The 53905-nt window shown below is 61.4% G+C and carries 67 protein-coding genes and 1 tRNA gene (2 of these 68 cut by a window edge); 27 read left to right on the top strand and 41 right to left on the bottom strand.

Going from position 1 to position 53905, the window contains the following annotated elements; all coding sequences use genetic code 11:
- The 6 genes in view from ACTORR_RS24195 to ACTORR_RS24170 are tightly spaced (at most 60 nt apart) and all read right to left on the bottom strand, a layout consistent with a single transcriptional unit that may run on beyond the window.
- On the bottom strand, positions 1–25 hold the beginning of the coding sequence (locus ACTORR_RS24195) for a GPW/gp25 family protein (RefSeq protein WP_135001209.1). It extends 353 nt beyond the left edge of the window; the window shows 25 of its 378 coding nt (coding positions 1–25); the start codon lies at positions 23–25; the stop codon falls past the left edge of the window.
- 60 nt (positions 26–85) lie between these two features.
- Positions 86–619, bottom strand: coding sequence for a phage baseplate assembly protein V (locus ACTORR_RS24190; RefSeq protein WP_135001210.1), 534 nt, complete (start codon positions 617–619; stop codon positions 86–88).
- The gene (locus tag ACTORR_RS24185; RefSeq protein ID WP_135001211.1) at positions 619–1731 is read right to left on the bottom strand and encodes a phage late control D family protein; all 1113 of its coding nucleotides are present in this window, start codon (positions 1729–1731) and stop codon (positions 619–621) included. Before ACTORR_RS24185 ends, ACTORR_RS24190 begins: the two co-directional genes overlap by 1 nt.
- Complete coding sequence (locus ACTORR_RS24180; RefSeq protein WP_096010167.1) at positions 1719–1925, bottom strand: tail protein X; 207 nt, start codon at positions 1923–1925, stop codon at positions 1719–1721. Before ACTORR_RS24180 ends, ACTORR_RS24185 begins: the two co-directional genes overlap by 13 nt.
- Positions 1925–2809, bottom strand: a complete 885-nt coding sequence (locus tag ACTORR_RS24175; protein WP_135001212.1) for a phage tail protein — start codon at positions 2807–2809, stop codon at positions 1925–1927. Before ACTORR_RS24175 ends, ACTORR_RS24180 begins: the two co-directional genes overlap by 1 nt.
- Positions 2809–5613: a phage tail tape measure protein gene (locus ACTORR_RS24170; RefSeq protein WP_313364233.1), complete on the bottom strand. Its 2805-nt coding sequence runs from the start codon at positions 5611–5613 to the stop codon at positions 2809–2811. Before ACTORR_RS24170 ends, ACTORR_RS24175 begins: the two co-directional genes overlap by 1 nt.
- A gap of 19 nt (positions 5614–5632) precedes the next feature.
- Here ACTORR_RS24170 and ACTORR_RS24165 point away from each other — a divergent pair, with 19 nt between their 5' ends.
- Positions 5633–5893, top strand: a complete 261-nt coding sequence (locus ACTORR_RS24165) for a hypothetical protein (RefSeq protein WP_096010164.1) — start codon at positions 5633–5635, stop codon at positions 5891–5893.
- Positions 5894–5928: 35 nt separating this feature from the next.
- Here the strand turns inward: ACTORR_RS24165 and ACTORR_RS24160 are convergent, their stop codons facing one another.
- The 25 genes from ACTORR_RS24160 to ACTORR_RS24040 form a co-directional block, all read right to left on the bottom strand.
- Positions 5929–6270: a phage tail assembly protein gene (locus ACTORR_RS24160; RefSeq protein WP_135001213.1), complete on the bottom strand. Its 342-nt coding sequence runs from the start codon at positions 6268–6270 to the stop codon at positions 5929–5931.
- 264 nt (positions 6271–6534) lie between these two features.
- On the bottom strand, positions 6535–7056 hold the full coding sequence (locus ACTORR_RS24155; RefSeq protein ID WP_058165640.1) for a phage major tail tube protein: 522 nt from the start codon (positions 7054–7056) through the stop codon (positions 6535–6537).
- On the bottom strand, positions 7057–8478 hold the full coding sequence (locus tag ACTORR_RS24150; RefSeq protein WP_135001214.1) for a phage tail sheath subtilisin-like domain-containing protein: 1422 nt from the start codon (positions 8476–8478) through the stop codon (positions 7057–7059). It abuts the gene before it with no gap.
- The gene (locus ACTORR_RS24145; protein ID WP_135001215.1) at positions 8468–8719 is read right to left on the bottom strand and encodes a hypothetical protein; all 252 of its coding nucleotides are present in this window, start codon (positions 8717–8719) and stop codon (positions 8468–8470) included. Before ACTORR_RS24145 ends, ACTORR_RS24150 begins: the two co-directional genes overlap by 11 nt.
- Entirely contained in the window at positions 8716–9192 is a 477-nt protein-coding gene (locus ACTORR_RS24140) for a Gp37 family protein (protein ID WP_135001216.1), read from the bottom strand. The genes ACTORR_RS24145 and ACTORR_RS24140 overlap by 4 nt, the downstream gene beginning before the upstream one ends.
- The gene (locus ACTORR_RS24135; RefSeq protein WP_135001217.1) at positions 9189–9623 is read right to left on the bottom strand and encodes a gp436 family protein; all 435 of its coding nucleotides are present in this window, start codon (positions 9621–9623) and stop codon (positions 9189–9191) included. Before ACTORR_RS24135 ends, ACTORR_RS24140 begins: the two co-directional genes overlap by 4 nt.
- A gap of 2 nt (positions 9624–9625) precedes the next feature.
- Entirely contained in the window at positions 9626–9958 is a 333-nt protein-coding gene (locus ACTORR_RS24130; protein ID WP_058165649.1) for a DUF2190 family protein, read from the bottom strand.
- Positions 9955–10482 carry a hypothetical protein gene (locus ACTORR_RS24125; protein WP_135001218.1) on the bottom strand — a complete coding sequence of 176 codons (528 nt, stop codon included), beginning with the start codon at positions 10480–10482 and terminating at the stop codon, positions 9955–9957. The genes ACTORR_RS24130 and ACTORR_RS24125 overlap by 4 nt, the downstream gene beginning before the upstream one ends.
- 8 nt (positions 10483–10490) lie before the next feature.
- Positions 10491–11414, bottom strand: coding sequence for a major capsid protein (locus tag ACTORR_RS24120; RefSeq protein WP_135001219.1), 924 nt, complete (start codon positions 11412–11414; stop codon positions 10491–10493).
- A gap of 15 nt (positions 11415–11429) precedes the next feature.
- Complete coding sequence (locus ACTORR_RS24115) at positions 11430–12530, bottom strand: peptidase (protein ID WP_135001220.1); 1101 nt, start codon at positions 12528–12530, stop codon at positions 11430–11432.
- A 233-nt stretch (positions 12531–12763) separates the two neighbouring features.
- Positions 12764–13246 (bottom strand): phage virion morphogenesis protein, encoded by a 483-nt coding sequence (locus tag ACTORR_RS24110; protein ID WP_135001221.1) that lies wholly within the window; start codon positions 13244–13246, stop codon positions 12764–12766.
- Positions 13243–14067: a phage head morphogenesis protein gene (locus ACTORR_RS24105; protein ID WP_135001222.1), complete on the bottom strand. Its 825-nt coding sequence runs from the start codon at positions 14065–14067 to the stop codon at positions 13243–13245. The genes ACTORR_RS24110 and ACTORR_RS24105 overlap by 4 nt, the downstream gene beginning before the upstream one ends.
- A gap of 2 nt (positions 14068–14069) precedes the next feature.
- Positions 14070–15581 (bottom strand): phage portal protein family protein, encoded by a 1512-nt coding sequence (locus tag ACTORR_RS24100; RefSeq protein ID WP_313364227.1) that lies wholly within the window; start codon positions 15579–15581, stop codon positions 14070–14072.
- Complete coding sequence (locus ACTORR_RS24095; RefSeq protein ID WP_058165660.1) at positions 15578–17197, bottom strand: hypothetical protein; 1620 nt, start codon at positions 17195–17197, stop codon at positions 15578–15580. Before ACTORR_RS24095 ends, ACTORR_RS24100 begins: the two co-directional genes overlap by 4 nt.
- Entirely contained in the window at positions 17194–17745 is a 552-nt protein-coding gene (locus ACTORR_RS24090) for a phage protein Gp27 family protein (protein WP_058165661.1), read from the bottom strand. Before ACTORR_RS24090 ends, ACTORR_RS24095 begins: the two co-directional genes overlap by 4 nt.
- Before the next feature lie 2 nt (positions 17746–17747).
- On the bottom strand, positions 17748–18041 hold the full coding sequence (locus ACTORR_RS24085) for a VpaChn25_0724 family phage protein (protein WP_135001223.1): 294 nt from the start codon (positions 18039–18041) through the stop codon (positions 17748–17750).
- Positions 18038–18331 (bottom strand): DUF2730 family protein, encoded by a 294-nt coding sequence (locus tag ACTORR_RS24080; RefSeq protein ID WP_058165665.1) that lies wholly within the window; start codon positions 18329–18331, stop codon positions 18038–18040. The genes ACTORR_RS24085 and ACTORR_RS24080 overlap by 4 nt, the downstream gene beginning before the upstream one ends.
- Entirely contained in the window at positions 18328–18546 is a 219-nt protein-coding gene (locus ACTORR_RS24075) for a TraR/DksA C4-type zinc finger protein (protein WP_096010152.1), read from the bottom strand. The genes ACTORR_RS24080 and ACTORR_RS24075 overlap by 4 nt, the downstream gene beginning before the upstream one ends.
- A 6-nt stretch (positions 18547–18552) precedes the next feature.
- Positions 18553–19161: a lysis protein gene (locus ACTORR_RS24070; RefSeq protein ID WP_313364225.1), complete on the bottom strand. Its 609-nt coding sequence runs from the start codon at positions 19159–19161 to the stop codon at positions 18553–18555.
- Entirely contained in the window at positions 19154–19342 is a 189-nt protein-coding gene (locus ACTORR_RS24065) for a hypothetical protein (RefSeq protein WP_125474406.1), read from the bottom strand. The genes ACTORR_RS24070 and ACTORR_RS24065 overlap by 8 nt, the downstream gene beginning before the upstream one ends.
- Positions 19339–19557, bottom strand: coding sequence for a DUF7940 domain-containing protein (locus ACTORR_RS24060; RefSeq protein WP_135001224.1), 219 nt, complete (start codon positions 19555–19557; stop codon positions 19339–19341). The genes ACTORR_RS24065 and ACTORR_RS24060 overlap by 4 nt, the downstream gene beginning before the upstream one ends.
- Positions 19554–20021, bottom strand: a complete 468-nt coding sequence (locus ACTORR_RS24055; RefSeq protein WP_135001225.1) for a structural protein — start codon at positions 20019–20021, stop codon at positions 19554–19556. The genes ACTORR_RS24060 and ACTORR_RS24055 overlap by 4 nt, the downstream gene beginning before the upstream one ends.
- 116 nt (positions 20022–20137) lie before the next feature.
- Positions 20138–20758, bottom strand: coding sequence for a hypothetical protein (locus ACTORR_RS24050; protein ID WP_135001226.1), 621 nt, complete (start codon positions 20756–20758; stop codon positions 20138–20140).
- A 34-nt stretch (positions 20759–20792) separates the two neighbouring features.
- A complete protein-coding gene (locus ACTORR_RS24045) occupies positions 20793–21383 on the bottom strand; it encodes a hypothetical protein (protein WP_135001227.1) in 591 nt (196 codons plus the stop codon).
- A gap of 2 nt (positions 21384–21385) precedes the next feature.
- Positions 21386–21796 (bottom strand): helix-turn-helix domain-containing protein, encoded by a 411-nt coding sequence (locus ACTORR_RS24040; RefSeq protein ID WP_135001228.1) that lies wholly within the window; start codon positions 21794–21796, stop codon positions 21386–21388.
- Between the two features lie 120 nt (positions 21797–21916).
- On the opposite strand from ACTORR_RS24040, the gene ACTORR_RS24035 reads away from it, so the two are divergent.
- The 14 genes from ACTORR_RS24035 (at position 21917) to ACTORR_RS23970 (ending at position 30561) form a co-directional block, all read left to right on the top strand.
- The gene (locus ACTORR_RS24035; RefSeq protein WP_135001229.1) at positions 21917–22141 is read left to right on the top strand and encodes a DNA-binding protein; all 225 of its coding nucleotides are present in this window, start codon (positions 21917–21919) and stop codon (positions 22139–22141) included.
- 337 nt (positions 22142–22478) lie between these two features.
- Complete coding sequence (locus ACTORR_RS24030; RefSeq protein WP_103469007.1) at positions 22479–22958, top strand: hypothetical protein; 480 nt, start codon at positions 22479–22481, stop codon at positions 22956–22958.
- Positions 22955–23272 carry a hypothetical protein gene (locus tag ACTORR_RS24025; protein WP_103469008.1) on the top strand — a complete coding sequence of 106 codons (318 nt, stop codon included), beginning with the start codon at positions 22955–22957 and terminating at the stop codon, positions 23270–23272. Before ACTORR_RS24030 ends, ACTORR_RS24025 begins: the two co-directional genes overlap by 4 nt.
- Before the next feature lie 16 nt (positions 23273–23288).
- Positions 23289–24260 carry a hypothetical protein gene (locus ACTORR_RS24020; RefSeq protein ID WP_441343924.1) on the top strand — a complete coding sequence of 324 codons (972 nt, stop codon included), beginning with the start codon at positions 23289–23291 and terminating at the stop codon, positions 24258–24260.
- 3 nt (positions 24261–24263) lie between these two features.
- Positions 24264–26021, top strand: coding sequence for a DDE-type integrase/transposase/recombinase (locus tag ACTORR_RS24015; RefSeq protein ID WP_135001230.1), 1758 nt, complete (start codon positions 24264–24266; stop codon positions 26019–26021).
- On the top strand, positions 26021–27202 hold the full coding sequence (locus ACTORR_RS24010) for an ExeA family protein (RefSeq protein WP_135001231.1): 1182 nt from the start codon (positions 26021–26023) through the stop codon (positions 27200–27202). Before ACTORR_RS24015 ends, ACTORR_RS24010 begins: the two co-directional genes overlap by 1 nt.
- Before the next feature lies 1 nt (position 27203).
- Positions 27204–27518 carry a hypothetical protein gene (locus ACTORR_RS24005; RefSeq protein ID WP_135001232.1) on the top strand — a complete coding sequence of 105 codons (315 nt, stop codon included), beginning with the start codon at positions 27204–27206 and terminating at the stop codon, positions 27516–27518.
- A complete protein-coding gene (locus ACTORR_RS24000; RefSeq protein WP_135001233.1) occupies positions 27515–27781 on the top strand; it encodes a hypothetical protein in 267 nt (88 codons plus the stop codon). The genes ACTORR_RS24005 and ACTORR_RS24000 overlap by 4 nt, the downstream gene beginning before the upstream one ends.
- On the top strand, positions 27778–28050 hold the full coding sequence (locus ACTORR_RS23995; protein ID WP_135001234.1) for a hypothetical protein: 273 nt from the start codon (positions 27778–27780) through the stop codon (positions 28048–28050). The genes ACTORR_RS24000 and ACTORR_RS23995 overlap by 4 nt, the downstream gene beginning before the upstream one ends.
- Before the next feature lie 153 nt (positions 28051–28203).
- Positions 28204–28839, top strand: coding sequence for a DUF3164 family protein (locus tag ACTORR_RS23990; protein WP_313364223.1), 636 nt, complete (start codon positions 28204–28206; stop codon positions 28837–28839).
- Between the two features lies 1 nt (position 28840).
- Positions 28841–29530 carry a DUF2786 domain-containing protein gene (locus ACTORR_RS23985; protein ID WP_058165682.1) on the top strand — a complete coding sequence of 230 codons (690 nt, stop codon included), beginning with the start codon at positions 28841–28843 and terminating at the stop codon, positions 29528–29530.
- A 1-nt stretch (position 29531) separates the two neighbouring features.
- Complete coding sequence (locus ACTORR_RS23980; protein ID WP_135001235.1) at positions 29532–29753, top strand: hypothetical protein; 222 nt, start codon at positions 29532–29534, stop codon at positions 29751–29753.
- On the top strand, positions 29750–30199 hold the full coding sequence (locus ACTORR_RS23975; RefSeq protein ID WP_313364222.1) for a gp16 family protein: 450 nt from the start codon (positions 29750–29752) through the stop codon (positions 30197–30199). Before ACTORR_RS23980 ends, ACTORR_RS23975 begins: the two co-directional genes overlap by 4 nt.
- The gene (locus ACTORR_RS23970) at positions 30196–30561 is read left to right on the top strand and encodes a Mor transcription activator family protein (RefSeq protein ID WP_058165684.1); all 366 of its coding nucleotides are present in this window, start codon (positions 30196–30198) and stop codon (positions 30559–30561) included. The genes ACTORR_RS23975 and ACTORR_RS23970 overlap by 4 nt, the downstream gene beginning before the upstream one ends.
- Positions 30562–30723: 162 nt before the next feature.
- Here the strand turns inward: ACTORR_RS23970 and ACTORR_RS23965 are convergent, their stop codons facing one another.
- From ACTORR_RS23965 to ACTORR_RS23955, 3 genes are all read right to left on the bottom strand, one after another.
- Entirely contained in the window at positions 30724–31692 is a 969-nt protein-coding gene (locus ACTORR_RS23965; protein ID WP_262109621.1) for an AraC family transcriptional regulator, read from the bottom strand.
- A 73-nt stretch (positions 31693–31765) separates the two neighbouring features.
- Positions 31766–32482, bottom strand: a complete 717-nt coding sequence (locus ACTORR_RS23960; RefSeq protein ID WP_313365714.1) for a glycosyltransferase family 25 protein — start codon at positions 32480–32482, stop codon at positions 31766–31768.
- A 24-nt stretch (positions 32483–32506) separates the two neighbouring features.
- The gene (locus ACTORR_RS23955; RefSeq protein WP_099815249.1) at positions 32507–33880 is read right to left on the bottom strand and encodes an oligosaccharide flippase family protein; all 1374 of its coding nucleotides are present in this window, start codon (positions 33878–33880) and stop codon (positions 32507–32509) included.
- A 200-nt stretch (positions 33881–34080) separates the two neighbouring features.
- Here ACTORR_RS23955 and ACTORR_RS23950 point away from each other — a divergent pair, with 200 nt between their 5' ends.
- On the top strand, positions 34081–35328 hold the full coding sequence (locus ACTORR_RS23950) for an MFS transporter (protein WP_099815236.1): 1248 nt from the start codon (positions 34081–34083) through the stop codon (positions 35326–35328).
- Positions 35329–35383: 55 nt separating this feature from the next.
- Here the strand turns inward: ACTORR_RS23950 and ACTORR_RS23945 are convergent, their stop codons facing one another.
- The 7 genes from ACTORR_RS23945 to ACTORR_RS23915 form a co-directional block, all read right to left on the bottom strand.
- Positions 35384–35770: a hypothetical protein gene (locus ACTORR_RS23945; protein ID WP_313365715.1), complete on the bottom strand. Its 387-nt coding sequence runs from the start codon at positions 35768–35770 to the stop codon at positions 35384–35386.
- The gene (locus ACTORR_RS23940; protein ID WP_099815234.1) at positions 35770–36330 is read right to left on the bottom strand and encodes a hypothetical protein; all 561 of its coding nucleotides are present in this window, start codon (positions 36328–36330) and stop codon (positions 35770–35772) included. The genes ACTORR_RS23945 and ACTORR_RS23940 overlap by 1 nt, the downstream gene beginning before the upstream one ends.
- Before the next feature lie 267 nt (positions 36331–36597).
- A tRNA-Gly gene (locus ACTORR_RS23935) sits at positions 36598–36673 on the bottom strand.
- 63 nt (positions 36674–36736) lie between these two features.
- Positions 36737–37297: a CDP-diacylglycerol--glycerol-3-phosphate 3-phosphatidyltransferase gene (gene pgsA, locus ACTORR_RS23930; RefSeq protein WP_027920568.1), complete on the bottom strand. Its 561-nt coding sequence runs from the start codon at positions 37295–37297 to the stop codon at positions 36737–36739.
- Positions 37298–37330: 33 nt separating this feature from the next.
- On the bottom strand, positions 37331–39154 hold the full coding sequence (uvrC, locus tag ACTORR_RS23925) for an excinuclease ABC subunit UvrC (RefSeq protein ID WP_186603514.1): 1824 nt from the start codon (positions 39152–39154) through the stop codon (positions 37331–37333).
- A gap of 6 nt (positions 39155–39160) precedes the next feature.
- On the bottom strand, positions 39161–39799 hold the full coding sequence (gene gacA / locus ACTORR_RS23920; protein ID WP_054884910.1) for a response regulator transcription factor GacA: 639 nt from the start codon (positions 39797–39799) through the stop codon (positions 39161–39163).
- 78 nt (positions 39800–39877) lie between these two features.
- Positions 39878–40252, bottom strand: a complete 375-nt coding sequence (locus ACTORR_RS23915) for a helix-turn-helix domain-containing protein (RefSeq protein ID WP_313364936.1) — start codon at positions 40250–40252, stop codon at positions 39878–39880.
- 525 nt (positions 40253–40777) lie between these two features.
- Between ACTORR_RS23915 and ACTORR_RS23910 the strand changes: the two genes are divergently transcribed.
- From ACTORR_RS23910 to ACTORR_RS23860, 11 genes are all read left to right on the top strand, one after another.
- On the top strand, positions 40778–42085 hold the full coding sequence (locus ACTORR_RS23910) for a nucleotide sugar dehydrogenase (RefSeq protein ID WP_176508606.1): 1308 nt from the start codon (positions 40778–40780) through the stop codon (positions 42083–42085).
- A gap of 91 nt (positions 42086–42176) precedes the next feature.
- Entirely contained in the window at positions 42177–43706 is a 1530-nt protein-coding gene (locus ACTORR_RS23905) for a glycosyltransferase (RefSeq protein ID WP_177332377.1), read from the top strand.
- 16 nt (positions 43707–43722) lie between these two features.
- Positions 43723–44886 (top strand): PilZ domain-containing protein, encoded by a 1164-nt coding sequence (locus ACTORR_RS23900; RefSeq protein WP_313364937.1) that lies wholly within the window; start codon positions 43723–43725, stop codon positions 44884–44886.
- Positions 44887–44907: 21 nt separating this feature from the next.
- A complete protein-coding gene (locus tag ACTORR_RS23895) occupies positions 44908–46359 on the top strand; it encodes a tetratricopeptide repeat protein (RefSeq protein WP_441343923.1) in 1452 nt (483 codons plus the stop codon).
- A complete protein-coding gene (locus tag ACTORR_RS23890; protein WP_313364938.1) occupies positions 46356–47810 on the top strand; it encodes an alginate export family protein in 1455 nt (484 codons plus the stop codon). The genes ACTORR_RS23895 and ACTORR_RS23890 overlap by 4 nt, the downstream gene beginning before the upstream one ends.
- 14 nt (positions 47811–47824) lie before the next feature.
- Complete coding sequence (locus tag ACTORR_RS23885) at positions 47825–49252, top strand: MBOAT family O-acyltransferase (protein WP_054884904.1); 1428 nt, start codon at positions 47825–47827, stop codon at positions 49250–49252.
- 9 nt (positions 49253–49261) lie between these two features.
- Positions 49262–50356, top strand: coding sequence for an alginate O-acetyltransferase (locus ACTORR_RS23880; protein ID WP_054884903.1), 1095 nt, complete (start codon positions 49262–49264; stop codon positions 50354–50356).
- 18 nt (positions 50357–50374) lie between these two features.
- Positions 50375–51004 carry an alginate O-acetyltransferase AlgF gene (locus ACTORR_RS23875; RefSeq protein WP_054884902.1) on the top strand — a complete coding sequence of 210 codons (630 nt, stop codon included), beginning with the start codon at positions 50375–50377 and terminating at the stop codon, positions 51002–51004.
- A gap of 27 nt (positions 51005–51031) precedes the next feature.
- Positions 51032–52426 (top strand): alginate O-acetyltransferase AlgX-related protein, encoded by a 1395-nt coding sequence (locus ACTORR_RS23870; RefSeq protein ID WP_313364939.1) that lies wholly within the window; start codon positions 51032–51034, stop codon positions 52424–52426.
- Positions 52427–52518: 92 nt separating this feature from the next.
- Complete coding sequence (locus ACTORR_RS23865) at positions 52519–53646, top strand: polysaccharide lyase (RefSeq protein WP_441343922.1); 1128 nt, start codon at positions 52519–52521, stop codon at positions 53644–53646.
- Positions 53647–53649: 3 nt separating this feature from the next.
- Positions 53650–53905: the 5' end (the start) of a right-handed parallel beta-helix repeat-containing protein gene (locus ACTORR_RS23860; RefSeq protein ID WP_313364941.1), read on the top strand. 1199 nt of this gene lie beyond the right edge of the window; the window shows 256 of its 1455 coding nt (coding positions 1–256); it begins with the start codon at positions 53650–53652; its stop codon lies off the right edge, out of view.

Here is a 53905-nt window from a genome sequence, read left to right as displayed (position 1 = left end):
CGGTGTAGGGAGTGGGCGTAGTCATGCGCCCATAATGGAAAAGCCAGGCGAGCCTGGCTTTTAATCGGGTTTAAAGAGGGTTGGGCTAATGGCTGTGGTGGTTTGAGTTGCCGCCTGCGTCCATTATTGTGCCGGTTGCACTGATGTTCCCCTCCACTTGCAGGTTGCCCTTGAGCGCAACCGTAGGAATCTCCAAACTCGCTGCAGGCGCCTTGACCACCACAGGTGCTCCCGCTTCAACCGTCACGTTCCGAGCGCACTTGACCAGCAGCGCACCTACGTTATCCACCGTCATCACTCCAGCATCACAGTCATAGGCCACAACGGTGCCATCGCGATAGCGGATGTACGCGGTGCTTTCATCGACGACTGGCGGTGGCTCGGCCGTTGAGTACACCCCGCCCAGGTACACCCCACCCACGCCGTCAGCATCGAGGAGGACAGCAACCTGTTCTCCAAGCTCGGGCATCAAGGGGCGGCTCTTCGTGCCCTGCGAGTTACGCTGCGGCACATTGAGCCAGTAGCTTTCGACGCCATCACGGTCATCCAGGCGCACCCGAATACGGCAGGTCAGGTAGTCGACGGCACTGACCTCGCCGTACTCCAACTCAATACCCATCAGGCGACTACCTCGCGCTGCGGCCCATAACTGGAGAGAGCCAGGTCAGGCTGAACGTTCTGCGTCGTCATGGAGATCGAGGATGCAGCCACACGGCAGGCCTCCTGGTCGACGGTATAGCCACCACTGCGTGTTACACGGTGGTGCGCAGCGGTGATCAGGTAGTCGCCACCCAGCTTGCCCGCCGCCACCAGGGTGACAACATTCCCGCTCACCAGCTCGGGGCGCCCCATAGCGGTCCAGCCGCCAGTGGTCCTTTCGCGGTTGGCCCTCGCCAGGTCTGCCTTGGCACGCGCCTTGGCCACCTCTGTCGAGGCCGCTCGTTTGCGCTGCTTTTGGGTGTCGGCGCTGGTTGTGGCCTTGCTGGAGCTACTGGGTACTGCCACGGCTTCACCGTTCTGGATGTCGTAGGAGATCAGCTGCTTCTTAGCAGGGTCTTTGTGCTTGACCTGAACCTTGTTTGGCACGGCTTTGATCTGATCACGCAGGTGCACGCTGGCGAGATTGCTCAAGGCCAAGCTTGCAACCGGAGCGCCTTTGGCTAAATCGCTGATGGCATGAAACACCAATCGCGCTCCCACCACCTTGAAGGCATAGTCGTACTCGCCTGCCAGGTTGCGCAGAAATGTCAGGTCCGATTCCTGCTGAGTAAGCCGATCCAGCTTGACCGGCTCAATGCGACCAACAAGCTCCAACCCCTGGCGTGCGGCTATTTGTTTGGCCACGGCATCCAGCGTCATGTTCTCGTAGGCCCGATGCTCTGTTGTACGCAGAGCGGACTGGATACCGGCACCCAAGGCACGGATGTTCACGGTCGAGGGCGGTGAATTCAGCTCGACTTCATCAATCTCGAAGTTGCCCAGGACGCGCAAGGCCTTGCCTTGCCAGCCCATGGAAAGGGTCAGCAGATCACCATGACCTGGGTACCAAGCATCGATCCATTTGCCGTCGACATCCTCCAGCTCGACATCCAAGCTGTCGGCCTGGCCGGTGAGGAAGTCAGAATAAGTCAGCGAAAGCAGGTGCTGGCTGATGTCATGCGTGATGTTGCGGTGCTGATAGCTCAGAACAAACCGCGCCTCGGGGACCTGCTCTGGAACTAGCGCATCCATGGTGGGAGATCCTCAGTCGCGGTTTCGGCATCGAGCATGGGGATGGCCAACGTCAGGCCGGCAGGCAGCGCGGCATCGAGCGGCACATGCGGATTGGCCTCGACGATGGGTTGATAGCGATGTGCATCGCCGTAATAGCGCCAGGCCAACTGGTCCCAGCGTTCTCCCTCCGTGGTGATGTGGGGAATAAACATCAGGCTCTCCTGGTCAGGACTTGGGCAGCTAGGCCGGCCAGCCGGGTTCGGGCGCCATCCATGGTCGCCAGCGCTTGATCCAGAGAGTCCCGCGATGTTGCGAAGCGCTCGACGATATTGCCGAGGTCAACCGGGTTCAGGCTGGATTGAGCACCGTTCACGCTGGCCAGTACATCGTCGCCCAGCCGGGCTAGATCTGCCCCGTCATCGAGCAGCCCAGCAACCGCAGTCAGGCTCTTCAGTGGCGCAATAGCCCGCGATGTCACACCCAGCAATTGAGGCACCTGGCCCAAGATCATCGAGGCATTTCCATTCTTGACCTGGTCATACACGTTGCGACCGGCCTGCAGAACGTTCGCGGCCGTCTTGGCATGGCCAATGATCATCTGCGTTGTGCTCGGCGACGGCAGGAATTTCGACAGTAGGCTTGGTTTGCCCGACACAGCTGCTGCTGTGCCGCTCAACGCTGGATTGAGGAGCCCAAGTGGTTGCGTAAGCTTACGCTTGAAGGCACCAGTGTATTCACGTAGCCGGAGCTGCACAGTTCCCGACGCCAACTGCCCAGTGCCAGTCATACGGCGATGCTGCAGGCTGAGATCGGCGACCACTTGCGGCCCAAAATAATCGCCGCTACCCAGCACCAGGGCGAGCGGCTCGTGCTTGGCTTTCGCCTCGCGCAGAGCCCTCCAGCGCGCATCCGGGTCGCCCAGGACAGGATGCAGCTCAATAGTTAGGTTGATCTCATCCAGGCCTTCACCAATCCACTCAAGCAGAGGCTTGCCCTGAATGCGGGCATGCTCCGCCCAATCGGCGGTACCGCGGTACTCCATACCAGTGATACCACCAGCAACAGTGAACTCAATGTCACCGAGGATCGCGAACATCAGGCGTTCCCTCCATAACTACGGCGCCGCTGATCATGCTGGAACCGCTCCATAAAGCGCTTGAACTCCTCGTAGCCGACGGCGAGCGCCGAGTCGATTTGTTGCCGGTTCGCTCCGGCCGGTACTTCTATATTCGGTGAGTAATGGACGACCATCTCACCAGAAGGCGCTGCCGGTCGTTCGCCTGCAGCACCAACTCTGCTGGCGATGGAGACTGCGTCCGGGCTCGGAGGTTGACGTTGCGGAATCGGAAGCTCGGATGCCTGCAGGGTGGTTGGCTTGGCAGGTGGCAGCAACCTTGGGGCAACCAGCTCGACCGGATCGGCGGGTGGCAATACCTTCGGCGCGACCAGTTCAACTGGCTTGGGAAGAGGCAACACCTTCGGTGCGGTCAGCTCGACTGGGCTGGCCGAAGGCATCATCTTCGGGAAAACCGGTTCAGCCGGCTTGATTGGCGCCACTACCTTTGGAGTGGCCATCTCCACGGCAGTTGCTCCGGCCATACCTAGAGCGGCATTGCGGACCAGGTCGGATTTAGCCGCAATACCGATTGCAGCACCTTCACTGATATTGGCGCCATAGCCCATGAAAACCCGACTGGGCGATTGGATACCGAGTGTCTCTGTAAACCAACTCTTGATCGATGTACCGACGCCAACGACCGATTCCTTGGCCGATGTCAGTGCATTGCTGATGCCATTCACCAGGCCACTGATGATCATGCCGCCGAAGTCGGTGAACTTCGCGGGCAGCTCAACACCGAAGTAGCTCATCACGCCGGCAAAGGCACGGTAGAACAGTCCCACTGGGCTGAAATTGAGGATCAGCCCAGTGATGCCCGACAGCCCACCATTGAAACCAGCACTGATCTCACCCCAGAGTCCACTGAAGAAGCCTTTGATTGGCTCCCAGTACCGATAGATCAGGTATGCGCTGATGGCAATGCCGGTCACCAGTAGGCCAATGGGGTTCATCAACAGAGCACGACCTAGCCATAGCACGGCCTGGCCCGCGAGTTTCAGGCCGAACAACAATGTGCTGCCCAGGACCTTGCCCAACATCAGGCCACCACGCGCCGCCATCATCAGTGGAGCACCAAACGCGGTGGCGATCCCGCGAGCAAATAGGCCCGTATATTTCCATACAGTCAGCGCGCCGCCGCCGACAGCTTTCAAGCCGGTGATGACCGGAGCGAACTTGCCCATCTGCCACATGGCGCGCAGCAGTGTCCATTTGGATGACAACGAGGTGATGGTTGTCGTCAGACCGACCAGCGGTGAGACGACCAGGTTGGCGCCGTATGCCAAACCAATGAAGGCCAGCTTGCCTGCCAAGAGGCCAGCGACCAGGCCAACGACACCTTTGATGATTGCTGGATTCTCGCTTGCCCAAGCTGAGAAGGACTGCATCACTGGAACGACTGCCTTGGTCACATCAACCAAGGCAGGGATCAATGCGCTACCAACAGATATACCGATGTCGGAGAGGTTTACCCCAAGCTGCTTCAGCTGCTCCTTGGGACTTTCCATTCGTTTCTTCCAATCAGCATCACCCACACCTTTATCGGCATCATCGATGCTGGTCTGCTGAATACTGGCTAGATCCTTGCGATTCGCCAGCGCAGGTCGAACAAACGAAAGTACCTGCATGTCAGCAAATAGGTCGCCCAACTTGTACGCTTCATTCAAGCGTTTCAGAGCGGTCTCTCGTTCGGCGTCATCCTTGATAGCCATGGCTTTCTGAAACTCGCCCGCAGCCTTAGGCCCCTTGCTTCCAACGTACTGGGTGATGATTTCAAGCATCGCCTGGACTGGCGTGAGCCCCTTGCCAACCAAGTTCTTCATCGAGCTCTGGAGGTCTATACCAGCGCCCTCAAAAGACTTGAGAGTGTCCTTGGCCGTCAGTTTCGAGAGGAAGTTCTTGAAGTTGTTAGCGGCTTCATCATTGGTACCAGCACCACGTCGAGCGATCTGCAGAGATGCGCCAATTTCGGCAACCGCGCGCTCACCGGTAATACCCAGCGCAGCAAATTGAGGAGTCAGCTGCGGCAGCCATCTAGCCATGTCCGCCAGCTCGAACTGACCTTGTTTACCTGCTGAGGCAAGCATGTTCATGGAGCGCTCAAAGCCAGCAGAACTAATACCAAGGTTGTCATTCAAGGCAATAGCTACTGAACCTAGGTCATCCATGCTGGCCCGCGTTGCTGTCGCAAACTTGGCCATCAACGGTGCATAGGCTTGAAGCTCCTTCGTTCCGGAGATGCCACCTGCAATCAGTACAGCAGTGCCCTTAGCCACCTCGGTTTGTGTCTGGTTCCACTTCAAAGCCGCGCCACGCATTACATCGCTCAGTCGCTTTTCTTCAGCCGCGTCGAATCCACCAGTAATGGCGATGTCGTTGGTCTGATCCTTGAAGTCGATGGCAGTACGCATCGACTGCACAATGGGAGCCCCTAGGGCGACGCCCGTCCCGACCGTCTCCATGGCCTGGCCACGTAGGTCGGCTCGAGCATTCTTCAGGGTTTCGCCACGGGCGATGCTGATATTGAGGCGCTCTTGTTTGAGCTTGAGCTGATCGATGGTGCGCCCGACTTGGTCGTACTGTCGGCGCATCCGCTCGATGCCGGTACCACCACGGGCCAGTGCAGCAGAAAGCTCAGTGCCGATTAGTTTTTGCTTGGCTGTCAGGCTATCCGTAGCTCGGCCGAGCTGTTGTACGGTGGATTTCGCCGACCCAAACGCGGCATGCAAGCTGCCTGAGACGGCAGCTCCGATCTTTAATCCAACCAGGACTTCATTGGCCATAGTTTGCTACGCTGCAAGAATGTTTGAAAAAGCCGCTCTACGCACAAGCAAAACCCTCTATGCACTGGCCATCGGCGTCGGTGTGATTTGGCTTGCCTGGCTGTGCTTTGCGAACTTCCCCCTGTGGGGAGCGGTGCTGGTGTTCTGCCTGGGGCTACCAGTACTGGCGCTGGCAGCCACCCCCATTGCGGCAGGTGGCGCTTTGTTGAGCGGACTGGTTGTTGGGCTGGTCGCTGTTATCGCTGGTTCATTCGCTCGGCGGCCTCGACGCGGCGGTTGATCTCCCGCTCACACACCTCGCACCAACGCCAATACTCATCCATCGACAGCTTTCGGATCTCCGACGGCTGCATTCTGAGCACCAGAAGTAGTGCTTCGTCCCAGGACTGTAGCGAGGTCTCCTCCGCCCACCATCTCGCGAAACAGCTCGCTGGCTCGCTTGGAGTCGGCAATGTCGAACTCCGCCAGATCCTCCAGGGTGATACCCAGCATTTTCGAGACCAGGTGATCTTCGATCAGAGCCTCATCACCACGAGCGTGTTGCTGAGCGTTGCCCAGGTCACGACGCTTCAGGCGCGTGATCGACATGCTGGACAGGCTCTGACCAGTAGCAGTTTTGATAGGGAACAGGAGAGTGAAACTGAGGGTAGCGGCCATCTGTAGCTCCAGGTTGACGGTCGTTTTCGGGAGACCTGAGCATCGCACCTGGTTCGGTGGCCGACTTTTAATCGGGTTTAAAGAAGAAACCCCGTACAAGGACGGGGCTTCTGGTGCAACGAGGTTAGCAAGGCCGATCCCTGGGCGACCAACCCGTTGATGCCAATGAGAGCGGTACCAAGAGTGTGCTCGGCAGCCTGACCGGCGAGGTGCTCTCGGTCGGCTCTCGCCCCGTGATAGCTCACTTCGGGCTGCCAGGCTAAATCACTGACCGATGTTCTTCCTGTACTTGGCCAACTGATCTTCCCCACCCACCTTGAAGATGTTGGCAAGGTAATCCAGCAGGACAATCTCCTGCCCGTCGAGCACCTGCCGCACGTAGGTCGCGGAGAAAGGCGACTCGAACTTGCTCGGATCGCGGGGCTTGAAGCTCCCCAGTTGGTACTCCTTAAACGTCACGGTCAGCAACGAAACCAGCGGCAGCTCATCGACCAGGCCGGTGTTGTTGAACACCTGGACGTTGGAGCGTAGCTGGAGCTGCACGGTCTTGAACGGCGTCGCCAAGCGCTTGGCGGCGTCATAGTAGAGGCTGTTCCAGACGATCTTTCCTTCGAGCTTGTCGATGCCGTCTGGCAGCTCGATCAGGCCGACCATGCCCAAGCCCTGAAAGTCGCTGGTTACAGTCTTCACCGAACCCAGGTCAACTTCCTCGCAGCGCCCGAAAAAGCTGTTGCCATCCAGATAGAGCGCCGCGTTGGTAATACGATGCGCAGTGAACCCAGCCATTTATGCAGCCCCCAGGTTGACCAGGTATTCCCCGGTGATTTCGGTCTCGAAGGTGCCGCGCTCGAATGGCAGTGGCACCGTGAGTTTGTAGTTGAACAGCAGGTGCCCCAGCTCGACCTCGGTTTGAGGGTTACGCGCAGGGTCGTACCAGCATTCGGCGCCGATCAAAGCCTGATCACCGATCAACTTCCGCAGGAACTGGTTCACGCTTTCGACAATGCTGTCGATCAAGGCGTCGGTGATTGGCACATCTACGAACTGGAGCGAGCTGTAACGGATCGATTCGTCGATGACGTCTTTGGTCCGGCGCACGTTCTCGAAGTTGCGCATGTGCGTAACGGTCGGCCAAGCCGCCGTTCGGTTGCCCCACAGACGCAGGCCGGTACCAAACGAATTGAAGACGGTGGTGATGCCGTTTTCATTGAGCAGGTTGACCTCGCTACTGGCATCGTCGATGCGAGCGGTCAACGGACGCTCCAAACCAATCACGCCCAGCAGTTCCTTGTTAGAGCTGCTCCACCAGTAACCGTTGTCGTTGTCGACCTTGGCACGCAACCCTGCAGCGCGAATCGATAGCGGCTGCAAGCGCTCACCGTTGACCGGGTCGGACACCTTGACATGCGGATAGCACAAGCGCACACGGTCGCTGCTGGTGTTGAAGTTGATGGTGCCGGCTGGGCCGCGCCCCGCGATTACCTGTTGCACAGTGGTGCCGATGGGCGCGTCGATGTAGGCAACTCCCCCCACCTTTACGGCAGCGACGATCAACTCGACGCTAACCGCTTCGAGCGTGCTGAAGCCTGGTGCGATGAAGATTTTTGGGAAGAACCCGAACTGGGTGTAGCTGTCCTGGAATGCCAGCAAACCACTACGTTGGCCCGCTAGGGAAACCGCACCGATGATATCGGCCGGTGTCACCAGGCTGGGATCGGCATAGGTGTAGCCCAGCTTGACCTGGGCATTAACCGGAATACCACCTGTGATGACCCGTTGAACCCGCCCAGTGAGCATATCAACGCTGTAATCAATGCCGATGGTATAGGTTGCGCTACCGTCTTCCGACTTCACCGTCAGTTCTTGCAGCGCGCCATGCTCCACCTGCAGTACGTCATTTGCGGCGAAGAGCCCAGGCTTGTCGGCAACGACACTCCGGTGCACAGCCGGGTCAAGCACGTTATAGACAAGGACGGTTCCCACACCGAAATCATAAATGCCGTCCAGGGCCTCGGGGATGCTGAAGCCAGGCAGGTGTGTCCCGAACTGAGCGGCGTCGATGTCGCTGAGCGACAACGTCAAGCTCTTCACTGGCCCAGTGGGTGCAGTGCCAATCAAGGCAATCACGGCCGACTTGACCACGCGGATCGCACGAGGGCCGCGCTCGACTTCTGTGGTTTCGATGCCGTGCAAATAGTTAGCTGGCATTGGCTTTGGCTCCTTTCTTTTCCGCACCTGGTGCAACAGCATCAGTCTTCGCGGCACTGGTGTCGGTCGACATCGGGGTCAGGTGCCGGAGTTCCAGCAGGACCTGGGTGTACTCGTGATCTGCGGGCAGATCGACCGATTTGCCTGGCAACAACTGCACATCGAGCAGCTGGCGATCAGGCCCAACGCGCAGGGACGCTGCGCTTTGTGGGCCGTTATAGCGATAGCGAGTCAGCTTCATGGAAAGCCCTCATGTTCTAAGGTGGTTCGGGTCAGCAATGGTTCATTACCTGGAGGCACGAGCTGGATCTGGGTGGCTCGGATGCTGTAGTCCTGGGCGTACTGCCAGACGCCTTGCACCTGCCCCAGGAATTGCTCGGCGACAGGTCGGAAGGCTTTGTCGCAGTGAGGTGGGTACCAGCCCGTCAGAACCTCGCGGATGCGGTCCAGGTAGCTGATCACCCCGTCCTTGCCGTTGAGCTGACGGAACACCAGCGTCAGACGGATGATGAGTTTGCGCTCCTGGAACACGGCGTCGGTTGCTTCCGACTCGCCAAACTGGCTGCGCCCGTAGGCCACCAGAATCGAGCCACGAGGATGGTTGAGGCGGTACTGGGCCGGTGCTTCAGGGAACAGCTCAGCCATCAGCTCGCGGCCAAAATGCTCCTGCAGGCGAGCCAGCAACGCCTCCATCAGTTGAACGGTCTGGCTCATGGGTAGCCCTTCCACATGTCATCGGTGAACTGCTTGCGCCGCGACCGCACACGCATCTCGCCCGGCTCCGGGGCGGCTTGGCCAGTGGGCATGCCCAAGGTGACCACACCGTCCCGAATGCTCTCCAGCAACTTGATGGTATCTTTGCGGCTGTCCTTCACCGCGTCGGGAACGATCCCCTCGGGGCGGCGCTGGTAGAGCCAGTGCCGAGTGAGGTAGACCACTGCATCCCGCAGGACGGTCGGCACCGGGTCGAGCGGCAGGACGTAGCGGCCTCGCAGGTAACCATCCACCAGCTCTTCGGCTTGGCGGACGCCGTCCTCGATCACGCTCTCATTGGGCTGCTCAGCGGCCGGGTCATCATTGGAGAGCTGGCGTAGCGTCAGCTCAGGGATGGAGTTGCCAATGTCCAAGCGGTTGCAGTAGCGCATGGTCAGATCCCGCGCACGATGCGGATCACGTCGCCATCCGCCGTGGCCGCATCCATGGCGTAGCCGTTGCCGATACCAGCGGCCTTGGTAATGGCCTTGCCGTTGGCGTCGGATTGCACCTCGGCGCCGGCCGCGATGGGTGCACCTGCGGTGACCAGGCAGATGCCGAGCACATTGATCGGCGCGACGCTGTCAGCCTCAGTGTCGGCGGCAACAGAACCGAGGGCCTTGGCGCCGGCCGCACACAGGCCGCCAGTGAAGCTGGCGAACAGGAAGCGTGGAAGATCTACCACGGCGACCACCGAGGTGGTGAGAACGGGTTGCTGGGTTTTCACTTGGCATCATCCTTCGGCCACTTGATGCAGCCGTTTTTGAACAGAGACTTGGAGTCGGTCTCGTTCAGTTCGATGGGATCACCTTCGCGGTACCACTTGTCGTTGTGGAGCACGTCGGTACGGTCGGTGACCACGAAGGTGAAGAGCGGCTCGGCATCTTCCGAATCGCTCTTCAGGCCTTCCTGGACGCTGTTCAGCGCCTGATCAGCAAGAGCTTTCGGTACCGGAGCTGGCTCAGCCTGGTTGTTACTTGGGGCCTGTTCAGTGCCGGTATCTTCAGCGCCCTGAGGACCTGCAGGCGTGATCAACTGCTGGGCATTGCCCGCACTGGCGGCTCCAGCCTGCTCAGCGGAGGCTTCCGGTACCGGTGGCGGCTCTGCCTGGTTGACGCCAGAGCCCTCGGGCTGGGCAGCGCTCTGGGAAGCGCCAGAAGATGCTGCCTGCTGAGCACTGTCCACGCTGTCGGCTCCAGCCTGAGGAGCAGCGGACTGCTCCTCAGGCTTGTCTTGGGTTTTACGAGCCATGGAGCACCTCAGGCGTTGGTGTCGGAGATGAGATAACCGGCATCGGCGCCGACGACCACCGGCTTGTAGATGTCGGTATTGCGGACGTAGCGCACCTTGCCGCCAGCGGTGTCGAAGGCATCGATCTCGGGCATGCCCTTCCGACGCAGGGTGTAGCCGAAGCTCGGCTCTTCGTAGTCGGACTGCGCGCCGGCCTGCGGCTTGGCCACGTAAGCCAGGGTCATGCTGTCAGTCCAGATGTCGGACGGCACACCGGTACCACCCAGGGCTTCGCCGATGTGGATGTTTTCGACGCCGAACAGCATCTTCAGGTGTTCGATGGTGATGAGCTTGGTTTCGTTGCTGCCCAGGGCGGCCTGCAGCTTCGAGTGGAACTTCAGAGACTGATAGACCGACGCCCCCATGGTGATGGTGTTGGGGCGTACGCCAATGCGACTGCGCACGACTTCCTTGCCGGTCTCGACCACGGCCACCGGATCACCACCGTTGTTGCTCCACTGACTGGCGCCGGCCAGTGTGACCTTGGCGCCGGCCTGATAGGTGTTGGGGTTCTGCGCGAGCTTGGCGCAGGTAACCTCGCGGCGCAGGTCGATGGCACTCACAACCCGGCGACTGGCGCGAGCTTCAGCATCGAACATGGATTCGTTCTGCTCGCGGTAGTCCACCGGATAGGCGATGTCATGTTCGCGCAACACTACGTCCAGGCCATCAACGTCGTCGGGGGTGATGATGTTGGACTGCGCTCGGATGGCACGCTCAGTGTCGACCACCACGAAAGCTTCCTTGCCGAACAACGGGATGACACCCGCTTCCTTGTCCATCAGTGCGATGGGGAACAGGGCCTCGCCAATGAACTGGGCATTGCGATAGCCACGGGCCAGGTTGGTCAGGACCGGGTCAACGACCCGCAGTTGCTTCAAACGATCAGCCATGATTGCTCCTGGGGATTAGACGAGTTGGCGGATGGCCGACTCATAGGGGATGTTCTTCTCGGCGGCCAAGGCGACTGCGCGCTGGTGCAGCTGCAAGCGGTCGGGATCGGTGTTCTTCTCGGCGAACTCCAGGTCTACGACCTGGCCGCGCTCGCCATGGCGTTCCTTACTGGCTTTCTCGGCGAAGTCGATCTGCTTGGGCAGGTCGGTGAAGATGGCCTTCAGACCGGCGACAACGGGTTGACGGGCATCGCCCTCACCGAATTCCACCGGTTTTTCACCCGACTCGGCGAAATCCAGGGCTGCCACCAAGGCTGCACTGTGCTTGGGCAGCAGCTTGCCCGCGCCGATCAGCTCTTCCGCGAATGCGACGTTGGCCGTGTGGATGGATGCCTGTCGAGATTGGCGCTTTTCTTCCTGGTGCTGGTTCACCACGCCCAAGAGGCGCTTGTTTTCCGCTTGCATGGCGGCGATTTCTTCGGGGGTCACGGTGGATTCCTCGACGGTTGGGGATTGAACGGGATCGGAAAAGGAAGGGCGAGGCTCATCCTCTTGGCGGGCGACCTCGGCAAGGCTGTTGATCTGCCAGTCGGGGATGATTTGGTCGGCGACATCCAGGCCGCGCTCGCCGATCATCCAGTCACGCAGGCGCCGCCAGAGCGAGGCGCTGGTTTCATGGCCGTAGTCGGCAAACTCGACAACACCTTCCTCGCCCTCGGCCAGTTCGATGGGCCGCAGCCCCTTCACAGAAGGTGGCTGGGCACCGAGGAAGCCGACATGGCGCAGGTAGTAAACGCCTGGTACCGGATTGCTCGGTGAGTTGGGGTGATAGAAAGAGGCGGAGATCTTCTTGAAGCTGCCCTTGCTCACCAGCTCGGCGAACGCCGGGTCAACCTGCGTTGGAGTCGCGATCAATCCTTCGGCGGATGCGCTGAGCGATTGCACCCAACCGGCAGCGGGGGCGTCATGCTTCGGGTGACCAATGACCAAGGGTGCTTCGTGCAGTGCCGGGTCATAGGCAAGCACGGTGGCTGCCAAGTCCGATTCGCTGAAATTGATGCTGTCGCCACTCATGGCGACGTGCTTGCCTGGCTTGAAGATGTGCAGTGGTTTCATGAGCTGGGCGCTGATCGAGTGGGGATGCGCACAGCGTGCCCGGACCTACGGCCGGGGACTTTTAATCGGGTTTAAAGAGTGTGAATGGGTCGGGGGCTGCTGAAGAGGAGAAGCGCAACGCGAGAGAGGCTCGGGGCTTAGCTTTATAAAGCCCCATAAAGCACTAGTTTGCGTTGTGAGGCGTTTGGAGGATGAACCGGAGCGCCGAATGCGTTGCGGCGCTCCTAGGGCTGTTACTGGCGGGCGGCCTTTTCCAGGTGGCCCAACGCAAGATCCAGGATGGATTCTTCGGCCTCGGGCTGCAGCTTACCCTCGGCATCCATCGGCAGATACGGTCGTGCCGGAATGTCGCCCCACAGGTTCGGAAACTCTTCCTGGCTACCGCCGAAGTGCATCATGGCGGCGTACACCTTGTTACTGCCAACCAGGGCGCTGCTGTCGGTTGCTTGCGTCGTGACCGATGCGGCCAAGCCTCCAGCACTCACCTGAAGCATCTGCCCAGGCCAGGTGCTGTTCGCCTCGCGCCGAGAAGTGGTGACCTCGGACAGCGTTTGCCATGGATCATCGCCCTGCGCCTCGGCCTCGAAGTTCTCCTCGGTGATGCTGGCGAAGTCTGCCGTGATACCGCGCATCAGTGGTGCCAGATCGCCGACGGCCCATTCAACTCGACGGAGTACTTCCTGGACTCGCTGATGATCCAGTTCGAGGGTGATCATATGGCCTCCTTACGTTTCAGTGCCTCGGCCAGACCTTCGCCTGGACTGTGATTAAAACCGGGGTCGGTGCGGAACTGGCGAACCTTACCGTTGGCATCAGGCACTCTGACAATGGTCACCTCTGCAGTGCGGATCTCTCCAGTACGTTTGTTGACACCAACTTCGACGGTCTCGGTGCGCACGTTACCGTTGCTGTAAACCAGTGTTAACTTGCGCCGCTTCATGGCTGCTTCAGATAGCGTGGTCACCCGACAGCGGCAGTTGAAACCGTTGGGTGGGAAGATGGTGAACCAGATCGGGTCGTCATGCCGATACACCACACCGTTGAGTGCGGCATGACTGGGGCGGGTCTTGCCATCCATCACTGCGATGTAGCGCCAGTACGGATGGGTCTCGACCGCTTCCTCCATGGAGGCCTTGCGGCCGGCCATATAGGCACTCTGCAGGTTGGTCTGGTAGATGGTCTTGAGGCGCCGTGGGCTGCCCAACTGGACCATCTCGGCGTTGCCCTCACTGTCGACCAGGACCTGCTTGCCCCACCAACCTTGTTGCTCCAGGACAGGCTGCAGCTCCTTGGTGAACTGCTGCAGGGTCTTACCTTCCTGCAGGGCGCTTTCCAGTGATTCGCGAATGTCCGACAGCAGATCCAGGCGCATAGCCTTCGCCACGGTAAATGCCTGGTCGTGGGCCGCATCGAGCATGTCCTGCCAATCCCAGGTAACCGCATAGCCCTTGCCCTTGAGGTAGGCAATGGCGGCGGCTGGCTCCAAGCCGAAGATCGCTTTGAGATCGGCCGGATTGACCGGCTGTGCATTGGCCACGGTCAATCCTCCCGGTCGGCTGCGGCGCTCAGGCGGCCCCAGAGGTTCGCCATGAAGATCAGCCTGGCCAGTGTCGCCTGCAAGGCGGTCGCGTCCAGGTCAGGGCTGACTTCAGCAAGGAGTCCCAACACCTCGGCTTCATCGCGGCCTTTCTGCAGGGCCTCAATCACAGGCAGCAATGCTTGCTCGGCCTGCTGCTGGAGATCCGCTGGGGCCAAGCCATCAATGGCCTGGTCCAAGGCGTACTGGTCCAGCACCGGGCGCACGCCAGGCTCAGCAAACTCAGCCGAGGCTTCAGCTGGAAGAGCGGACGGCGCCGGGGCGATCTCGATGTCACCATCCTGCAGGTTGTAGGTACGTTGCCAATAGGCTGTGGTGAATCTGACTCCAGACTCGGTCAGCGACTTGTCGCGCTCGGCCAGGGCCTTGTCGATCTGCTCCTGCTCCCATAGCTCGTAGACGGGAGCGTCGACACCTTCACCGAAGTTGAGATCAACCACCCGGCGAATGACCGCGTTGAGTGTGGCCGCGACAATGCTCGCGTCACCATCACGGATATCCTCGGTCACATCCAGGCCGGCCTGGGCGCTGGCCCGGTTCGCCTCTGCCTCGGTGGTCTGGTTCTGCCCCAGCAGCGCCACGTTGATTTCGCTGCGGCAGTACATCAGCAGTTCACGATAGACATCGGCGCTCCCGGTCTTGCCGGCCGCTTCCTTGATCTCGACGCTGGAGTCATTCGGTATGACCGCCACCGCATCCTGGACCATCCCTTCAAGGCTATCCAACAGGTCATCGGTTTCCTTGGTCGATGCCCCGCGCGGGTGCTTACCAATTAACCATGGGCTGCCGTACTTCTCGGTGAACTGGACCCAGAACTTCATGCCACCCTTCATGAACACCACGGGCCAGAAGCACATGGAGAGATCGGCGAAGCCATAAGGGTTGTTGTAGGTGGCGTCCTGGCGAGCCACGACGAAACGCTGCGGATCGCACAGCTCACCCTGGATGCCGGCATCGCGAGCACGGAAGCGCAGCTGGTTGTCCTGGTCGTACAAAAACCACTCGGCAGGCTTGCCCAGCAAATCCTCTGGCACCAGGTGCAGTCCTACGGGCTTCCACATTAGCTCCACCGGCTGAAACCCAAACAGCGCGGCATCGAGCAGCTCGCGGACAATACGGTCGAGATCAAGGTCGGCCAGCCAGTCCCGGATGAACCGTTCCACACGCACTGGGGCTTTGGCCCGCTTCAGATCGCGCTCCAGGGCCAGCACCGACGATTTACGGCGCCGGATATTCCCACCGACCAGGGCGGAACTGCGTAGGTCGCGATAGACCTTGATGTCCTTACCCTGGGCTTTGAGGATTGGGTCAGGGTTCGGCAGGTACATGCCCAGTGCCTGGGCATCGAAGCTGCGGCCACGGCTGGCAATATGGTCGGTGAGGCTCTTGTCACGCTTGGCCTCGGCGAAGGTGACGAACTCGGTGGGGCTGACCCACACGCCTTTGCTGCTCATGCGTACCCCTGAGTAATGCGGGCCATCGTTCTGCGACGGCGGGATTTGACGGTGACGGGACCCGAGGCTGCCTCCAAAGTGGCGAAGGTGGCCAGCACACCAGCGCCGGCGAAGTCGCCGTGGCGATAGAGTTCCGGGTCCTTGAGGTCTTGCTGACGGGCTTTAACGATCATCGGGATGCCATCCACGGTTTCGATAGCGCGGATGTCCTGCTGCAGCGAGTCATCTCTTGGCAGCGTGATCGTGCCGTCCTCGAACAGACCCACGAAGCGCGGCATCCAGGCGCCATACCAGGCACGTGACAGCTTCACCTGGTGGATGCGTTCGTGACCGAACTCATCGGCGGTATCTTCGGCGAGGGTTTCGCCGTTACCGGAGGCGTCCAGGGCAGCGCCGATGAAGTTCGGCAGTGCGCGCAGGATGGTGAACAGCACCTGCTGTTGCTGGCGGGTCGGAACCTTATGCATCTCCACGACGAAGGGCACATCGCGGTGACGCTGCTGGTCGACCGACATGGGACAGATGATCGAAAAGTCGCGATGACGGGCATAGTCCATGCCCAAGAACCAGCGCAGCTCCGGGTCGAGCTGCTGCAGCAGCGGCACCAAGTACGGCTCTATCCAAGCGTCAACATAAGCCTCGCGGCGGTAAACCGCTTGCTGGGTGAAACTCTCGTCCAGGGCCAGACGCAGTACCTGGCGGTCTGGACGCATGGCGTCCTCGATCCACACACCCGGTACGCACACGCCGTTGCCGTCACGGGGGATGGCATCCAGTTCCTCACGCATCTGCGCCTTGCGCGGGCCATAGGCGTTGCGAATGGACTTGTACCAAGCTTCCTTGCCTTCTGCCGTGGGTGCCTCGCCACGCATCATGCAGCGCCGTTCATACAACCCATTGGCCACTGCATCGTCGAAGGTGGCCTTGTAGACCACGGCGGCATCGCCATACCGGCCTTCCTGGATGTCGGTGATCATCTGGTTAAAGGCGTTGGCCTTGCCATTGTGGGTGCTGATGATGACGATGCGGCCGCCCCAGATCAGCAACGCGGTCGCCGCATCGAGCACGGCGGAGACGTTCCGATGATAGGCCGCCTCGTCGATGATCACCTTGCCCTGCAGGCCGCGCAGGTTCGCTGGGTTGCTCGATAGCGCGACGATCTTGAAGCCCGAGGCGTAGCGAATACGGTAGGCGTTGATCTGACGGGTGTTGCCCGATTCATCCTGGTCCTCGAACAGGAACTCCTCGATCTCACTGACACCCGACGCCTGAGCTTCGGCGATCACGCGGGAGAACTTGGCACAGTAGCCGATGAACTCCAGACCCTTTTCCTTGGTGTCACCGACGTAGAACACGTCCATGCCGCCTGCGCTCTTGCGCGAGGCGGCGGTGATCACCGAGTCCAGGGCTTCGGCAAAGGTGATGCCGGTACGGCGGCCTTTCTCGCACAGCTTGATCTGGGCGCTGATGGCCAGCCAGTCGGCCTGGTGCGCCATCAGCAGGCCTTCGGTGATCGGGTTGTAACCGTGCGGGATGGACCGAACAGACTCCGGCAGCTCGTCCCATTCGACAACGCGCAGCGTGCTGGTGCTGGGCTTCACGGCCGGCTGGCTCATACCTTCACCCCAAGGAACTTCTGTCGCCAGAACAGGGCCTGTTCTTCGTCCATGCCACCGCTGCGGACTTCCTTGTCCAGCTCGGCAGCTTGCTCCTGGAGCAGGCGTTCACGGGCCGCTTTCTCGATGGCCTGTCGCTCTTTAACGCTCAGGGTCCGGGCTTCCATGGTGGCCTTGGCGGCACGGGCCAAGGTGGCCACTTCCTTGATGGTGACGTCGTCGTTCTCATGAGCGCCCAGCGCAGCCTGGTAGGTCAGCGTCGAGATGGCCTCGACCAGCAAGGCGCCGGTCTTGTCGCTGGCATCCTCGCCGAGGGCGCCGACGAAGGCTTCAGCCTGCTCACGGGTCTGCCGTGCCTTCTCGGTGAGCTGCTCGAAGCCCACCTTGAAACGTCCCAGGGCGCTGCGGCTGGGTGCCTTTTCGTTGGGGAAGCGATGGCGGATGTCCTCCAGCATCTCATCCAAGGTCATCCGGTCTTCGCGCAGCAGCTTCTGGATGTACGCTTTGACCATCGGGGGCAGACGGTTGATGGAGGATTTACCCGCCATAGTCAGGCCCCCGGACGCTTGATGCCGGGAACACGCGCACGGCCAGCAGAAATGTCCTGGCCCCGCTCGGTCAGCGTGGCCACCAGCACCGGGCCGATATCATCCAGCGACACCGCACCTTGCTCGGAAAGCCACTGCAGCTCGGTCTTGACTTGGTCACGACTGACACTGTGACCGTAGCTGTCCAAGGCAGCATTTAGCACAGAACTGTTGGCGCGGTATGCCGGCATCTCCACCAGCAAGCGCAGGATCACCAGGCGCATATCCTGGCGCAGGAAGTCAGCGTACTGGCTCATGCTTTCTCTCGCAGCAGATAGTCATTGATGCGGTCCACCGCACGGGTCAAGCCCTGCATGGCGACCAGTTCAGCCCTGACAGCCTTCATGTCACCGAGTAGTTCAGTGATGGCCGCGTGATCGGGCAGATGGCGAATGCGCTCTTCCAGGGCAACGATACGGGTGCGCAGCTCCAGCATTTCCTGGGCGCTGGCGGCCTGGCGATTGGTCATCCAGGTGTAGATACCGATGACTGTGACCACCACCCATTGCACAGTCTGGAAACCGAAGTCGAGTTCGTTCAGGTTCATCGCAAGCCCCGCTTGGTCAGTTGCTCCAGGGTGGTTTTGCATTCAACACAGAGGTCGGTACCGGGCTCGGCCAGGCGGCGTGCCTCCGGGATCGCATCGCCGCACTCTTCACAGCGATAGGCGGACGGCCCCGAACGCTGCTGCAGACTGGATCGATGCGCGTGCAGCGCGGCTTCGGTGAAGTCGTTGTCTTGTGCCAAATCAGCTACATCCATATGCGGTCATTCCTTACGCTGAAACGCGACGAGTTGGGCACGAATTCCCAAAGCCCAACGACCGTAATCCTGGGCAAAGGCAAGGATGTCTGCAGGGGTGACCCCGCTTTCCAGTAGTTCTTCTGCAGTACCGGGGGTGGGCCAGGCGGCTCCATCAGCGATGGCGGCGTCGGGGCCTGGGGTGCTGGCTCGCACAGGGGAGCCTCCGAGGGCAAGGTTGAAGTCGCGCAGCCAGCCAGCAGTGAATACGCAACGAGGGATAGGAGTAGGCGTAGCAGCCGGCCCCGGCAGGTAGACGGTCGTGACATTGGGAATTCGCTCCTGGAGCTTTTTTTGGGCGTCGGTGAGCTGCTGCTTGGTCTGCTGCAGCTCCTGGTCAACCTGGTTTGCTCGGTTGATCTGCTGTTGCAGCTGCTCCAGGCGTTCCTTGTCCGCAGCAGCACGTTGGTCGGCGTGCTCGCTTTTCAGGTTGGCCAAGTCGGCTTTGCCGAGAGCCTCGGCGGTGCGATAACCGAAGCCGTAGCCAATACCGCCACCAGCAGCGCCACAGACCAGGCAAGCCAACAAGCCGACTACCAAGCCGGATGGTAAGGAAGTAGTCAGGCGCTCAAGCACGGCGTGCCCTCCGGCGATTGCGCGCCTTACGGGCCGCACGGCGCACGGCAGCGACTCCCGACTTGCCTGGACGGGACATGCGCAAGGGCGATGGTCCGTACCAGCTCGCCGCACCGGGCAGAAAACGCACGGTAGGCAGCAAGGTCAGCAGATGGGTGAACAGCCGAGTCAGCAGTCTCATGCCGTGCCCCCTTGCTCAGCGGGTTGTTTCACCAGGCGGGCGAGGAACAGAAGCACGGCCAGCACACTGTTGATCAGCGCATAGGTCGCCGGAGAAAGCTGCGCTTCCCACATGGGCAGGATGGTGGCCTGGATGAGGCCGAGCAGCGCGATGACGATGGCGAGCTGGACGCTGTGGAGTTTCCAGCAGCAATGGCAGTTGTCGATCAGCTTCATGCCTGCTCCCCGTGGTACGCATCGGGGATGATCCCTGCCAGGTGCAGGCCTTCATTGATCAACGAGTCGCCGTACCAGTTGCCCTCAGTCAACGGGCCAGAGCCGTTCTCATGCCGAATGATGGCCTCGACCAGCACCTTCATCGTGCCGTAGTCGTACACGTCGATACGGGCGTCAGGCGACACGCCCACGCGGCTGGCGACCTGGCGGATGTAGCTCTCGGTATTGTTCTCGCTGGGGGGAGCCCAGCGGCTGATGATCAGGCGGACGGTGCGCAGGCCATGCTTGTCCTGGTAGGTGATCAGGGTGCGAGCGATGGCCCGGATACCCCATTGCGGGCCGGTGAACTGGACGAATGAAGCATCATTTTGATTGGCCGACATGCCCTGCCAGCGGGTGCCTGGGGCATGGCGGATGTTGCCGGGGTTGTAATTGCGAATGCCGCGTGGAGAGTTGGGTCGCATGGCGCCTCCTGCTGGTTCGGCGCCACTGGATGTGGGCACCGGAAACGAACACGCCGCCATGATCGGCGGCGTGCAGCAGGAGTTCTTTTAATCAGGTTTAAAGAGATCTAACTACGTTATCCGCTAGTTACTTGGCCCGCAGACTCTAGGCAGCTCTTCCTATTTTCTTGGTACTGACCCAGGAACTCTTTAATCGCACCCGGAACAGGTTCTGAACCATCCTTCTGAGCAGCAAGCTGGGCCTGCCACCAGCTACGGGCATTGCCGCTAGCAATTCCACAGCTTCCAAGTTTGTCGTAAATCGTGGAGCCAAACTGCTCTTTTGCAGATGCGACCAAGTCCCCGAACAGACGACTGTGCGCACCCAGTGCCTGCAAGTCACCCTGAAGAATCACGCTAGGCCCCGCGAGCATAGTCTTATCCAGAGCTCCCATCAGCCGTGTGGCCGCGATCAAAGCATCAGGGCTGCTACTCGAAAAAATAGGGCCTTGGGCAACATTCGAGTCCGCCTTCACGTCCGAGGCGGCAACCTCAGGCACCTGCTTAGCATTAGGTTGAGGAGCAGTCTTGTGAGCAATGAAAAACGCGACAGCCGCAATAACCACCCCGCAGAAAAACACCTGCCAACGGTTTGGTATTTCCCCCGTTTTTTTGTCTTTGAAGAGTACTGGCTTAAACAAGCCTGCTATCGCGGCAACAAGAAAAATCACGCCCATAGCGAAGACAACACTAGACATCCCTATCTCCTTCAATCAGTAAGCCGGTATCGGACTAGAACCAGAATTTCCCAACGATAAGCCCGAAAACAAACAGGCCTGCGGCGTGCGCTCTGTGGATCAGTAAGAATTCACGTAGCGGCATACGTTGAGGCGTACTCATGGTCGCGTCAATTGAGAGCGAGGCTACCTGAAAGCCCTGAATGAACTCCAGCACCCGCTGCAGCTCTGCTCGCTTTAGCTTGTTGAGGTGTGTGCGACCGAACGTGACATCGCAGAAGTCATTGAGCTCAGCACCCGCATCTTTCTCCGTGGTCATACGGAGCACCTTGCCCACTAGGCGTCGCTTATCCTCTTCCTCCAACAAAGCATCAAGCCGGCACTGCAGCACATTGCGTGCTCGCTGGAAATGCTCTGTCGCGATATCCCCGATCTGCTTGACACCAAGCTCTGCAAATACCGCACGCCAAATGTCTTTGGAGTCGGCCCCAAGCTCGGTGCACCGAATTCCTAGATCGTATAACTCTTTTCTCTGAGCAGGAACAAGCGGCCGGAACTCGGCCCTTCCAGCCATGTTGATTTGAACGTCGTAATTATTGATGTGACCTTCGGTGTATTGCCCAACAGACTGGAATTCCTTGCTCACGGTTACTTCTTCCTCTTGCCCCCGACATTCAATGTCAGACCGGCTTGGTTCACGGAACCTTCAATATACTGGCCCACTTCTTTGAAGCTGCGAGTCATCGGCTTTTCACCGAGCAGTACACGCAATGCCGCTTCTCGCAAGGCCACTGGACTCTGACGATACCGCTCCAGCAATAGGGTCTCTTCTGCTGACAAAGGCACCTCTGCTCCTGGGGGTATATCCCCCAGCAGCACCCAAGTGGGCGCCGCCCCGAAGCTCTCGTGGAGTGCGAGCAAAGAGGAGCCATCAGGCAACGCTTCGCCGGCCTCCCAGCGAGTAATTGTCTTGCGGTTCACCCCAAGACACTCCGCGAAATCCCCAATCTTCATCGAGCCGCGAAGCTGAGCGATTCGATCACCCACGCCATTGGACATAAAAGCCTCTTGACCATGGGACATTAATGTCCCATTATCTAAACCACACCATCCCACCACGAATGGTCACTTAGTCGGCACCAAAAAAGGCGCCATAACCCCTCGAAAGGAGCTTCCCTCATGAAGCTACGTACCCCCGACCAGGCCCGTGCGGCCCTCAAGGCCAAGGGCATTTCGATCACCCAATGGGCAGTCGCCAACAAATTTTCCCCGAACCTCGTGTTCGAGGTGCTGGGCGGACGCAAAAAGTGCGTGCGCGGCCAGACTCATGAGATCGCGATCAAGCTGGGCCTGAAAGCGGGCGAGATCTGCACCGATCCGGCCAAGGCTCTGGAAGTCGCATGATGATCACATCAGCCCAGCCCTCCAGTTCATCGGCCAATTGCCGCTTCGCTACAGCATTCGTAGCAAAGAAAGTCGGGCTCTGCCGGAATTCGCGCCACTCCCTGGCCATAGCCAAAGGGTCAATCAGCTCTGATTGTACACAGATCCGTAATAGCGCTTCGATCACAAAGCTCTGCGCCTCTACTTGTGCTTGCAAACGCTGCAGCTCGTTGTCCATGGCTCAATTCCTACCCGTGAATGTACCTGATTTCATTGTGCATGGCGCAATGACATTACCAAGGATCAAACCCGGTTTTTGTTTGGAAGCCCGATCCGGGCTGGCTACGGGGCAATTCCAATGAGCCCTCGTCAGTGGAAGCGCGTACAGCCGAACAACCTTCGTGACGCTCTCAAGCTGTGCCAGCAGCACGCGAAGGAACGCTTCAACCACAGCATCGAGCGCATCGCCGCTCTGATGGGGCTGGAGGATCACTGGACTCTCTACAAGTGGATCGCCAACGGTCGTATGCCTGCCGTGCTGATCCCTGCCTATGAACAAGCATGCGGCATCAGTTTGGTCACACGCTGGCTGGCCAGCAGTGGGGGCAAGCTGCTGATCGATGTGCCCGCAGGCCGTACTGCCAGCGCACACGATATTCAGACGCTGCAGACAACCCTGCACGATGCTACCGGCCAGTTGATGGCCTTCTACTCAGACAATGTCGAAGCCGCCGCCGCCCTTGCAGCCATCCAGGCGGGCCTGGAAGAACTGGCATGGCATCGCGGAAATGTGCAGCAGCATGCCCAGCCGCAACTTGAACTGGGGGAGCAGCCATGAGCAAAGACGACAAGTACACCTCCGAGCAGGTGCAACGCGTTCTCCGAGTGATGCTGGCCCTGGCTGGCAATGAGTTCCGCGGCATGCTCCTGAAAGAGGTGGCCATCGCCGCCGATTGCACAAACGACAACGCCTTGCGTGCCCTTGAAAACCTCCGGACTGCCGGCCTGGCAGACCGCAGCCCTCACGATCATCACCGGTGGCAACTGGGTCCGCGCCTTGTCCAGGTGTCTTTCGCATTCGACGAAGCCCTGCGTAAAGCCCAAAGCGAACTCAACGAGCGCCGCCAGCGCTATACCCGCACCCCCAACTGACTTAAGGAAGTAGTACATGGCCCGTAAAGCGAGCACCACGGAGATTCAACCCATGGCCGAGATCAACCCACAAGCATTCCAAGAGGACGCCGCCGCGCTGACCGCCCTGGGTGACATTGCCCAAGGCATGCAAGACGAGCGTGACCTGGTGAACCAACTCCTTGGCCAGGCCCAAATGGCCGGTGCATTCGAGGACTTTTCCCGAACGGTTCGTGCTTCTAAGCTGGCCTTCGTCAAGGAAAACAAGCTGTACAAAGCTCTGAAGGGCAAGAAAAACCCGAACGGTTCGTACTTTTCGGGGACCTGGGAAGAGTTCTGCGAATTGCTGGGAATTTCCCATGACAAGGCGAACATGGACATTGCCAACCTCCGCACCTTTGGTGAAGAGGCTCTCGAATCCATGTCCCGTATGGGCATCGGCTACCGCGAACTCCGCCAGTACCGCAAGCTTCCCGAAGACCAGAAAACGGCTCTCCTCGAAGCGGCCAAGTCCGGCGACAAAGACGCATTCGTTGATCTGGCCGAAGAGCTGATCGCGAAAAACGCCAAGGATAAAGAGGCGCTCGCCCAGCAGCTTGACAACGTGAATGCCGACTATGAGGCGCAGAGCCAGGTCCTGGCTGACACATCGAGCAAGCTCCAGGACACCAAGCTGGAGCTGGAGAAATCCCGCCGGTTGGTCGCCGCCCGAACCGCCGATGAAAAGGTCGTTGCGATCCGTGAAGAGGCCACCAAGCTGGCCACCGAGGCAGAAGCCGCCGTCGTCTGCAAACTCCGCCCAGCCGTCGAAGCCCTGGTAGCGCACGCCGACGAAGACGGTGCGGACCATCGCGCAGTGATTGCGGGTCTACTCGCCCAGGTTGAGCGTGCCGTGTCCTCGATCCGCGTGGAGTACGGCATCCCTGCTACCCCTGATGCGGACGCAACCCCAGAGTGGATGCGCGAAGACGCTGACACCCAGGTTGCTCAAGCGCTGGCGGGAGCATAACCCATGAACGCCGTTGTGACCCAACGCCTCGTAGACCTGGCTCGTGCGGTGGAAGTTGCCCCGCATGGTCAGCGTACCGAGCTCTGCCGAACAGCGGCCGTTGAGCTGGGCCTGTCCCTGCCGACCATCTATCGAAAACTTCGGGAGGTCACTGTGAATGCCCCTCGCAAGCGCCGCACCGACGCCGGCCAGACCACCCTCAGCGAGCCAGAGGCCTACATGATCTCGGCACTGCTCCTGGAGTCGATCCGCGCCAACAACAAACAGCTCTCCACCGTTGAGCGTGCAGTGGAACGGCTACGTAGCAATGGCAAGATCCTGGCCGGTCGCGTCGACGAGAAGACCGGCGAGTTCGTACCGCTGTCGATCAGCTCTATCACCCGTGCACTGCGGACCTACCGCCTGCACCCGGATCAGCTGCTGCAACCGGAGCCAGCCGTTTCGCTGGCCAGCCGGCATCCGAATCACGTTTGGCAGATTGACGCGTCGATCTCCACCCAGTTCTACCTGGACGATGATGGCGCCAAGACCATGAGCCAGGCCGAGTTCTATGACGGCAAGCCCACAAACCTGAAAAAGATCGAACGCAAGCGACTGTGGCGGTATGTCATCACCGATCACACCAGCGGCACCATCTATGTGCAGTACGTGTTGGGCGCCGAGTCTGCGGAAAACCTGTGCAATGTGTTGATCTGCTGCATGCAGAAGCGCGGCGAAAACGATCCCTTCCATGGTGTGCCGTTTATCATCATGACGGACCCTGGCGCGGCCATGACTTCGGCGATCTTCCGCAACCTGTGCAAGGCGCTGAGCATCGAGCTGATCATCAACAAGGTGGGCAACGCTCGCGCCAAAGGGCAGGTTGAACAGGCCCACAACATTGTTGAGCGCGAGTTCGAGTCAGCCTTGAAGCTGCAGAAAGCCGAAACGCTGGAGCAGATCAACGGCTGGGCGGGACAGTGGATGCGCTACCACAACGCGACCGCCATCCATACGCGCCACCGCCGCACCCGTTACGGGCAGTGGCTGACCGTTCAAGCAGATCAACTGCGCCTGGCGCCATCGGTGGAGGTTTGCCGCGAGTTGGCAGTGACCGCGCCTGAGACCCGGAAGGTCAACGACTTCCTCCAGGTTTCCTATCGCGGCGGGCAATTCGATGTGTCCAGCATTCCACAGATCATGGTGGGCGATACCTTGCTGATCACCCGCAACCCGTGGCGCGATGAAGACAGCGCCCAGGTGGTAATGACGAACGAGGATGGCCGGGAGGTCTTCCATGTGGTTGAGCGAATCGCCATCGATGCCAACGGCTTCAAGGCGACCTCCGCAGTGATCGGCGAATCCTTCAAGTCCCAGGCCGATACCCCAGCGCAGAAGGCTCGCAAGACAATCGAACAGCTGGTTACCGGAACCGAATCGCAGGAAGACGCGGCTGCAGCCCGCAAGGCGCGGGCGTTGCCGTTCAACGGCGAGATCGATCCGCACAAGCACATCACCGATACGGTGCTGCCTACCTACATGCCACGGCGCGGCGTTGCTTCGCCCATCACCGCGCCAACCGTGGAGATTCAACCTCTCTCCCACGTGGAGGCCGCAAAACTGCTGCGTCTCCAGCTGGGAAGCACTTGGACTGCCGACTCGATGGCCTGGCTCAAGTCCAGCTACCCAAACGGCGTGCCGGAAGATCAGCTCGACGCCATCACCCAGCAACTGCGTGCGCCAGCCCGGCCTGGCCTGCGCGTAGTAGGAGGTAATGCCTGATGTTGAAGCTCAAGGACGTGCTCGCCGAGATCAAGGTTCCACAGGCCGAGCTGGCCCGTGCGGTCGATCTGAGCCAGGCCGCTATCGCCCAACTGATCAACCACAACCAGTGGCCCAAATCGCTGGATCGCAACGCGCTGCAGGGGCGAATTCAAACGTTCCTTGCCCAGCGCGGCGCCAATGTTGCAGCTATCGCTGCTGCCTTTAAAGAGACGGAGCCCCGGCGCGCCAACGCCGAGGCCCCTGCAACCCCACCCGAAAACGACCAAGTAAACGAACAGGAGTGCGAGCTCATGCTAATGGCCAAACAGGTGCTGACACCAGCCACACGGAAGCAATTCGGTCTTTTCCGCGATCCGCTCGATGAATTGCAAGAGGCTGACGATATGTACGTAAGCCCGGACATTCGCTACGTCCGTGAATCCATGTACCAGGTTGCCCGACATGATGGGTTTCTGGCGGTGATCGGCGAATCCGGCGCCGGCAAGAGCACGCTGCGCCGCGATCTGCACAACCGCCTTGAGGCTGAGAATGCCCCGGTGATGGTGATCGAGCCGTACATCCTCGCGATGGAAGACAACGACACCAAAGGCAAGACGCTGAAAAGTACCCATATCGCAGAAGCGATCATGGCCGCTGTTGCGCCCCTGGAGAAAACGAAATCCTCGCCTGAGGCGCGTTTCGCCCAGATGCACCGTGCGTTGAAAACCAGCCATGCCGCTGGCAATCGGCATCTGCTGATCATCGAAGAAGCACACTCGCTGCCGATACCGACGCTCAAGCAATTGAAGCGGCTGCGCGAGCTGGAGGTTGGCGGCTTTACCAAGCTGATCTCGATCATCCTGATCGGCCAGCCTGAACTGTTGCACAAGCTGAGCCCGCGCAATGGCGAAGTGCGAGAGGTTGCGCAACGGGTCGAGATTGTGGAGCTGTCTCCAATATCGGTCACCGCCGTCGAACAGCACCTGGCTTTCCGCTTCGGCCGGCTCCAAAAGCCGCTGCAGGAAGTCATCAGCCAATGTGGCATCCAGGCAATCATTCAACGCCTGAGCACCAGTGGCCGCGACAAGACCAGCCAGCTCTATCCGCTAGCCCTCAGCAACCTGGTGAAGGCCGCCATGAATCTGGCCACGCAGATCGGTGAGCCCTTGGTCACCGCCGATGTTGTTAAGGGGGTGTGAAATGGTAACCGTCAGCGCGATTACCCAGCAGTACCAACCGGTGAGCATTCTTGCCTCCGAGTTCCCGGTCAAGTTGTCGACGTTTAACCAGCTGGCCCGTGACATGCGCAGCAGCGGCATCCAAGTGGTAGGCCTGGAGCTGGCCGAAAACCGTATCAAGATCGATGCCGAGAGCGTTGAGCTGCTGTCGCGGCGCTTCGGTCACGAGCTGCGCTCCATTCGCTACTCCACCGTGGGGCGCCGTACCCGCTCCACCGTGACGATTCGTGGCGTAGATGTGGTTTGGTACAGCCTGGTGAAGGAGCAGGACCAATGAGCCGTCTCGTCCTCTGTCTCCTGTTGCTGGCCACCGGCACCAGCGCAGCACCATTGCCCCAAGAGAACGTCATCGACGTACAGCACGACAGCCAACGCGGCGTCACCTGCTACCTGCTGAATGGGGTCGGCATCAGCTGCATCCCCGACAGCCAGCTGCAGGCCGGCACCAAGCGCCAGCTCTCCCCACACGAGCAAGACGAAAACCACCCGACACCTGCAATGGCGCCTGGGCACTGGATTGAAGAGAGGTATCAGCTGTGACTGAACCCACACTGCCGGTGCCCAAGGACTTCTCCCAGCTCAGCCGCCAGGAACTCTGCGCATTGGCGGAGGAAGCCATAAACAAACTGTCCCGCCAGGATGAACAGATCTACCAGCTGAAGGCCTATCAGGTTCAGCACAACAACCTGCTGGTAAAGCTGCTGGACCTGTTTATCGCGGGGAACTACGCAAAGATTCACAGCGAATTGCGTTACCTCGCCGAGAAACTGCAGGAAAAACGCGCTGCTAAAGCACGGGGGAAGCGTTGATGACAGATCGACTGCTGAAGTGTCGCCGTTGCCGCTGGACTGGCGCCTTCACCGAACTCCGTCGCCGCCCGCATCCGAAAGATTCCTGGCGTAGCGACAACGTGTGCCCGCGCTGCGGCTGTAAAACCTTTTCCCCAGTTGAGGAGCCAACTCATGGCTGATATCCAACAATCTCAGGCGGTTGCTATTCCAGCCGGTTTCGTCATGAACGCTGCTGGCCATTTGGTGCCTGAGCACCAGGTGCGCGAGCACGACAAGCTGCGCGACGGTGTCGCTCGCGATCTAGGCAATGCCGCCGAGCATATCAACGCCTTGCTGGCCGATTTCAAGAAACAGGCGCTTGCCGACATTGCGGACCTGATCGCCGTGTCCTCCGAACGCTACGGCGTCCAGCTGGGTGGGCAGAAGGGCAACGTCTCGATCACCACCTATGACGGCCAGTACAAGATCGAGCGCGCCTACGCAGACCGCATCGTCTTCACCGAGGAGATCCTCGCCGCCCGCGAGCTGATCAATCAGTGCATCAGCACCTGGTCGGAGGGGGCGAACGACCACTTACGCGTATTGGTCGACCGTGCATTTCGGGCCAACCGTCAAGGCCAGCTCATGGTTAAAGATGTGCTCAGTCTGCTGCGAGTGGAGATCAATGACCCGGCCTGGAAGACCGCCATGCAGGCGCTGAAGGATTCCATCCAGGTGAACGGTACTGCCGTTTACATCCGGGTCTACAAGCGCCAGGGCAACACTGACCAGTACCTGCCGATCAACATGACTTTGGCAGGGGTGTAACGTGGACCAGGATCGTATCCTCGACAAGATCAAGAAATGCCTGGAGATGGCAAAGGGCAAGGGCTCCAACCCAAACGAAGCGGAAATTGCCCTGCGCCAAGCTCACAAGCTCATGGAAACCTACAACCTGGAAATGGGGGACGTTCTTGCCAGCATGGCCGGCGAGGCCAAGGTAGCAGCTGGATCGGAGAGTGAGCCCCCGGCGTGGCGTGTACGTTTGGCTCATGTCTGCGGCGAGGCATTCGGCGCCCACTTCATCATCAGTGCTCCCTGGTTTGAGCACGCTTCATTCATCTTTATCGGTTGCGGAGCGGCACCAGAACTGGCGGGGTACGCCTACCAGGTCTTGGAGCGCCAGCTGCAGAAGGCTCGACGGGACTACCTTGCCACACAGAAACGTTGCAAACGCTCCACCAAGGTTGCGCGGGGTGATGCCTTCGCCCACGGCTGGATTGATGCCGTGCTGGTAAAGGTAGAGCAGTTCGCTGGGGTCGAGGACAACATTGCCGAGGCTATCCAGGCCTATATGGCGAAGAACTACCCTAAGCTTGGTCAGGCCAAGATGAAACGCCGCAAGCTCAAGGCCCGCGACGAGGTGGCCGGTGACGCCGGATATGAGGCAGGTCGTTCTGCTCAACTGCATCACGCAGTTGGCCATCAGCCGGTCGCTCGGCTGACCCAGGGGGTGTGATATGTCACACGCCAATCCCTTCATGCAACCTGGTCGCCAGTACGGCGCGGTAGATGCCGAAAGCCGTCTGCGCGCCGTGGATAGCTTTGACGTAGACCAATGTCGTGCTGCGCTCGCGTTGCCGCACCTGCAGAAGGCTGTGGTGAAGAAGTTGCAGAGCCGCATTCGGCTCCTGGAGAAAAGCGTGGCCACGACCGGTACAGAGCGGGAGAGCAGCCAGTGAGTACCGCACCGTCCAATCCCAATCGGCTGCGTCTGATCAAGCTTATCCATGTTGCTCGTCGCGAACTCCAGATGGATGACGACACTTACCGCCTGATGTTGGCCGGCATGAAAGGGCTTGGCGGGGCGACCTCCAGTGCCAAATTGAGCGTTCCAAACCTCTACAGGGTTTTGGAAGAGCTCAAGAGCAAAGGCTTCATGGTTCGTCCAAATGCCAAGGAGAAAAGGACTCGGGCCGCCGACCCGTGGTCCCGCAAGATCCGCTCGCTCTGGCTGACTCTCCGAGACCTTGGAGTGCTGCGGGACGCCTCTGAGGATTCGCTGGTGAAGTTCGTCCAGGGCCGCACCGGCGCCCAGGCTTTGCAGTGGCTCACCTCGGAGCAGGCCAGTCTTGTGATCGAGGAGATGAAGAAATGGATTGCTCGAATCGAGCAGGAGGGAGCATGAAAGCAGAAGGCCGTAGCCCTGCCGGAGATCTGCTGGACGACTTGGCTGAGCAAGTCTCGGTCGCAGCCATGGAAGCGTTCGGCGTTTCTAAGGATGCGGCCAACGCCCTCGGCACCGATGTCGCCATGCGGATGGTTGAGCAATGGGGTGGACAGCAGCTGTACATGCCCAAGGGGGCGCGGATAGAAGCATCGCGCATGCACCAGCAGATCTATGAAGACTGGAAGGGCCAGAACCACCGGGAGCTGGCCCGCAAGTACGGGTTCTCTCTTCAGTTCATCTACCGGGTTATCAAGGTCCTGCGCAAGGCAGACCTGGATAGCCGTCAACGCGACATGTTCAGCCCGGTCGGTCACGACTGACCGGCATCCCACCGATTGCAGCATGACCAACGGAATTTGATTTCCCATCCCAGTATTGGTCAGTGTGGATCGGAGTATCCCACCTTTTTCTCACTGGTCCTGTTAGGTTTATCTCACACCCATTCACGTTCTGAAGATCATGGGGCCGCTGGACGGCCCCGACTATCGGCGCCGCAGATCGGCCGGGTTGATCCCGAAGGCAAGCTTGAAGTACTGGGCAAACCGCCCGGCATTGCTGAAACCATGGCGCAAGGCAACCTCCGCCACCGACCCGCCCTCCCCGCGCGCCAGCACCGCTCGCGCCTGCTCCAGCCGAACTTGCCGCTGATAGCCGACGATCGACGTGCCGGCAAAACGCCGGAAGCCCTCCTGCAACGCACGCAGGCTGACATTGGCCAACCCCGCCAGCTCGCTACCACTGACCTGCCTGGCCGGGTGTTCGCGCAGGTAGGCCATGGCCAGTTTCACATGCCGCGGCGCAATGGCTGGCACCGGGCTGCGCAACGCCTCGCTGTAGTTGTGTGGCCAGGTTTCCAGCAGCGCGTCGACCAGCATCTCCTGCAAGCGCACAGGCATCAGCAGGCCCGTGTTGATCAGTTGATCGAACTCGGTTCCGGTTGCCAGTTCGAGCAAGGCCCGGATGCCAGGCAGTGCGCAGTTGCCCAGGTCAACCTGTGGCGTAAAGCGAATCGGCGCAGGCAAGGGTTGTTCGAGCAGGGTCGACAGCCGTTCGGCGAACGCGCCACGGCGAATCGACATGCCGCATTGAGCATGCCCGTCGGTGATGCGCACCGAGCGGATGTCGAGTTTGTCCACCGCCAGGCCCACCTGAGCACCGCCGATCGACTCGCCGCGGTGGTCGAAAATGATCTTGCCCGCAGTGGGCAGCACAAAGGTGATTTCGTCCTGCGGTGCTGGCAGGACGAGGGTGAAGTCGCCCTGATAATGCATGCGTCGCACGCTCATGCCGTCGAAGCGGCCATAGACGCCACCGATGGCAATGCCATCGCCCAGCGGCGGCATGTCGGCATACAGGTTGCCGTAAAGCTGGGTGAACAAGGCGGCGAATTCGTCGCTGCGCATGTCGCTGGAGCGGAGCATGAACGGCTTGCGGGTCGTGCCGGGATACACCGTGTTGCACACCTTGTGCCACGAAAAGGGACCCGCACACTATCAACTTCGCATGACAGGCAGGTGACGCCGGCTAGCGGGTTCGCCTGAGTTTTTCTGCTTTCAAGCGCCGATAAAGGGCCATCATCGGCCGCAGCAGCGCCAGCCGGTCAAATATCGACAGGGCATGCAGGTCGGTGCGCGAAGGCCTCTGGTAGCCCAGGTTCCAGGTGAAGTAGTAGGCCTGGATGTTCTTGTCGGTGTGGATCAGCGTATTGAGGGCCGCGTCATAGTGCATCGGCCCACCGTCCGGGTGCCCGGGCGGGCGCTGCAGAACCTGCGCAAGAAAGTCACGCAGTTTGCCCACGCTCTTGCCATTCACCGCATAGAAGTGCGACAGGTGGATGGGACGATCAACCGGTGCCCAGCCGGGGTTATCGGAATTGCCCTCGCAGGAATGGCCGAGGTAGGCGATGTCCCAGTCCATGCCTTGCAGGGATTCGATGGCCTTTTTGCCAAACGGGCCGATGCGCCGAGAAAACTGGATGTCGTCTTCCATGATGAGGATGTTGTCGACATTCAGGCGCACGGCTTCTTCCAGTATCTGCATATGGCTCATGAAGCAGCCCCGGGCGCCGATGCTGGGGAAGCCCTGTTGGTCAGTGGGCGTCACAGCTGGGAAGAAGCCGATCTTTTCGTCATCGATCTGGAAGCCGTTGCGGGCGAATTCGGCCTCGGTTTCTTCGCGGCGGTCCGTTCTGGACGGGATGTTGATGATTCGGGTCCGATCAAAAAAGTCGATCACATTCATCGTTCAGGTCCTTGGCGCAGCCGATCAGAAGGCGAACAGATGGCTGATGAACTGGCCACAAAGGGCGCCAAACACCATGACTGGCAGCACCACCAGCTCCCGCTTGATGCTCAGCATGCCCAGCTGGTGGCTGACCTTGAAGATCAGGAACAGCGTGAAGAAGGTGTGCAGGGCCACGCCCCACAACGCATAGGTCACCCCGCCGATGGCCAGCAGCAACGGCATCAGGGTGAACAGCGCTACCACCCGAATGATGTTGTCCATGGCCATGTACTTGGTCAGCCCGAGGGCCATCCATATCTGTTGCGTCAGGCCGTAGCGCAAGGTGAACAGCGACAACGACAGGATCGCCATCATCTGCCCGGCCTCCTGATACCGGGCGTCATAAAGCCAGTGGATGATCAGCGGGCTGGCAGTGAACAGGAAGCCGCAGGTGAACAGGGTCAGCACATCGAAGATCAGCCTGAAACGGAAATACAGGTGGCGCAGGCGGTCCATGTCACCGGTCCTGGCCGCCTCGCTGAAGGCCGGCAAGGCCACTGCCCCGGCCAGCCGCTGCAGGCTGAGCTGGAAGGCTGCCAGAATGCCCACCGCAATCGAATACACCCCCAGCTGCGCCACCGTCATGCTGCCGCCGAACCAGATCCGGTCCCCCTGCATGGCAAGTACGCCGACCGCAGACGACAGGAACACCCAGCGGCCGTAGTTGACGATCTCGCGCAGCGCGGCCGGGTCCCATTGCGGGCGGTCCTTGTGGCCTGGGAAGATCAGGTGGCTGAGCACCGTGGTGACCAGGGTCGAGACCAGACCCGCAGCCACCAGCGCCCAGATGGACCGCGTGAGGTAGCCGATCACCAGCATCACCACCAGGCCGGCGATTTGCGATACCAGCTCGACCAGCACCACCTTTTTCTGCTGGAAGGTGCGGATGGCCACATCGATCTTGGTCGACTGGAAGGCAAAGATGATCGCGAAAAAGCCAGTGACAGCCAGCACCGCAGGCAACTCCGGGGCGGCGTAGGTGGAATGTGCCGGCCACATTGCAAAGTGCTGGGACACCCAGGAGGCCAACGCCACCAGTTGCATCACCACGAACAGCCCAAGGCCGCGAATGATCTGCAGCGACCAGATCGTGTTGAGGAACAGCGGCTCGTCGCCGCGGGGGCTCTGGATGATGTTCTGCCGCAGGCCGACATCGGACAGCAACAGCAGCAACACCGAAACCGTGGTGGCAATGGCCATGAGGCCGAACATCTCTGGCAACAGCAAGCGGGTGATGATCAGGTTGCCGCCCAGGCGTATGACTTGGGAGGCCACGATGGAGCCGATATTCAGCGCCCCAGCCAACAACACGCGTTTGCGAAGACTTTGCGAGGACGACAGATCGATCGTAGACATGGCACCCACTGACCCGGCTTTTAAGACGTTACTATAGTCTCAATCTGCCATGCTGCTAATGCGTGGCTGCCGATGGCGGCGATCCTGCCTTGGGCCAGGGTCAGGAACCTATCGGCTACACTGCCGGTCCTTGACGAGAGCGGACGGCCCCGCGCAATTTGGCTGCCGATAGCGCCCATGGCTTTCACGAGATTGCATCGTTGACCCCTTCAAAGCCCCTCGCCTCACATCACCGTGCCCTGGACTGGCTGAATTTCTTCCTGGCCGACGTACGCGACGGCCTGGGGCCGTACCTGGCCATCTACCTGCTTGCCGTGCACCAGTGGCAAGCAGCTAGCATCGGCCTGGTGATGAGCCTGGCGGGCATCGTCGCGCTGCTGGCGCAAACGCCGGCCGGAGCGTTGATCGACAGCACCAGGGCCAAGCGCGCGGTGGTGGTGATCGCCGCCCTGCTGGTGACCGGCAGTTGCCTGCTGCTACCGTGGATCTCGTCGTTCGCCGGGGTAGCCTTGACCCAGACGGTCGCGGCCCTGGCAGGCTCGGTGTTCGCGCCAGCGATTGCCGCCATATCGCTTGGCATCACCGGCCCGAAGGCATTCACCCGCCGGGTCGGGCGCAACGAAACGTTCAACCACGCCGGCAATGCCTGCTCGGCGCTGCTGGCCGGCGGCCTGGCGTACCTGTTCGGCCCGGTGGTGGTGTTCTACCTGATGGCGGTCATGACCGTGGCCAGCATCGTGGCCACGGTCCGGGTACCCGCTGCGGCCATCGACCACCAACTGGCTCGCGGCCTTGGCCATGGCCCGATGGCGGCTGACCACCCTGCCGGGCTGAAGCTGCTGCTGCACAACCGCACCCTGTTGATCTTCGCCGTGTGCTGCGCGCTGTTTCACCTTGCCAACGCAGCGATGCTGCCACTGGTGAGCCAGAAGCTGTCACAGATTGACCTGCGACTGGCCACCCCGCTCACCTCTGCCTGCATTGTCGCGGCGCAATTGGTGATGGTGCCGATGGCGCTGCTGGTCGGCGCCAAGGCCGAGCAATGGGGGCGCAAGCCGTTCCTGCTGGCAGGCTTTCTCATCCTGCCGATACGGGGTGCGCTTTACCTGGTTTCCGACAACCCGTTCTGGCTGGTAGGCGTGCAATTGCTCGACGGTATTGGCGCGGGCATCTTCGGCGCACTGTTGCCCATCGTGGTCAAGGACCTGACCGAAGGCAGCGGGCGCTTCAATGTCAGCCTCGGCGCGCTGACGGCGACGTTCGGGCTGGGCGCGGCGCTGAGCCCTGGAATCGCCGGGCTGGTGCTGCAGGCCGCTGGCTACGATGCAGCGTTTCTTGCCCTGGCGGCCATTGCCGCAGTCGCCTTCGTGCTGGTGCTGGTGGCATTGCCTGAAACCCGACCAGGCAGCTCACCGCTGCCCTCGACCACGCCTGTCGAGTCAACCTGAACTGCTCGCGAAGCGTGATTGCTGCAGGCAAGCACGCACACCCCCCCCAAAAGGACTAAGGCGCCAGACTCACGCCGTTACAACGCCCCTTCGTGGAGAAATCGCTGATCAGCCGTGCCTTGTCCACCCTCATCAGGATCGTGCAGCCACCCGGATGGGCCACGTCATCCCAGTAGTTGGTATGGACCATCACGTTGCCCTGCATTTCAGCGGTGCTGCCGACGACCTCCTGGCGTACGTAAGTGGTGTCGCGGTACCAACCCAGCTGCACCCCAGCTCCGCCAGGCAAAGGCTCCATGCGCCCGGGCGGGCCGAAGAAGTCAATCGCCTGCTTGGCGTCACGCCCCTGCCATTGATGGCTGGCACGCAGCTCCGGCAGGGTCGGGATACACCCGGTGAGCGTAAGCAGCATCAGGCCGAGCAACCGAATCCGGAGGGTCATCAAGGGCTTTTGCTCAGCATGTCGTCCAACTCTTGCACCGCCTGGCTGTTGGCTTGCACACCCACCAACTGGATGAACATGGCCTGGACAGTTGCGACCATCTGGGTGGGAGGCATCTTGCCAATCGACAGCATCTGATTGCGTGCTCGATTTTCAGGGGCGCAAACGAAGGCGAAGGTGCGCTTCAACCAGTAATCTTTCGGTGCGACCCAGTTGCGGGCATTGGTTTTTACATCCTTCACTGCGCCGTCGAAGCGCCGTATCGCCCGGGCGCTGTCCAGGCGTATCTGGCGCTGTTTACACTTCACCTGTACTTCATAAGCGACGAGGGTTGGATAGGCGGGGTCTTCGAACAGCTGCATGACCTGCGCCGATTGTACGCCACCCGCCTTTTGCAGGATGCCGGCACTGTCGGCAACGTACACTTCGTTGTGCAGACGCTCACCTTTGCCGTAGATGATCCAGTAGTCACCCGGCGCTTGAGCGGCCATGGCCGGGGCGCTGCAAGCCATGGCCAGGATGGCCAACCAGAGGCTTGAGGATAGAAATCTGTCTTTCATGGAAGTCCTGTCCCGATGTCTGTAATCCGGCACGGACTATACGAAAGCTGCCTCGCCAAGGTCGATTAGCACGCTTGTGCTAGTGGCCGAACGCCTGCAGCGCAGGCAATCCTGCATCCGGCGCGCATTCACTGACGGAGGGTGCAGTAACTTCGCGCCTGGAAAAGGCCGGATGACCTTGGATCGGCGCGGACTTGACAGAAACGAAAAAAGGCCCCGAAGGGCCTTCTTTACTTGCCTTACCGAAATACTTCGTCAAGGCCAATTTGGAGCGGGAAACGAGACTCGAACTCGCGACCCCGACCTTGGCAAGGTCGTGCTCTACCAACTGAGCTATTCCCGCGTCGTGATGGGTGCCATTCTAGCGATATCTAAAACGGCGTCAACCCCTTGATTCAAAAAAGTTTTATTTTTGCTCGGAGCCTTCGCGCAGGTGCGGCCAGGCAGCAAGCAGGTAGTGCACCATCGACCACAGGGTCAGCGCCGCCGCCACCAACAGCAGGCCGTAGCCCAACACGACCCAGAAGCTTACCACCGGCGGGTTGGCCAGCAGGATCACCAGCGCCAGCATCTGCGCCGCGGTCTTCCACTTGCCAAGGCTGGATACCGCCACATGCGCCCGCGCGCCCAGTTCGGCCATCCACTCGCGCAATGCCGAAACGACGATTTCACGGCCGATGATTACCGCTGCCGGCAGGGTCAGCCAGAAGTTGGCGTGCACCTGCACCAGCAACACCAGGGCCACGGCCACCATCAGCTTGTCGGCCACGGGGTCGAGGAAGGCGCCGAAGGGCGTGCTCTGCTGCAGGCGACGCGCCAGGTAGCCATCCAGCCAGTCGGTGGCGGCGGCGATGGCGAACACCGTGCTGGCGGCCATGTAGCTCCAGTGATAGGGCACATAGAACAGCAGGATGAAGATCGGGATGAGCAGGACGCGTAGAACGGTGAGCAGGTTTGGAATATTCATCGGTACGACTGGCTGCGGGTTGAACCCGGCATTCTACTCGCTATGCAGGCTGGCATAAATCGACTCGGCGAGCTTTTTACTGATGCCGGGCGCTTTGGCGATCTCATCGATGCTGGCGCGGTTGAGCTCCTGCAGGCCGCCGAAGTGTTTCAGCAAGTCGCGGCGGCGCTTGGGCCCTACCCCGGCGACGTCCTCCAGGCTCGATGTGCGGCGGGCCTTGCCGCGCCGGGCGCGGTGGCCGGTGATGGCGAAGCGGTGGGCTTCGTCGCGGATCTGCTGGATCAGGTGCAACGCCGGGTTGTCGCCCTTGAGGGTGAATTCATGGGTCACGTCGTTGAGGTACAGGGTCTCGAAGCCGGCCTTGCGGGTCACGCCCTTGGCCACGCCGAGCAGGGTCAGGTCGGTGAAGGCCAGCTCCTGCATCACTTCGCGCGCCATGTTCAGCTGGCCCTTGCCGCCGTCCACCAGCAGCACATCAGGCAATTTACCCTCGCCATCCTTGATCCGACCGTAACGGCGGGTCAGGGCCTGGTGCATGGCGGCGTAGTCATCGCCAGCGGTAACGCCTTCGATGTTGAAGCGACGGTAATCTGACTTGATCGGGCCCTCCGGGCCGAACACCACGCAGCTGGCGACCGTGGCTTCGCCGCTGGAGTGGCTGATGTCATAGCATTCCAGGCGTTGCGGTACCTCATCCAGGCCAAGCACTTCGGCCAGGGCCTCGAAGCGCGCGGCCATGTGCTGGCGGTTGGCCAGGCGAGCATTGAGTGCTTGTTCAGCGTTGGTCACCGCCAGTTGCTGCCAGCGTGCGCGGGTGCCGCGCACCCGGTGGCTGATGCTCAGCTCACGGCCGCGCAGGCTCTGCACGGCTTCGGTGATGGCCTCGAAGTCTTCGTGCACCACATTGACGATCAGCTCGCCGGGCAGCTCGCGCTCGGCGTTGCCCAGGTAGTACTGCGACAGGAACGCAGCCATGACTTCGGCTACCTCCTCCTCGATGCCCACCTGGGGGAAGAAGTTCTTGCTGCCCAGCACCCGGCCACCGCGCACGCTGATCAGGTGCACACAAGCACCGCCGGGGTTGACGAAGGCGGCCACCACATCGACATCGCCGGAGCCGCCTTCGATGTACTGCTGGTCCTGGACCCGGCGCAACAAGGCAATCTGGTCACGCAGCTCGGCGGCCTTCTCGAAATTGAGGGCCATTGCCGCCTTTTCCATGGCTTCGTTGAGTTCGTTGCCCAACTGCTGGCTGCGGCCTTCGAGGAACATCACCGAGTGGCGCACATCCTCGGCATACTCCTCTGGCGTGACCAGCTGGGTGCACGGGCCCTTGCAGCGCTTGATCTGGTACTGCAGGCATGGGCGGGTGCGGTTGGCGAAATAGCTGTCTTCGCACTGGCGCACGGAAAAGGCCTTCTGCAGCAGGCTGAGGCTCTCGCGAATGGCGCCCGCACTGGGGTACGGCCCGAAATACCGCCCCTTGGCTTTCTTCGCCCCGCGGTGGATGCCCAGCCTCGGGAATTCACCTTCCGACAGGAATACGTAGGGATAAGACTTATCGTCGCGCAACAGAATGTTGTACGGCGGGCGCCACTGCTTGATCAGGTTCTGCTCGAGCAGCAGCGCCTCGGTCTCGTTGGCGGTGATGGTGGTTTCGACCTGGGCGATGCGCGCCACCAGCGCAGCGGTTTTCGGCGCCAGGCCGGTCTTGCGGAAGTAGCTGGCCAGGCGTTTCTTGAGGTTCTTGGCCTTGCCCACATAGAGCAGCCGCGCCTCGGCGTCGAACATCCGGTATACGCCTGGGCGACCACTGCAGGTCGCCAGGAACGCGCTGGCATCAAAGACTTGTGACATGAAGGATTAGAGGCTTGCGTCAACCATACCGTGGCGAACGGCCAGCAAGGTCAATTCGACATCGCTGGTGACCGAGAGTTTTTCGAAGATCCGATAGCGGTAAGTATTGACGGTCTTGGGCGACAGGCACAACTTGTCGGAGATGATCTGCACTTTCTGGCAGCCGACAATCATCAGGGCGATCTGGATTTCCCGTTCCGACAACGCGTCGAACGGCGACGCTTGCGGCTGGAACGACTTCAGCGCCAGCTGCTGGGCAATCTGCGGGCTGATATAACGCTGGCCGGCAAAAGCCAGGCGGATGGCCTGGACCATTTCGTCGAGGCCGGCGCCCTTGGTCAGGTAACCGGCGGCGCCGGCCTGCATCAGGCGGGTGGGGAACGGGTCCTCTTCACACACGGTAACCGCCACCACCTTGATGTCGGGGTGACTGCGCAGCAGCTTGCGGGTGGCCTCCAGGCCGCCGATCCCGGGCATCTTCACGTCCATCAGGACGACGTCAGGTTTCAGTTCGCGGGCGAGTTTCAGCGCCGACTCGCCCGAATCCGCCTCACCCACCACCTGCAGGCCGTCGATATCAGCCAGCATGCGAGTAATACCGGTTCGAACCAGATCGTGATCGTCGACCACTAGAACCCTAATCAAGCAGACACCTCGTCAACAGGGCGATTGGATCCCGCCACCTTAACAAAATTTTTCACGGCGGACCTAGCGTAAAACTTCCTACAGAAACGTCTGACGCTCATGACGCGGCTGTCGTGCCACTTCCCCCGTACTGCCCTCACCCACCAGGCGCCCCAGCAGATGCCACAACGCCGCCTTGTCAGCCGCCGGCAACCGCCGGAACGCGCCCAGCAGACCGGTTTCATCTGCCGACAGGCTTTCCAGCGGCGCCGGAGTGCGCTCCCCGCTGAGCACATACAGCGCATCCACGCCCTTGGTCGCCAGCGCTGCCAGGTAATCCGCCCGTGGCGTGCGCTCGCCACTTTCGTATTTGCCCTGAGCGTTGGGTTCGACGCCGCCGATATCACCAAATACCCGCTGGGTCATGCCCAGCCGTTCACGTTCTTCTCGCAGCCGTGGGCCGATTCCTTTCATATGACGTTCTCCTTGTTCCTGTGCCGTCATGGGCTACCTGCTCACAATCCCGAGAGCAGTTGCAGACTGTGCGGTCACTATGCCCATCGCCGACCTTCGTCGCAAGCCAGTATTGCGCCACCACCGCGACCTGGAAGGCCTTGATTTACAGGGATCTTAGCCGTCCCAGCGGTGCAGTTCAGGCTGACCAAGCCAAGGGAGAAACCAGCAGAACGCCACGTCCTTGGCGTCACTTTATCGCCACTCAGGACGTTATCAATTTTTTGACGCCCAACTAACAACAACTTTAACGTATTGATTTTTAAGAGTTTTTAAACTTTAACAAGCAAGAATTAAATAAATTTCAAATAACCCAATATCAGCGCTTGCAATAAAAATAAAAACGCCCTTAGGCTGTAAAAAGACCACTAAGAAACAGCCTGCAACGCCATTTCGAGCGCGGCTTACTTCTGCGCGTCTGCCATTCGACAACTTCATGAACGATGTATCTCGGCCGGCTTTGCCGTGCCCCAGGGAGAGGGACGTATGAACATCAGTATCTTTGGACTTGGCTATGTAGGCGCAGTCTGCGCGGGGTGCCTGTCGGCCCGCGGCCATCACGTGCTGGGGGTGGACATTTCTCCGGCAAAAATCGAACTGATCAACCAGGGCAAATCGCCGATTGTCGAGCCAGGCCTGGAACAACTGCTGCAGGACGGTGTCAGCACAGGCCGCCTGCGCGGCACCACCGACGTGCAGGCAGCGATCCTCGCCAGCGACCTGTCGCTGCTGTGCGTCGGCACCCCGAGCAAGAAGAACGGCGACCTGGACCTGGTGTACATGGAGGCGGTCTGCCGGGAAATCGGCACCGCCCTGCGCGACAAGGCCAACCGCCACACCGTGGTGGTCCGCAGCACCGTGCTGCCAGGCACGGTAAAGAACGTGGTGGTCCCGATCCTGGAGCAATACTCGGGTAAAAAAGCCGGCGTCGACTTCGGCGTGGCGGTCAACCCGGAATTCCTCCGCGAAAGCACGGCCATCCAGGACTATGACTTCCCGGCCATGACGGTGATCGGCGAACTGGACAGCCAGTCGGGTGACCTGCTCGAGTCGCTGTACAACGGCCTTGAGGCACCGGTGATCCGCAAGTCGATCGAAGTCGCCGAGATGATCAAGTACACCTGCAACGTGTGGCACGCGACCAAGGTCACCTTCGCCAACGAGATCGGCAACATTGCCAAGGCTGCCGGCGTCGATGGCCGCGAGGTGATGGATGTGGTGTGCCAGGACCACAAGCTCAACCTGTCCCGCTACTACCTGCGCCCGGGCTTCGCTTTCGGCGGCTCGTGCCTACCCAAGGACGTGCGCGCCCTCACCTACCGCGCTGCCAGCCTGGATGTGAAGGCGCCGCTGCTCGACTCGCTGATGGCCAGCAATGCCTCGCAGGTGCAAAACGCCTTCGACCTCATCGAGCGCCAGGACAAACGCAAGATCGCCCTGCTGGGCCTGGCCTTCAAGGCCGGCACCGATGACCTGCGCGAAAGCCCGCTGGTGGAACTGGCCGAGCGCCTGATCGGCAAGGGCTACCAGTTGCACATCTTCGACGAGAACGTCGAATACGCCCGCGTGCACGGCGCCAACAAGGAGTACATCGAAGCGAAGATCCCCCATGTTTCGTCGCTGCTGCACAGCGACCTGCAGCAGGTGATCGATGACGCCGAGGTGATCGTCCTGGGCAACAACGACCCACGCTTTGCCAGCGCCCTGCAAAGCGGCCACGGCAAGCAGGTGATCGACCTGGTCGGCTTCATGCCCGGCCTGAGCGACAGCCACAGCCAAGGCATCTGCTGGTAACCGACCCGGCACCCACCGCGCACCACCTGCCATTGGCCCAGGCCTCGGCGGGGTGGCGCGCGGGCACCGCAAAAACAGGAGTCAAGCCGACATGGATCGACAGCAACCGCCCTTCGTGGCCCCCGGTTACCTGCGCGCAGGCGCCAGCTTCTTCGGCTGGGCGTGCCTCGCCGGGTTGATTGCGCTGGCGTCGGAAATGGTCGCGCCGCAGTACCTGGACCCGGACCACCACCTGTTCATCTTCATCATCGGCACGCTGGGCATGTGGCGCTACGGCAATGCCGTGGTCCACTACCTGCGCGGCATGTACTTCCTGCACTGGAAGTTTCCGCGCCTGCGTCGGCAGGTCGAGCGCCTGGGCGATGCTGCGCTGCCCTCGCACATGTTCATGGTGGTGACCAGCTTCCGCATCCCGACCACCACCACCTTCAAGGTCTACCAGTCGGTGTTCCAGGAAGTGCAACGGCTGAACGTGCCCTGCACGGTCATCGCGTCGATCGTCGAGAAAGGCGACGAGACCTTCATCAAGCAGATCATGCGCAACGAGGTCAAGGACCGTGACGACATCAAGCTGGTGATCGTCCGCGCCCGGGGCACCGGCAAGCGTGACGGCCTGGCCCATGCCTTCCGCGCGTTGTCGCGGCAGATGCCGCTGAGTGACGCCGTGGTCGGCGTGGTCGACGGCGACACCATGATGCTGCCTGGCTGTGTCGAGCGAGCGGTCAAGCTGTTCGCCGTGCTGCCAGACGTGGGCGGCCTGACCACCAACGAATTCTGCGAAGTCGAGGGCAGCCGCTGGATGCGCCAGTGGCACTCGATGCGCTTCGTCCAGCGCCACATCAACATGTGCTCGATGGCGCTGTCGCACCGGGTGCTGACCCTGACCGGGCGGCTGTCGTTCTTCCGCGCCGAAGTGATGACCGACCCCGAGTTCATCCGCGACGTCGAGGCCGACTTCCTCGAACACTGGCGCCTGGGCCGCTTCCAGTTCCTTACCGGGGACGACAAGTCGAGCTGGCTGAGCCTGATGCGCGCTGGCTGGAATACCTTCTACGTGCCCGACAGCCATACCCTGACCGTCGAGCATCCGCCCAGCGACAGCTTCTGGATCGCCACCCGCCAGCTGATGTTCCGCTGGTACGGCAATTCGCTGCGGCAGAACTTCCGCGCCACTGCCCTGCTCGGCCGGGCCCGCCTGGGGCTGTTCACCCTGTACGTGCTGCTCGACCAACGCGTGTCGATGTGGACCTGCCTGATGGGCCTGACCGCCTCGGTGGTGGCCGGCCTGGTGTTCGGTATCCAGTACCTGCTGGTGTACCTGTTCTGGGTGCTGATCTCGCGCAGCCTGGTGACTGTGCTGTTCGTCTTCGCCGGCCACCCGGTCAGCCCGATGTACCCCTTCGTTCTTTATTACAACCAGATCGTCGGTTCGCTGATGAAGGTCTACGCGATGTTCCACATGGACCAGCAAAGCTGGACGCGACAGAAGACCACCCTGGCCACTGGCAGCGTCGACTTCGACGCCAGCCTCAACCGCTGGTCCTCGAAGGCGATGCTGTGCTCGTCGATCGCGATCTTCTTCGGGGTCATCACCGTTCTCCTAGAACTCTCGCAACGTTAAGGAAAGGCGCCTGCACATGAGTACCACGAACATTCCCGCGGCCCCGGGCAAGACAGCGGCCAACATCGTCCACGAGGCGGTCGACGAGCGCCAGTACGTGCGCACCCGGATGAACGCACGGGTGCGCCTGGCCAGTGCCGGCCAGGCCCCGTTCGAAGTCGCCCTGCAGGATATTTCCCTGGGCGGGCTGGGCCTGATCCACGACGCGCCGCTGAACGTCGGCGCCCTGTACGACGCCTCGATCCGCTTGCGCCTGAACCAGGTCGACCTGAACATCGACAGCAAGATCCGCATCGTCTCCCAGCGTGGCAGCGAAGTGGGCGCGCAGTTCGTCGAACTCGATGCACAGAAGCGCGACATCCTGCGCTACCTGATCAGCGCCTATATGTCCGGCGAGATCGCCGACATCAACGGCCTGTTCAATGTCATGCAGCGCGAGAACTACATCAAGGAACGCAAGCACAAGTACGCCAGCGCACGCACCCCGGGCGCCCGCCTCAAGGCCCTGACCGGCACCTTGCTGTACACCGCCGCTGGCATCGCCGCGCTGGCCTTCGTCGGCTACAAGGGCTACCTGCTGTTCTTCCGCATCCCGGCGCTGCAGGCCCAGGTGGCGACCAACGCCCAGGTCATCAGCATGCCCGACAACGGCTATGTGAAGTACCTGCTGCCCGCCGGCGCCACCGAAGTGCAGGCCGGCCAGCCGCTGGCCAGCATCTCCACGCAGCTGGCCACCAGTTTCACCAGCCCGGCCGACATGAAGGCGGTCGCCGACCTGTCGCCGGGTGACCTGCAGACCCTGCTCGGCCGCGCCACCATCGAGACCGTGATCAACAGCCCGTGCGATTGCACGGTCTACTACCCGAACCAGCGCCTGGACGGCTACGGCTATAAAGAAGCCGCGCTGATGCACCTGCTGCCCAAGGACCAGGGCCTGTTCGTACGCGCCAATGTGCCGTTCGACAAGCTCGCCGATGTCGACCGGGTGAAGTCGGTGGACATGCAGGTGTTCGGCCTCGACCAGCACTACAGTGGCAAGGTGGTCGACGCACGGGTCGATGAGGTCAACCGCAACCTGGCGCTGACCATCCAGCCTGACAGCCCGTTGCCGGCGGCGGCCTACCAGAAAGCGGTAGCGGTCGACCTGTTCATGGGCCTGCCGTTCGGCGCAGCGCGCTAAACGGCCGAGGACGATGACGCCATGACCGCCAATATGCCCCCACGCCTGCTGCTGGCTGGCCTGGCCCTGGCCTGCGCCAGCTCGGCCAGCGCCGGGCAGAGCCTGGAGCAGATCCGTTACGCGCTGTACAAGGACCCGTCGGCCGAGGTCACCACCGACCTGCGCGAACTGGCTGCCCGTGGCGACCTGGCCAGTACCCTGCTGCTGGGTGATGTGCTGGCCGGGCGCGAAGATGCCAGCCGCGCAGAAGTGGTGGCGCTGTATCAGAAGGCCTTTGCCGACGGCCATGGCATGGTCCCGGCACTGGCTTCGCTGGCCCGCCTGATCGACCGCACCCCGAGCCTGCGCGAGACGCTGCGGCCGTGGATGGCCCAGGCACTGACGCGCTACCCGGCCAACCTCGACCCACGCAACACCAGCACCACGCTGGAAGTGTTCCTGACCTACCCGGAGCTGGTCGACACCGCCCAGGCGGCGCAGTTGCTGGCCCTGTACGAACAGGCCTGCCTGCTCAACTGCCGCCCCGAGCTGTACCACGCCGTGCTTGCCGAACGCCAGGGCGACCGTGCCGGCGCCGAGCGCTGGTATCGCCAGGCGGTGCGCGTGGACGTGCGCGCCCTGGACCGCTACTACGCGTTCCTCGGCGAACAGCAGGACCGCCTGTTCCCGCCCTTCGCCGACCAGCTCGAGCCTGAACGCGAGCAGTTGCCGGTGGAGATCATCCACCGCGTCGCCGCGCTGCTCGACAGCATCACCAGCGTGCAGCGCGCCGAACAGGAAGCCGACCGCTACGACAACCAGGCCAGCGCACCTGGCGCCGAAAAGCTGCCACCGACGCCCGAGCAACAGGCGCGAGAAAAGGCGCAGGACGACGCACTGAACCTGGCTACCGCCCGCGTCCAGCGCTGGCGCGATGTGGCCGTGGCCCGTGGCTTCGTGCCGGCCATGGTGTCCAAGGCCAACTACATGATCTCCAACCCGACCGAACACAACGCCGAGGAAACCCAGGCGCTGATCGACCAGGTGCGCGAGCGCGCACCCACCCGGGCCAAGGCCTTGCAGGCGCAGTTCTACATGGTCAACAACTGGCTGACCCTGGACCCGGACAAAGCCCGCGCCCTGATCGAGGAGCTGCGCGCCAGCGGCTACCCCGGTGCCGGCCTGCTGCTGGGTGAGTACTACAGCAAGGGCGTCGAAGACCAGCCTGACCAGGAAAAGGCCTTGGCGCTGTTCCAGGCCGAAGCCGACAAGGGCAACACCGCCGCCTGGTACCGCATGGCCACCCTGCACGCCTACGGCCGTGCCCTGTGCCACGACCCGGTCAAGGCCTACACCTATGCCCGCGTCGCCCTCGACCTGGGTGAACGCAGCGCGCGCAGCCTGATCAGGCGCCTGGAAAAGACCCTGCCAAAGGATGATATCGAGCGTGCCCTGGCCGCTCGCAACGGGCTGTTCAAGGAGGCCACCCTGTGAAAGCGCATCACCCCCTGTTCGGCGCCCTGCTGGCCCTGGTGCCGCTGCCGGCGGCGTTCGCCGCAGAAGAAATCACCGGCCCCGAGGCCGACAGCAATGAACCGGTGCGCGTCACGGCACTGGATGGCAGCGAGCCGGTGATCACCTCGGAAGTGTTCAACAAGCTCACCGTACAGACCGGCTACGGCCCTGAAGACTCCCAGGTCGGCAGCGACCGCGAGATGTTCTACAGCCTGCGTTACGAGCCGTCGTTCGCTTGGTATTCGCCGGAAAAGCGCTGGGCCAAATGGATGGTCTATGGCCGCCTGTGGTTGAACTATGACTCCAGCCAGTCGAGCAACCTGACCAACGAAGCGTCCAACGCCAACGAACGCGAGCAGCCCGAAGGCTGGTACGCCGAACTGCGCGAGTTGTACGTCAAGCGCAACCTGATCGGCGACGACCCACGCTTCTCTGCATCGTTCGGCCGCCAGCGCTTCTATGACGACTATGGCATCTGGTGGGATGACAGCCTCGAGTCGCTGCGTTTCAACTATCAGGACACCTTCAGCGAGGCGTTCTTCGCCGTCGGGCAGAAGTTCCATAACTACAACACCGACGTCAACCGCCTGGCCGACAGCGAGGAGCGCACCACCTACCTGATGGGCCAGTACGCCTACCGCTGGAGCCAGAACAACCAGGTCGGTGTGCGCCTGATGCACGAGAACGACCACAGCGGCCACGACGCCGACGACCGCTACGACTTCAAGGGCATGCGCTACGGGCTGTTCTTCAAGGGCGACAACCTCGCCTACCCGGTGCTCAGCGACTACCACCTGGAACTGGCGGCGCTGGACGGCAAGATGGACAACACCGACGGCAACGGCGTCACCAGCACCGGCCACAGCAGCAAGGGCTGGGCGGTCCTCGGCGAACTCGGCAAGCGCTTTGACGATCTGGCCTGGACCCCGCGCGTGGCGTTGCGAGGCGGCCTGACCGACAAGCCCAGCGACGAGAACGACGGCTTCCGCCTGAACGCCATCCAGTCCGACCGCATCACCCGCACCGGCTCCTACAGCACGCGCCTGACCAGCTCGTTCGTCGCCCTCGACCTGCGCAACCTGAGCTACTACGGCTTTGCCGTGGAGACCCGCCCCACCCCGCGCAGCGCGCTGGACCTGCGGGTGACCCAGCTGGACCTGCGCGATGCCGACGGCACCTTGCCGATCCGCATGAACGGCGACCAGCGTTCGCAGCGCAATCGCGCCATCAACCAGGGCAGCAATGGCAACGGGCGCAATGTCGGGCAGATGGTCGACCTCAACTACTACTGGAAGATGTTTCCGGTGGCTATCGATGGCAAGCACCTGGACGTCAACGCGCTGGTCAGTGCCAGTTACCTCAATGCCGGCAGTGCATTGCAAACCGGTGATGACTACCAGCTGAGCGTCGGCGTGGTGATCAGTTACTAAGGAAGGGCCGTGCCATGATCTTCGCCTCCAATGTGTTCCTGTTCCTGTATCTGCCGCTGTTCCTGGCCGTGTATTTCCTGGCCAAGGCGCAGTGGCGTTCGACGGTGATCGTGGCCGCCAGCTACATTTTCTACGCCTGGTGGCGGCCGGACTTCCTCCTGCTGTTCGTCGGCATCACCTATTGGAACTACTGGTTCGGCCTGCGCATCAAGGCACGCCTGGATGCCGGCGACAAGCGCCTGGCCCTGCGTCTGCTGTGGGTCGGAGTGGCCGGCAACCTGTCGACCCTGGGCTACTTCAAATACGCCAACTTCGGCGCCGAGGTGCTGGCCTTGCTGCTGGCGCCGCTGGGCATCAACACCTGGACGCTGGAAAACATCTTCCTGCCGCTGGGCATCTCGTTCTACGTGTTCCATGCCCTGAGCTACATCGTCGACATCTACCGCAAGGACGCCACGCCAACCCGCAACTTCATCGACTTCGCCGCTTTCGTCGCGCTGTTCCCGCACCTGGTGGCCGGGCCGATCCTGCGCTACAGCCAGCTGGCGCCGCAGCTGCGCGAGCGTAGCCATTCGCTGGAGCTGTTTTCGCTGGGCGTGTGCCGCTTCATGCTCGGCTTCATCATGAAGGTGCTGATCGCCGACCGCCTGGCCCCGATCAACGTGCTGTTCGTCAGCGAAGGCACGCTGCAGTTCAGCGATGCCTGGTTCGGCCTGGTGATATCCACCCTGCAGCTGTACTTCGACTTCGCCGGCTACAGCCACATGGCCCTGGGCCTGGCGCTGATGATGGGCTTTCGCTTCCCGGAGAACTTCAACCAGCCCTACGTGGCGCAGAGCATTACCGAGTTCTGGGCACGCTGGCACATGACCCTGGCGCATTTCCTGCGCGACTACGTATACATGCCGCTGGTGCGCAAGCGCGTGGCCGGCGCCTTGCCGGCGCTGATCTGGACCATGCTGCTGTCGGGCCTGTGGCACGGCGCGAGTTTCGCCTTCATCTGCTGGGGGCTGTTCTTCGGCGTGGGCATGGTCATCGAACGCAAGTTCAACCTGGCGACCAAGGTCACCACGCCCTACCACCCAGGCCGCAACCTGCGCACCGGGGTGCTGATCCTGCTGAGCATGCCGCTGTTCTTCACCATGGACCTGCGCCACAGCATCGACATCTACAAGGCACTGTTCGGCTTCAACGGCTTCGGCTCGCTGGAACTGTACGTGCTCGGTGCCTCGAAAATGGCCATGGCCTTTGCCCTGGTGGCGCTGGCCTGGCTGGTGCTGGCCGGGATCAACAACGTGCGTTTCTACGCCGGCAACAAGGAAGGTTATTTCATGCGCCACGTGGGCGCGCTGCACAGTGTGCTGCTGTGGGGCGGCTTTCTGCTGGCGCTCAGCAGCCTGGCGGCCAACTCGTTCTCACCCTTCCTGTATTTCCAGTTCTAGGAGCCTGCCATGTACCCGGTGATGAATTCGGCCAGCAAGGCCAATGGCATTCTGTTCGCGGTGGTGCTGGCGGCGATGTTCATCTATTCGCTGCCGCCGGTGTTCAGCTTTGCCCGCACCTCGACCGACACCTGGAACCTGTTCGTCGATGGCAAGCTGCTGCGTAAGTTCGAGCAGGCCTACGACAGGCGCTTCTTCCTGCGTGAGCCGTCGGTGGAACTGTGGGCCGATGCCCAGTTTTACTTGTTTGGCGAAGGCACCAAGGGTGTGGTGCTGGGCAAGGATGGCTGGCTCTACACCAACCAGGAATACCGCGTGCCCAACGACCTTGACGCCAACGTCGCCAGCCAACTGGAACAAATCGCCAAGGTCCGCACGCAACTGGCCGAACACGGCAAGCAGCTGGTGATCCTGCCGCTGCCGATGAAGCTGGATGTGTACGCGGCGCATGCCGAGCATGCCTTCGACCCACGGGTGACCAGCCTCTACGACCACTTCGTCGGTGAGCTGCAAAACCGCCATCTGGACGTGGTGCCGCTACGCGCCGCGTTCCTCGCCAACCTCGAAGGCCCGCCGCTGTTCCTCAAGTCCGACACCCACTGGAGCCCGGAAGGCGCGCGGCTGTCGGCCTACGAACTGGCACGCCAGCGCCCGCAACTGCTAGGCGACCAGGTGTACGTGTCGCGCAAGGCCGGTGAGAAGAGCATCAAGGGCGACCTGATGAACTACATCCAGTTCGACCATGCGCGCCTGGCGCCGCAGTTCGGCCCCAACCCGATCGCCTTGTACGAAACCCTCAAGGCCAAACAAGGCGCCGACGACCTGTTCGCCGAGGCAAACCAGAGCCTGCTGCTGGTCGGCACCAGCTACAGCAAGATCGACGACTGGAACTTTGTCGGCTTCCTCAAGGAGGCACTCAACCGCGACCTGTTGAGCATTGCCGTGGAAGCCCGCGGCCCGTTCGAGGCGATGAGCCAGTTCCTTGCCAGTGACGAGCTGGCCAACACGCAGATCGACACCGTGGTCTGGGAATTCCCCCTGCGCACCTTGCTCGCCCACCGCCCCGGCTCGCTCAGCCGCAGCGCTGCGCCCCAGCATTTCTGACGATTCAAGGAGAACCTGATGAAACTTGCCCCACTGTTCACCGCCATCGCCCTGGCCGCCGCCAGCCAGGCTGCCCTGGCCGCCGAAGGCAACGCCGACCTGTACGATGCCGTGGCCCCGGCCGACTCGGCGTTCGTCCGGGTGCTGAACCTGTCCGACCGCAACATCGACGTCACCCTCAGCGGCAAGGTCAACCCGCAACGGGTTGCCGCCGGCCAGCTCAGCGGCTACCGCTTCACCCCTGCCGGCCCGCACAAGATCGCCGTCGGCAGCCAGTCGATCGAACCGCAGCTAAAGGCCAACGCGGCCAGTACGGTGGTCTACGACGGCAAGCAGCTGAAACTGATCAGCGACAAGTATGTCAACGAGCCGAAGAAGGCGCAGATCGCCTTCTACAACCTGACCGCCAACCAGGCGACGCTGAAAACCTCCGATGGCAAGCATGACGTGGTCGAGGCCATTGGCAATGGCGAGACCGGCACGCGCATGGTCAACGAGATCAAGATCGACTTCGCCGCCTACCAGCAGGACACCAAGGTCGCCAGCTTCGACGAGCAGTTCCTCAAGAAGGGCCGCTCGTACAGCTATGTGCTGCTGCCCGGCAACCGCAGCATGACCATCGCCAACAGCATCGACCCGACCGAGTGATGAATGCCCTGCAAGGATGAATGGCACATGAAGACCCTTGTTCCTTTTGGCCTGAGCGCTGCCCTGGCCTTGTTCAGCCTGCCCGGCCAGGCCGCCCAGGTGGCCGGGCCTGGCTGCGAGAACCTGCAGTGCATGGTTTGCCCGGCCTTGAGCGACCCGCAACGCTATGCCGAGGGGCGCATGAAACTGATGCGCGAGATCGTGCCTGGCAAGGACCGCTGGCTGTTCCGCTCGGCCGTCGACCTGACCAATGACTTCGGCATCCCCGCGCCGATGCGCCCGGAGTTCGCCCGCCTGATGCAGGCGTTCGAGCGCCAGGGCATCCATGTGGCCATGGCGATCCAGCCCACCCGCGGGCTGATGCACCGCGACAAGCTGTTCGCCGACCAGTTGCACGGTTTCGACTATGCCCGCGCCAGCAACAACCTTGCCGCCTATCTCGGCCAGTTGCGCCAGGGCGGCGCGGTGGTGGCGCCGATGATGCAGCTGGTGCAGCAACCGCCGAAGGGCGAGTACTTCTTCCGCCGCGACCACCACTGGACACCCACCGGCGCCGAAGCCACGGCGAAACTGATGGCCGAGGAGATCCGCCGCCAGCCGTTCTATGCCGGGCTGACCAAGAAGGCGTACCGTACCGAGCCGGGCGTGATGGTGCCCAAGGACGGCACCATGAACCTGGCGCTGAGCAGCATCTGCGGCAACAACTATGGTTTCCAGTACGTGCGTGGCTACCAGACCATCCCGGTGGCCGCAGGCGCCGACGCGCTGTTCGACGAGGCACCGGACCCGGAAGTGATCCTGGTCGGCGACAGTAACGCCGCTGCCCGTGAGGACGAGAGCAAGCAGTTCAACTTCGACGGCTACCTGAAGCAGTACCTGAATGTCGACATCCTCAACTACGCCCTGCCTGGGGTGGGTGAAGATGGCTCGCTGCTGGAGTACCTGTTGTCCAGCGACTACAAGCCCAAGGCGCCGCCCAAGCTGATCGTCTGGGAGCTGCCGGCCAACTACCGGCTCGATTCGCCGCTGATGTATCGCCAGCTGGTGCCGGCAGTCCAGGGTGGGTGCTCGGCAAACAGGGAAGTACTTGGCTCGAAACTGCAGCGCCCGGCGTTGCAGGTGGGCGAGCGCATCGAGCTGCTGAGCAATGCCGGCAGCGGGCGCCAGGCGCTGTCGAAAGGCTTTCTCGACATTCGCCTGAGCGACAAGAACGTCAAGGACTTCTACATCATCGTCTATTACGACAATGGGGCGCGGGACAAGGTGTGGTTCCGCCGCGAGGCGGCGGTGACCGGTGGCCAGTACTACCTGGAGCTGAGCAAGGCACCGGAGTTTGCCGGGGCCAACCTGTTGTCGGTGTTCATGGAGCCGACCAAGGCCGGGACTGTGGCGACCGATGTGGAGACCCGGCTATGTCTGTAATACCGCTGATTGGGTCCGCGTTGCGGCCCTTCGCGGGCACGCCCGCCCCCACACCGACCAACTCAGCCTCACAAATCCCTGTGGGAGCGGGCATGCTCGCGAAGGGCTGCAAAGCAGCCCCGGTCCTGCTCATGATGTTTCTGATGAGCCCACTGACACAGGCGGCGCAATCCATCTGGCCCGCCCACAGCACTCCGCAGTCGGCCATGATCGCCGACTACCGCACCCTCTCCTGCACCAGGGAACCGCCCGCGCCCTACACCGGCAGCTTGCGCCTGGAAAGCAAGTACGACCAGCGCGACGCCAGCAAGTCGACCCTGCGCAGCAGCCCCGACGCCAACAGCGAGCAGATCGCCAAGCAGGTCAAGCAGTTCGTCGGTGGCCTGATCTACGCCAGCAAACGCTTCCAGGGCGCCAAGAAACCTCAGGACGCCAACATGGCCCTGGCCTGCCAGGACCAGTGGCTGCAACACTGGGCCGAAGCCGGCGCCCTGCTCAACCAGGATGCCAGCGGCACCGGCATGGCCGCGCGTAAATGGGCGCTGGCAGCCATGGCCGGTGCCGTGCTGCTGACCCAGTCGGCCGCCGACGGCAAGCTGCAACTGAACGAAACGCAGCGCAGCTGGTTCACCCGCCTCGGCGAGCAGGTGATCCGTGAGTACGACCCGCGCCGCAGCACCAGCGGTGTGTACTTCAACAACCACGACTACTGGGCAGCCTGGGCCGTGGCCGCCACCGGCATGCTGGTCGGCCGCGACGACTTCATCCAGTGGGCCGACGGCAACCTGCGCCGTGCCCTGGCCCAGGCCGTGCGCGCCAACAACGGTAACTACGCCTATCTGCCGCTGGAAGTGGCGCGCAGCAAGCTGGCGGCCAACTACAGCCAGTACGCCCTGGTGCCGCTGGTGCTGCTGGCCGAGTCGGCACGTGCCAATAACCTGCCGTGGAGCCACGACGACCAGCAGACCCTCGACCAGCTGGCCAGCTTCGCTGCCCGCACGGTGCTCGCCCCAGGTGAGCTGCCCGAACTCAAGGGCCAACCCCAGGCGGACGTGGCACCCTACAAACTGGCCTGGCTGATCCCGTTCCTGCAACGCAACCCCGGCCATGCACTGGCGCGCCAGCTGTACGACAGCGAAGACGGCGAGGTGGACAACTACAGCCAGCTCGGCGGCCCGATCAAAGCGTTCTACCCCCCATTGCCCGGATCAAGGAGCTGACCCATGGCTGCCCTCGCCCGCTTTTCCCTCACTTGCCTGGCCGCCTTGTGCCTGGCCGGCGCTGCCCACGCCGCCAGCCAAGCGCTGCCGGTCAACCAGACCATGGACACCCTGCCCGGTGAGCAACGCCAGCTCAAGGTCGAGCAGCTGCGCCAGCAGGTGCGCCAGGCCGTGGCCTTCCAGCAGGCCGAGCGGCCACGCCCGGCCGGGCGCGCCAGCGTCAGCCTGCAGCCAATGTTCTCGTCCCAGGCCGGCAGCT

It is taken from the genome of Pseudomonas sp. SAR267 (assembly GCF_052077595.1).
Lineage (GTDB): Bacteria > Pseudomonadota > Gammaproteobacteria > Pseudomonadales > Pseudomonadaceae > Aquipseudomonas > Aquipseudomonas vlassakiae.
Note: the sequence above shows the minus strand (reverse complement) of the source record. Positions and strands in the feature narration are given on the sequence as shown.

Excerpts from the sequence above, each read along its gene's own strand:
- ACTORR_RS24190 (WP_135001210.1), bottom strand. The coding sequence starts at position 619 with ATGGGTATTGAGTTGGAGTACGGCGAGGTCAGTGCCGTCGACTACCTG.
- ACTORR_RS24185 (WP_135001211.1), bottom strand. The coding sequence starts at position 1,731 with ATGGATGCGCTAGTTCCAGAGCAGGTCCCCGAGGCGCGGTTTGTTCTG.
- ACTORR_RS24180 (WP_096010167.1), bottom strand. The coding sequence starts at position 1,925 with ATGTTTATTCCCCACATCACCACGGAGGGAGAACGCTGGGACCAGTTG.
- ACTORR_RS24175 (WP_135001212.1), bottom strand. The coding sequence starts at position 2,809 with ATGTTCGCGATCCTCGGTGACATTGAGTTCACTGTTGCTGGTGGTATC.
- ACTORR_RS24170 (WP_313364233.1), bottom strand. The coding sequence starts at position 5,613 with ATGGCCAATGAAGTCCTGGTTGGATTAAAGATCGGAGCTGCCGTCTCA.
- ACTORR_RS24165 (WP_096010164.1), top strand. The coding sequence starts at position 5,633 with ATGTTTGAAAAAGCCGCTCTACGCACAAGCAAAACCCTCTATGCACTG.
- ACTORR_RS24160 (WP_135001213.1), bottom strand. The coding sequence starts at position 6,270 with ATGGCCGCTACCCTCAGTTTCACTCTCCTGTTCCCTATCAAAACTGCT.
- ACTORR_RS24155 (WP_058165640.1), bottom strand. The coding sequence starts at position 7,056 with ATGGCTGGGTTCACTGCGCATCGTATTACCAACGCGGCGCTCTATCTG.
- ACTORR_RS24150 (WP_135001214.1), bottom strand. The coding sequence starts at position 8,478 with ATGCCAGCTAACTATTTGCACGGCATCGAAACCACAGAAGTCGAGCGC.
- ACTORR_RS24145 (WP_135001215.1), bottom strand. The coding sequence starts at position 8,719 with ATGAAGCTGACTCGCTATCGCTATAACGGCCCACAAAGCGCAGCGTCC.
- ACTORR_RS24140 (WP_135001216.1), bottom strand. The coding sequence starts at position 9,192 with ATGAGCCAGACCGTTCAACTGATGGAGGCGTTGCTGGCTCGCCTGCAG.
- ACTORR_RS24135 (WP_135001217.1), bottom strand. The coding sequence starts at position 9,623 with ATGCGCTACTGCAACCGCTTGGACATTGGCAACTCCATCCCTGAGCTG.
- ACTORR_RS24125 (WP_135001218.1), bottom strand. The coding sequence starts at position 10,482 with ATGGCTCGTAAAACCCAAGACAAGCCTGAGGAGCAGTCCGCTGCTCCT.
- ACTORR_RS24120 (WP_135001219.1), bottom strand. The coding sequence starts at position 11,414 with ATGGCTGATCGTTTGAAGCAACTGCGGGTCGTTGACCCGGTCCTGACC.
- ACTORR_RS24115 (WP_135001220.1), bottom strand. The coding sequence starts at position 12,530 with ATGAAACCACTGCACATCTTCAAGCCAGGCAAGCACGTCGCCATGAGT.
- ACTORR_RS24110 (WP_135001221.1), bottom strand. The coding sequence starts at position 13,246 with ATGATCACCCTCGAACTGGATCATCAGCGAGTCCAGGAAGTACTCCGT.
- ACTORR_RS24100 (WP_313364227.1), bottom strand. The coding sequence starts at position 15,581 with ATGAGCAGCAAAGGCGTGTGGGTCAGCCCCACCGAGTTCGTCACCTTC.
- ACTORR_RS24095 (WP_058165660.1), bottom strand. The coding sequence starts at position 17,197 with ATGAGCCAGCCGGCCGTGAAGCCCAGCACCAGCACGCTGCGCGTTGTC.
- ACTORR_RS24090 (WP_058165661.1), bottom strand. The coding sequence starts at position 17,745 with ATGGCGGGTAAATCCTCCATCAACCGTCTGCCCCCGATGGTCAAAGCG.
- ACTORR_RS24085 (WP_135001223.1), bottom strand. The coding sequence starts at position 18,041 with ATGAGCCAGTACGCTGACTTCCTGCGCCAGGATATGCGCCTGGTGATC.
- ACTORR_RS24080 (WP_058165665.1), bottom strand. The coding sequence starts at position 18,331 with ATGAACCTGAACGAACTCGACTTCGGTTTCCAGACTGTGCAATGGGTG.
- ACTORR_RS24075 (WP_096010152.1), bottom strand. The coding sequence starts at position 18,546 with ATGGATGTAGCTGATTTGGCACAAGACAACGACTTCACCGAAGCCGCG.
- ACTORR_RS24065 (WP_125474406.1), bottom strand. The coding sequence starts at position 19,342 with ATGAGACTGCTGACTCGGCTGTTCACCCATCTGCTGACCTTGCTGCCT.
- ACTORR_RS24060 (WP_135001224.1), bottom strand. The coding sequence starts at position 19,557 with ATGAAGCTGATCGACAACTGCCATTGCTGCTGGAAACTCCACAGCGTC.
- ACTORR_RS24055 (WP_135001225.1), bottom strand. The coding sequence starts at position 20,021 with ATGCGACCCAACTCTCCACGCGGCATTCGCAATTACAACCCCGGCAAC.
- ACTORR_RS24050 (WP_135001226.1), bottom strand. The coding sequence starts at position 20,758 with ATGTCTAGTGTTGTCTTCGCTATGGGCGTGATTTTTCTTGTTGCCGCG.
- ACTORR_RS24040 (WP_135001228.1), bottom strand. The coding sequence starts at position 21,796 with ATGTCCAATGGCGTGGGTGATCGAATCGCTCAGCTTCGCGGCTCGATG.
- ACTORR_RS24035 (WP_135001229.1), top strand. The coding sequence starts at position 21,917 with ATGAAGCTACGTACCCCCGACCAGGCCCGTGCGGCCCTCAAGGCCAAG.
- ACTORR_RS24030 (WP_103469007.1), top strand. The coding sequence starts at position 22,479 with ATGAGCCCTCGTCAGTGGAAGCGCGTACAGCCGAACAACCTTCGTGAC.
- ACTORR_RS24025 (WP_103469008.1), top strand. The coding sequence starts at position 22,955 with ATGAGCAAAGACGACAAGTACACCTCCGAGCAGGTGCAACGCGTTCTC.
- ACTORR_RS24020 (WP_441343924.1), top strand. The coding sequence starts at position 23,289 with ATGGCCCGTAAAGCGAGCACCACGGAGATTCAACCCATGGCCGAGATC.
- ACTORR_RS24015 (WP_135001230.1), top strand. The coding sequence starts at position 24,264 with ATGAACGCCGTTGTGACCCAACGCCTCGTAGACCTGGCTCGTGCGGTG.
- ACTORR_RS24010 (WP_135001231.1), top strand. The coding sequence starts at position 26,021 with ATGTTGAAGCTCAAGGACGTGCTCGCCGAGATCAAGGTTCCACAGGCC.
- ACTORR_RS24005 (WP_135001232.1), top strand. The coding sequence starts at position 27,204 with ATGGTAACCGTCAGCGCGATTACCCAGCAGTACCAACCGGTGAGCATT.
- ACTORR_RS24000 (WP_135001233.1), top strand. The coding sequence starts at position 27,515 with ATGAGCCGTCTCGTCCTCTGTCTCCTGTTGCTGGCCACCGGCACCAGC.
- ACTORR_RS23990 (WP_313364223.1), top strand. The coding sequence starts at position 28,204 with ATGGCTGATATCCAACAATCTCAGGCGGTTGCTATTCCAGCCGGTTTC.
- ACTORR_RS23980 (WP_135001235.1), top strand. The coding sequence starts at position 29,532 with ATGTCACACGCCAATCCCTTCATGCAACCTGGTCGCCAGTACGGCGCG.
- ACTORR_RS23970 (WP_058165684.1), top strand. The coding sequence starts at position 30,196 with ATGAAAGCAGAAGGCCGTAGCCCTGCCGGAGATCTGCTGGACGACTTG.
- ACTORR_RS23960 (WP_313365714.1), bottom strand. The coding sequence starts at position 32,482 with ATGAATGTGATCGACTTTTTTGATCGGACCCGAATCATCAACATCCCG.
- ACTORR_RS23955 (WP_099815249.1), bottom strand. The coding sequence starts at position 33,880 with ATGTCTACGATCGATCTGTCGTCCTCGCAAAGTCTTCGCAAACGCGTG.
- ACTORR_RS23945 (WP_313365715.1), bottom strand. The coding sequence starts at position 35,770 with ATGACCCTCCGGATTCGGTTGCTCGGCCTGATGCTGCTTACGCTCACC.
- ACTORR_RS23940 (WP_099815234.1), bottom strand. The coding sequence starts at position 36,330 with ATGAAAGACAGATTTCTATCCTCAAGCCTCTGGTTGGCCATCCTGGCC.
- pgsA (WP_027920568.1), bottom strand. The coding sequence starts at position 37,297 with ATGAATATTCCAAACCTGCTCACCGTTCTACGCGTCCTGCTCATCCCG.
- uvrC (WP_186603514.1), bottom strand. The coding sequence starts at position 39,154 with ATGTCACAAGTCTTTGATGCCAGCGCGTTCCTGGCGACCTGCAGTGGT.
- ACTORR_RS23915 (WP_313364936.1), bottom strand. The coding sequence starts at position 40,252 with ATGAAAGGAATCGGCCCACGGCTGCGAGAAGAACGTGAACGGCTGGGC.
- ACTORR_RS23910 (WP_176508606.1), top strand. The coding sequence starts at position 40,778 with ATGAACATCAGTATCTTTGGACTTGGCTATGTAGGCGCAGTCTGCGCG.
- ACTORR_RS23905 (WP_177332377.1), top strand. The coding sequence starts at position 42,177 with ATGGATCGACAGCAACCGCCCTTCGTGGCCCCCGGTTACCTGCGCGCA.
- ACTORR_RS23900 (WP_313364937.1), top strand. The coding sequence starts at position 43,723 with ATGAGTACCACGAACATTCCCGCGGCCCCGGGCAAGACAGCGGCCAAC.
- ACTORR_RS23895 (WP_441343923.1), top strand. The coding sequence starts at position 44,908 with ATGACCGCCAATATGCCCCCACGCCTGCTGCTGGCTGGCCTGGCCCTG.
- ACTORR_RS23885 (WP_054884904.1), top strand. The coding sequence starts at position 47,825 with ATGATCTTCGCCTCCAATGTGTTCCTGTTCCTGTATCTGCCGCTGTTC.
- ACTORR_RS23880 (WP_054884903.1), top strand. The coding sequence starts at position 49,262 with ATGTACCCGGTGATGAATTCGGCCAGCAAGGCCAATGGCATTCTGTTC.
- ACTORR_RS23875 (WP_054884902.1), top strand. The coding sequence starts at position 50,375 with ATGAAACTTGCCCCACTGTTCACCGCCATCGCCCTGGCCGCCGCCAGC.
- ACTORR_RS23870 (WP_313364939.1), top strand. The coding sequence starts at position 51,032 with ATGAAGACCCTTGTTCCTTTTGGCCTGAGCGCTGCCCTGGCCTTGTTC.
- ACTORR_RS23865 (WP_441343922.1), top strand. The coding sequence starts at position 52,519 with ATGCTCGCGAAGGGCTGCAAAGCAGCCCCGGTCCTGCTCATGATGTTT.